Consider the following 48,313-nt stretch of genomic DNA (forward strand, 5'->3'; position numbering starts at 1 on the left):
CCCGTCGGCGAAACTCGTCGTGCTATAGGTGGTGACGTTGCCGTTGGCGTCGCGCTCTTCAGCGATGAGGCTCCCCGAGAAGGTGCGGGTCGCCCCCTTGGGCAGGGCGATGGTGTGCAGGCCGTCCCAGGTGCAGTTCACCGAGGTGGCCTGGATGTTGCCGGTGATCCGCAGCCCCCCGGCGGCCTGCGGGGAGAGCCGGGGACTGCCGGTCGCCCCCGCCCTCGGGTCGATGGGTTCCTGCGGCGTGCAGTTGTAGTGGAGGGTCATCGTCGCGTAGCTTCCCACGTCCTTGACGTAGCGCTGGTAGCGGTGCAGGGCGTCCGGAGAGGTCCACTCCTCCACGAAACGAAACGCAGCCCGGTTGCCGTCGGGCTCCAGCACATCCGCCCCCAGGACATCCAGCAGGTGGTTGAACTGGAAGCGGAAGGGGCCGTTAGGGGGCGGCGGCGGGCCGGCGGCGGCGGCCGGCGAGGTAAGATCCCGGGGCTGAGCGTTGGTGTAGGCGCGCACCACCAGCGGCACGCGCCCCGGCCCCCAGATGTCCACCGCCCGCACCGTCAGGTGCCCGTCCCGCACATCGACATCGAGCGATAGCTCGGGAAGCCGCTGCTCGGGCTGCTGGCCCAGCGGATCCTCGGGCAGCGGCAGCGGCGGGGCGAAGGGGGCCTGCGCAGACGCCGGAGGCGCCAGGTCCGGCAGCAGACTCGCCGCCAGGAAGACGGCGGTGAAGAGACCAGTCAGACCGGCGCGCAGCCGACGGCGGCGCATGGCGGGGCCTCCCGGACTCAGCGACCGAGACGAGATTGTCGCTTGAAACTGTGTTTACGCCCGTGATACCCGGAGTCGTTCGGAATTAGACTTCCTTATCATACATACTGAGGTGAGGTCCGGGAGGAAAGTCGAGGGCCCTGCCGGAGGACGGCAGAATCGGGACAAATCAGGCGTCAGGCTAGCGGGCTTGGGCGGCGGCCGGGTCGGCGGTGAGCCCGCCGGCCACAAGCAGACGCATCAGGGTCTGGGCCACGGCAGCCGGGTCGTGGCGGAGGACGTCTTCTTCGCTGATCAGGTAGCCCTCCACGGGGATGACGCCCAGGGCCCGGATGGTCTCGATGTCCGGCTCCACAGGGATGGCCCCTTCCGCCTCGTAGCGGGCCAGGAGGGCACGGTTGCGCGGGCGCTGGACGTTGACCAGGACATGGGTGAAGAGGCCGTCGCCCGCCTGGCCGATGAGTTGGCGCACGTGCTCGCTGGCGGTGAAGCCGTCGGTTTCTCCGGGCTGGGTCATGACGTTGCAGACGTAGACGCGCAAAGCGGCCCGGTTGGCGCGGATGGCCTCGGCGACCCCGCGAACCAGCAGGTTGGGGATGACGCTGGTGTAGAGGCTGCCCGGCCCCAGGACGATGAGCTCGGCCTCGGCGATGGCCTGCAGGACCTCCGGAACCGGGGCGACGTCGGCGGGCTTGAGGGCCACGCGCGTGATGCGCCGGCGGGCCCGGGTGATCTGCGACTCGCCCTCGATCACCGAGCCGTCTTCGAAGGTCGCGGCCAGCACGACGTCCTCGACGGCGGAGGGCAGGACCCGGCCGCGGATGTTCAGCACCTTGCTCGTTTCCTTGACCGCACTCTCCAGGTCCCCCGTGACCCCGGCCAGGCTGGCGATGAAGAGGTTGCCGAAGGCGTGGCCGTCCAGGGCGCCGCCCTGGAAGCGGTATTCGAACAGTTGCGTCATCAGCGGCTCGCTCTCGGCCAGGGCCACCAGGCAGTCGCGGATATCGCCCGGCGGGAGGATGCCCAGTTCGCGGCGGAGCCGGCCCGAGGAGCCGCCGTCGTCGAAGACGGTGACTACGGCGGTGAGGTGGTCGGTGTAGGCCTTCAGCCCGCGCAGCAGGGTGGAGAGTCCCGTCCCGCCCCCGATGGCCACGATCCGACGGCCGCGGCGGCGATGGCGCTGCTGGTGCAGGACCTCCACCAGCGTCGTCTCCCCGCGGGGCATCAGGGCGCCGGCGATCGAGGCGATGGTGCCGCGCAGGCCGTAGAAGACCACGGCCGCGCCGACCACGAGGAGGGCCGCCCCGAAGATCGCCGGAGAGATCGAGCCGCGGGTCAGGATGAGGAGCGACAGCGCGGCCCGGAAGACGAGGTACTCCACCCAGCCCAGCGGCTTGACATTCGCCAGCAGGGAGGTCCCGGCGCTGATCACGAGGATGCCCGCGGCCAGCAGCGCGGCCCACCGCTTCACGCCGATGCCCGGGGCGAACCAGCGCGACCACTGCCGCAGTCGGACGCTCACGAAGGTCCTCTGGCCCTTGCCTTATTCCTTGCGCACGTCGCGGTGCCGCACGGTGACGGTGTAGCCGCGGTCCTTCAGGTAGGTGGAGAGTTCGTCGGCCAGCACCACCGAGCGGTGCTTGCCCCCGGTGCAGCCGATGGCCACGGTGAGATGGGACTTCCCCTCCTCCACGTACTGCGGCAGGAGGTAGTCCATCATCTCAATCAGCTTGCGCATGAACTCCCGGCTGGCCGGCTGCGACAGGACGAAGCGGCGCACCTCGGGGCTGTCCCCCGGCAGCGGGCGCAGCGCCTCCACGTAGTGGGGGTTGGGCAGGAAGCGGCAGTCGAAGACCAGGTCGGCGTCCAGCGGGATGCCGTACTTGTAGCCGAAGGAGACGACGCCGACGTTCAGGGCGCCTTCCCGCCCGCCGCGGACGAAGGTGTCCATGATCTCCTGGCGGAGGTCGTGAACGGTGAGGGTGGTGGTGTCGATGACCTTGTCCGCCTGTTCCTTCACCGCCTGGAGGCGCTCCCGTTCGGCGCGGATCCCTTCCAGGACGCCGCCGGCCTGGGCCAGGGGGTGCTTGCGCCGGGTCTCCTCGAAGCGGCGCACCAGCACCTCGTCGGAGGCGTCGAGGAAGAGGATCCGGTACTCCACGCCCATCTCTTCCAGCTGGGCCAGGGCGGCGAAGAGGTCGTCGAAGAACTCGCCGCCCCGCACGTCGATGGCCAGGGCGGCGCGGTGGACCCGGCCGTCGCTGCTCAGGCACAGTTCCGCGAACTTCGGCACCAGGGCCGGCGGCAGGTTGTCCACGCAGAAGAAACCCAGGTCCTCGAACACCTTCATCGCATTCGACTTCCCCGCCCCGGACAGCCCGGTGATGATCAGGAACTGGATATCGGCCACCGGCAGCCGCATCTGGCGCCGGCTCGCCGCCGATCTCGGCACAGGCCCCTCCCGACCGTCGTCTTACCGGTTAGTGTACCACCGTCATGCGATGAGGAGTCGGCTGAGCAGCGTGGAGATGATGGCGATCAGCAGCGCGCCGATGAAGGCCGACCAGAAGTTGCCGATCGCCAGCGGCGTAACCGCCGCCACCAGGTAGAGCATGATCGCGTTGATGACCAGGGTGAACAGACCCAGGGTGAGGATGTTGATCGGCAGCGTCAGGAGCAGCAGCAGCGGCCGGATAACGGCGTTCACGATCCCGAGCACCAGGGCGGCGACGAGCGCCCCGCCCAGATCGGGCACGCGGAGCCCCGGGAGGATCCGGGTCGTAAGGTAGATGGCGACGGTGTTGAAGACCCAGCGCAGCAAGAATCCCTGCATCGGCGCCTCCTCAGGCGGTCGCGGGCTCCTCGGGCATGATGATCCAGGCGACGATGTAGCCCAGCAGCCCCACGGGAAGCGTGCCGGGGAAGAGCGTGATCAGCGCCCACAGGAGGCGCACGATGGTCGGGTCGGCGTCCAGGTACTCGGCGATCCCGCCGCACACGCCGGCGATCATCCGGCTCTTCCTCGAGCGCATCAGCCGCCGCGCCATCACAGCACCTCCGCCACCAGGCTGGCCACCTCGCCGGGCAGGGTGGCCACCGCCACCTTCGCCCGGCGCAGGGCCTCGATCTTCGCTTCGGCCGTGCCGGCGCTGCCCGAGATCACGGCGCCAGCGTGGCCCATGCGTTTGCCGGGTGGGGCGGTGCGTCCGGCGATGTAGCCGACCACGGGTTTGGTGACGTGGGCCGCGATGAAGGCCGCCGCCTCTTCCTCGGCGGCGCCGCCGATCTCCCCGATCATCACGATGGCCCGGGTGGCGTGGTCTTCCTGGAACATCCGCAGGACGTCGGTGAAGGTCGTCCCCACGACCGGATCGCCACCCAGCCCCACCGCGGTGCTCTGGCCGATCCCCCGCCGGGTCAGTGCGGCGACGATCTCGTAGGTCAGGGTACCGCTCCGGGAGACCACGCCCACGGGCCCGGGGGTGAAGAGGTGGTTGGGCATGATCCCCATCTTGCTCTCCCCCGCCGAGGCCAGCCCCGGGCAGTTGGGGCCGATGACCCAGAGCCCGCGTCGGCGCGCCAGGGTGACGAAGAGGATCGAGTCCTGCACCGGGATGCCTTCGGTGATCACCACGATGGGATTCATCCCGGCGGCGACGGCCTCGAGCACCGAGTCCTTCGCCGCCGCGGCGGGGACGAAGATGCAGGAGGCGTTGGCGCCGGTCTGCTCCACCGCCTCGGCGACCGTCTCGAAGACAGGCACGCCGTGGACGGTGGCTCCTCCCTTCCCCGGCGTCACCCCCGCCACCACCGCCGTGCCGTACTCCAGCATCCGGGCGGTATGGAACTCGCCCTGATAGCCGGTAATCCCGTGCACCACGACCCGGGTCTGTCTGTTGATCAGTATGCTCACGGCTCGCCCCTCATCATCGCCCTTGCTCCGCCACCGGGATCACCGGCCTGCCCCGCCACCCGGCCGGGAGCGACAGGCCGAGCCCGGCGATCGCGGTCGCGGCGGTATCGTAGATCATGACCGGGCCGCCGATCGCCCCGGGCGTGACGGCACCGAAGGCCAGCCAGGGGATGGTCGTCTCCTCCGGCGCGGCGCCGCCGTGCCGGCGGCCCGTCCCGCCGTGATCGGCGGTGACGATGAGCAGGCTCTCGCCGAGGCGGCCCATCCCCGCGAGCGCCTCCAGGATGGCCGAGACGGCGTCGGGCACCTTCCGCATCGCCGCCAGGTAGGGTTCGGACATCCACCCGGAGGCGTGTCCCCGGGCGTCGGGGTCGGAGACGTGGAGGAACAGCAGATCCGGCCGGTACCGCGTCAGGTAGCGCATGGCCTCCTCCGCCGCCAGGGGCATCGCATAGCGGGGGTACGGCAGGTACACCGCGTGCATCGACGCGGCCGACGGGACCAGCCACAGCAGCTTGCGCTTGGTGACGAAGGCCGCGGTCCGGCCGCCGTGACGGGTCACCACCGAGAAGACCGTGGGCCTCCGAATGCGGCCCGGCGGGTTGTCGGGGTTGCTGCGCATGCCGTGGACGGAGGGCGGCACGCCGGTGAGCATCGAGGTGTGGGCCGGCAGCGTGGAGCTCGGCAGGGTCGTCTGCGCCGTCCAGGAGTAGGCCGCGCGGGCCAGCAGCGCCGGGGGAAAGACCTGCCGCGTGGCATCGGCCCGGGCGCCGTCCACGCTGAGGATCACGACGTGCCGGACCGTCCGGGTGCCCGCCCCGCCCCAGGCCGGCGGAGCCCCGCCGGCCGTCGCGGCCACGATGACGGCAACGAAGACCAGCAGCCCGATGGCCCGGACGGCGGATGCCGCCCTGCGGGTTAGGAGCCATCGGGCGAAGGCCGTCACGCCGCCTCCCGGGCCAGGGCCACGGCGCGGCGCGCCGCTTCCTCGGGATCGATGAAGGCGTCGAACCCTGCGGCCTTCAGGATCCTGCGACCTTCTTCCTCGTTGGTGCCGGTCAGACGGACCACCATCGGCAGCGGCGGCGGGGTGGCGGCGATGGCCCGGGCGATGTCGTCGCAGCGGGTGATGCCGCCGAAGATGTTCACAAAGAGCACGCGCAGGCCGGGCTTGCGGGTGACGATGGCGATCGCCTGGCGCATGTTCTCCTCCGAGGCCCCGCCCCCGACATCCAGGAAGTTGGCCGGGGCGCCGCCGAAGTGGGCGACCATGTCCAGCGTGGCCATCACCAGCCCGGCGCCGTTGCCGATGATCGCGATGTCGCCGTCCAGTTCCACGTAGGAGAGCCCCGCCGCCTTCGCCTCGCGTTCCAGGGGGGTGAGCTCTTCATTGCCGGGCAGATCGCGGTGTCGGAACACCGCGTTGTCGTCGATGATCACCTTGGCGTCCACGGCCAGCAGGCGGCCGGCCACCACGGCCAGGGGGTTGATCTCGGCCAGCTCGGCGTCCTCGACCTGGCAGAGCCGGTACAGCGCCGTGGCCACGCCCACGAAGTCTTTCAGCAACTGGCCCTGCAGGCCGAGCCTCCGGCCCAGGCCGCGGGCCTGGAAGGGGGGAAAGCCGAGGAAGGGATCGACACTCTCCCGGGCGATCCTCTCGGGCGCGCCGCGGGCCACCTCCTCGATGTCCACACCGCCGGCGGCGGAGGCGACGGCGACGAGGCTGCGCGCGCTCCGATCGATGGTGAAGGCCAGGTAGTACTCGGCGCCGATCTCCACCGCTTCCGCCACCAGCAGCCGTCGCACCGGTTCGCCTTTGATGGACATCCCCAGGATCGCCGCGGCGCGGTCCCGGGCTTCGGCCGGAGTGTGCGCCAGCTTGATGCCCCCGGCCTTGCCCCGGCCGCCCACCAGGACCTGGGCTTTGAGGACCAGGGGGTAGCGCAGCGTCAGGCCCTCGATCTCCTCGGGCCGCTCGATGACGACGCCGGCCTGCACCGGGATGCCGTAGCGGTGGAAAAGGGCCTTGGCCTGGAACTCGTGCAGCTTCATCGTCGCAGCTTCTCCTCCAGGTGCGCCCGGACGGCGGGCCACTCCTCCGCAATGATACTGAAGTAGATCGAGTCCCGCACCCGTCCGGTGGCGGTGATCAGGTGGGAGCGCAGGACCCCCTCTTCCTTCGCCCCGATCCGTCGCAGCGCCTGGCGCGAGCGGAGGTTCAGGGCGTCGGTCTTGAACTCCACCCGCAGGCAGTGCCACGATTCGAAGGCGTGACGCAGCATCAGGTACTTGGCCTCGGTGTTCACCGCCGTGCGCTGCCAGGGGCGGGCGATCCAGGTCCAGCCGATCTCCACGCGGCGGTGCGCCGGCTCGATGGCGCCGAAGCGCGTGCTGCCCACGACGCGCCCGGCGGCCCTGGCCACGATGGCAAAGGGCAGGGCGCGCCCGGCGGCCTGTTCGGTCAGGGCCTGCGCCACGTACGCCGCCATCTCCTGGGGGGAACGGACAACCTGCGTGGTCCAGCGCCAGAGGTCGGGATCGAGACCGGCCTCGATCAACGCCGGCAGGTGGTCCGCCGACAGCGGCTCCAGCCGGACGTGCCCGCCGTCGAGGACCACCGGCCGAAGATCCATCCCGGACCGCTTACAGTTTCAGCGCCCCGATGTGCTCCCGCACCGCGGCGACCGACGCCTTGAACGCCGCGCGCTCCTGGTCGTCGAGCGGCAGCTCGATGATGCGCTCCACCCCGCCGCCCCCCAGCACCACCGGCACCCCGATACAGACGTCGCGCTCGCCGTACTCGCCGTCCAGGTAGACGCTGCAGGCCAACAGGCGCTTCTTGTCCCGGAGGATGGCCTCGACCATCTGGGCGATGGCCGCCCCCGGCGCGAAGAACGCCGAGGATCCCATCAGCTCGGTGATCTCCGCCCCGCCCCGCCGGGTGCGCGCCACGATGGCGTCGATCCGCTCGGGGCCGATCAGATGGCCGAGGGGTACGCCGCCGACATTGGCGAAGCGCGGCAGCGGCACCATATCCTTGTCCGTGTGCGCCCCGATCACCATGGCCTGGACGTCCTCGACGGAGACGCCGACCTCACCGGCGATGAAGGTCCGGAACCGGGTGGCGTCCAGCGCCCCGGATTCGCCGATGACCCGCTCCCGGGGGAACCCCGAGACCTTGTAGGTGAGGTAGGTCATTGCGTCCAGCGGGTTGGTGACCACGATCAGGTAGGCCTGGGGCGAGAACTTCACCACCTGCTCCACCACGCTGCGCACGATGCCGGCGTTGGTGTCGAGGAGTTGCTCGCGGGTCATCCCGGGCTTGCGGGCGATCCCGGCGATGATCACCGCGACGTCGCTGCCCGCGGTCTCCTCGTACCCGTTGCTGCCCACGATGCTGACGTCGACACCGCGGACGGGCAGGGCCTGCCGCAGGTCCAGGGCCTTGCCCATGGGCATCTTCTCGATGATGTCCACCAGAACGAGGTCGGCCAGTTCCTCGGCGGCCAGCCAGTGGGCGGTGGTGTGGCCGACCATCCCCGCGCCGACGATCGTCACCTTCGGACGGCGTCCCATGCTCCTCACGCTCCCCTGTCGTCGCGACGCGCGGTAGCGCTGCAGCGACGGCCGTTGGTCTTGGCTACCCCATATTGTCGATTACGGCACTGGCGAACTCGCTGGTCTTCACTTCCTTCGCCCCGTCCATGAGGCGCGCCAGGTCGTAGGTGACGATCTTCTGCCGGAAGGTCTTCTCCAGAGCCCGGAGGATGAGCTGCGCCGCCTCTCCCCAGCCCAGGTACTCCAGCATCATCACCCCGGAGAGGGTGAGGGAACAGGGGTTGACCTTGTCCAGGTTGGCGTACTTGGGCGCGGTGCCGTGGGTGGCCTCGAAGATGGCGTGGAAGTCGCTCATGTTCGCCCCCGGGGCCATCCCGATCCCGCCCACCTGGGCGGCCACGGCGTCGGAGAGATAGTCGCCGTTGAGGTTGCCGGTGGCGATGACGTCGAAGTCGCGGGGCCGGGTGAGCAGGTGTTGGAAGGTGACGTCGGCGATGTAGTCCTGCAGGAGGATCTTCCCCGGCGGGGTCTTGCCGCCGTGCTCCTTCTGCACCTCGTCCCAGGTGATCGTGCGGTCGCCGAACTCCTCGCGCGCGACCTCATAGCCCCAGCGGGCGAAGGCCCCCTCGGTGTACTTCATGATGTTGCCCTTGTGCACCAGGGTCACCGACTTGCGGTTGTGGTCGATGGCGTAGCGGATCGCCTTCCGCACCAGGCGCTTGGTACCGAAGGGACTCATGGGCTTGAGGCCGATCCCTGCGTCGTCGCGCACCTTCCAGTTGAACTCCCGCCGCACGAACTCGATGAGCCGCTTCGCTTCCGGAGAGTTGCTGGGATGCTCCAGGCCGACATAGATGTCTTCGGAGTTCTCGCGGAAGATGACGACGTCAACCCACTCCGGATGTCGGACGGGGCTGGGGACACCTTCGAACCAGCGCACCGGCCGGACGCAGGCGTACAGGTCGAGCAACTGGCGCAGGGAGACGTTCAGACTGCGGAATCCCCCGCCGATGGGGGTGGTCAGCGGCCCTTTGATCCCCACGACGTAGTGCTGGAAGGCGCGCAGCGTGTCCTCGGGCAGCCAGTCCCCGAAGGTGGCGTGCGCCTTCTCCCCGGCGAACACCTCGAACCAGACGATGCGCCGACGCCCGCCGTAGGCGCCCTGCACCGCCGCATCGAAGATGCGCCGGCTGGCCCGCCAGATGTCGGGGCCGGTGCCGTCGCCCTCGATGAAGGGGATGATGGGCTGGTCGGGAACGTGCAGGCGGCCGTCGCGGATCTCGATGCGCTGGCCTTCCGTGGGGGGGGTCAGGGTCTCCAGTGCGGCCATGACGACTCCTCCTCGCCGCCTCGCCCTTGACGGTGGGTGGCGGCCTCGCCTAGGATGGATTATACTGGATCAGTGGTCAGGCCACCAGCCCGGTCCCGGCGCCATGGCGTCGCCCTCTGACCGTCTCTTCCAACCGGTGCGCCGCAGCCGCCTCTACGAGGGCATCGTGCGGCAGATCCAGAACCTCATCGCCGACAAACACCTCCAGCCCGGGGACCGGCTGCCCGGGGAGCGCGAGCTGGCCGACGCCCTCTCCGTGAGCCGCGCCTCGGTGCGCGAGGCGCTGCGCGTCCTGGACTTCATCGGCGTCGTGGACGTCCGCCCCGGCGAGGGGACGTTTGTCAGCACCACCCCGCCCACCCCCATCGACCCCTCGATGTACAGCATCCTCTCCGAGCGCACGGTGTTGCTCGACCTGCTGGAGGCGCGGCGCATCCTGGAGGAGGGCATCGTGACGCTGGCGGCGCGCCAGGCCACGGCGGACGACCTGCAGGAACTGGAGGAGTTCCTGCGCCAGCGCGAGGCCGATCTGGCCGCGGGCAAGGCCGATGTCGAGAGCGACATCCAGTTCCACACCATGGTCGCCGAGGCCACGGGCAACATGGTGCTGGTCAGCGCCATGCGCCATCTCGGCGAAATCTGGCTGCAGGCCCGGGAGAAGACCGGGCGCCGGGACACCAGTCCCCAGCGGGCGCTGCGCTTTCACCAGCAGATCCTCTCCGCCATCCGGCGGCGGCAGGGCGCGCAGGCCCGGCGGGTGTTGCGGCAGCATCTGGAGGACATGCGGGCGGAGATCGAAGCCTGAAAACCCGTGGTCCGAAGGACCCGGGCCTGAGGAGGACGGCGATGGCCACCGAAATCAGAAAGACGCGCATCGAGAAGGACAGCCTGGGCGAGATGGAGGTGCCCGTAGACGTCTACTACGGTGCCAGCACCGCCCGGGCCATCCGTAACTTCCCCATCAGCGGACTGCGCTTCCCCCGCCCGTTCCTCCGGGCGCTGGGGCTCATCAAGCGCGTCGCGGCGGAAGTGAACATGGAGCTGGGCCTGCTGGATCGGCGGATCGGCGCGGCGATCGTGCAGGCGGCGACCGAGGTGGCCGAGGGTCGCTGGGACGAGCAGTTTCCCCTGGACATCTACCAGACGGGCTCCGGGACCTCGACGAACACCAACGCCAACGAGGTCATCGCCAACCGCGCCACGGAGCTCCTCGGCGGGCAGCGGGGCAGCCGGCTGGTCCACCCCAACGACCACGTCAACATGTGCCAGTCCAGCAACGATGTCATCCCTACGGCGATCCATCTGGCGGCGCTCACCGAGATCCAGCAGGCGCTGATTCCGGCCATGGAGGAGCTGCGGCAGGCACTGGCCGACAAGGCCAGGGAGTTCTGGGGGATCGTCAAGACGGGGCGCACCCACCTGATGGACGCCACCCCGATCCGGCTGGGCCAGGAGTTCGAAGGGTATGCCGGACAGGTGGAGCGCGGCATCCGTCGCCTGCGGCTGGCCCTGGACGACCTCCGCGAGGTGCCCCTCGGCGGCACCGCCGTAGGCACCGGGACCAACGCCCACCCGGAGTACGCGAAGAAGGCCTGCGCCCGCCTGTCGGCGCTCCTGGGGACGGAGGTCCGCGAGACCACCAACCACTTCCAGGCGCAGTCCTCCCTGGACGCCCTGGTCTTCACCTCCGGCGTCCTGCGCACCTATGCCACGGCCCTCATGAAGATCGCCAACGACATCCGCTGGATGGGCAGCGGTCCCCGCGCGGGACTGGGGGAGCTGATGCTGCCCGCCGTGCAGCCGGGCTCTTCGATCATGCCGGGGAAGGTCAACCCCGTCATCGCCGAGTCGGTCATCCAGGCCTGCGCCCAGGTGCAGGGCAACGACCTGGTCGTGGCCCTGGGCAACCAGTGGGGCAACTTCGAGCTGAACACCATGATGCCGGTGATCGCGCACAACCTGCTCTGGTCCATCGGCCTGCTGAGCGCGGAATCCAGGAACTTTGCCACCCAGTGCGTGGCCGGGCTGGCCGTCACCCCGCGGGCCGCGGCGCTCGTCGAGCAGGGACTGATGCTGGCCACGGCGCTGGCGCCGGTGATCGGCTACGACCGGGCGGCGGAGATCGCCAAGAAGGCGGCGGCCACCGGCCGAACGATCCGGGAGGTGGCGAAGGAAGAGACGACGCTGTCGGAGGCGCAACTGGCCGAGATCCTCAATGCGGAACGGATGACCGAACCGGGATTCCACGGCGCGGGGGGAGGCGGGTAATGCTGCGACGACTGCTGGTCGAAGAGCGGGGCGCCGTGGCCGGACTCCCCAGTCCCCATGTCGCAGCGACGCTGCGACGGGATCCCTGGGTCCGTGAGATCCTGCCGATCCTGCTGGGCCTGGGGGTCTTCGTCGTCTACGCCACCTGGCGCGCCTTCATGAACGCCCACTACTACGTGGCGCCGTACATCTCGCCCTTCTACTCGCCCTGCCTGGCCGCGACCTGCGAGCATCCGCTGGTCGCGGTGCTCGGCCCGTGGTGGCGCCTCACCCCGTCGCTTCTCGTGGTCTGGGTGCCGCTCGGCTTCCGCCTCTCCTGTTACTACGCGCGGAAGATCTACTATCGCTCCGTCTTCTGGGCCCCGCCGGCCTGCGCCGTGCGGGACCGGCCGACGACCTACACCGGCGAAACCGCGTTTCCCTGGGTCCTGCAGAACATCCACCGGTACTTCTGGTATCTGGTCCTCCCCATCGTCGCCGTCCACTGGTACGATGTGGTGCTGGCCTTCCGCTTCGCCGACCGTTGGGGAATCGGTCTGGGGACCTTGATCATCCTGGCGGACGCGACCTTCCTCTCGCTGTACACCTTCAGCTGCCACGCCTGCCGCCACCTCTGCGGCGGGCACGTGAACACCTTCTCCCGGGCGCCGGTGCGCCGGCGGCTGTGGGAGTGGGTGAGCCGGATCAACGTCTCGCACGGGACCTGGTTCTGGCTGGCCCTGGGCACGATCGTCCTGGCCGACCTGTACATCTACCTGCTCTCGCTGGGGATGCTGTCGGATTTGAGGATCCTGTGATGCGTACCGCCTACAGCGTGCACGACTACGATGTGATCGTGATCGGCGCCGGGGGCGCGGGGATGCGCGCCGCCATCGAGGCCGCCCAGCAGGGCGCCCGCACGGCCATCATCTGCAAGTCGCTGCTGGGCAAGGCCCACACCGTGATGGCCGAGGGCGGTGCCGCCGCCGCGCTGGGCAACGTCAACCCCCAGGACAACTGGCAGGTGCACTTCCGCGACACGATGCGCGGCGGGAAGCTGCTGAACAACTGGCGGATGGCGGAGATCTTCGCCAAAGAGGCCCCCGAGCGCATCCTGGAGCTGGAGGAGTGGGGGGCCGTCTTCGACCGGACGAAGGACGGCCTGATCTCGCAGCGCGACTTCGGCGGCCACCGCTACGCGCGGCTGGCCCACGTCGGCGACCGCACCGGCCTGGAGATCATCCGCACCCTGCAGTACAAACTCATCCATCTGAACGTGGATGTGTTCATGGAGTACACGGTCACGCGCCTGCTCACCGACGGCGGCCGCATCGCCGGCGCCTTCGGCTACCGCCGGGACACCGGGGAGCTGCAGGTCTTCAAGGCCGGGGCCGTGGTCCTGGCCACGGGCGGCTTCGGCAAGGTCTGGAAGTACACCTCGATGTCCTGGGAGTCCACCGGCGACGGCATCGCTCTGGCCCTGGACGCCGGGGCGGACCTGCTGGACGTGGAGATGGTCCAGTTCCATCCTACGGGCATGGTCTGGCCGCCCGGGGCGCGCGGCATCCTGGTCACCGAAGGGGTCCGCGGAGACGGCGGCGTGCTGCGGAACAAGGACGGCCGCCGGTTCATGTTCGACTACATCCCCGAGTTCTTCAAAGCGGAGACCGCCGAAACCGAGGCCGAAGCCGACGCCTGGTACACGGACAAGAAGAACAACCGCCGGCCGCCGGAGCTGCTGCCGCGCGACGAGGTGACCCGGGCGATCTACGCGGAGGTAAAGGCCGGCCGCGGCAGCCCCCACGGCGGGGTCTTCCTGGACATCGCCAGCCGGCGCAGCGCCGACTACATCCGGAAGCGGCTGCCCTCGATGTACCACCAGTTCCTGGAACTGGCCGGGGTGGACATCACACGCGAACCCATGGAGGTCTACCCGACCTGTCACTACAGCATGGGCGGGATCCGCGTCGACGCCGAGACCCAGGGGGCCACCGTCCCCGGACTCTTCGCCGCGGGCGAGGTGGCCGCGGGGCTGCACGGCGCCAACCGTCTGGGCGGCAACTCCCTCACCGATATCCTGGTCTTCGGCCGCCGGGCCGGGCTGTACGCCGCGAAGCACGCGCGGGAGCTCGTCCACGCCTCCGATCCCCTCGACGACCAGATCGAGGAGGCGGCCCGGGAGCTGCTGGCGCCCTTTGCCGCCGCGGGCGGGGAGAGCCCCTACGCGATCCAGGCCGAACTGCAGGAGGTCATGCAGGAGCACGTGGGGATCTACCGCGACGAGGCCGGGATGCGCACGGCGCTGGACAAGATCCAGCAGCTGAAGCGGCGGGCCCGGGCGGTGCGCGCCGAGGGGCCGCGCGAGTACAACCCGGGCTGGCACGCCACGCGCGATCTGCACTCCATGTTGACCGTGGCGGAGGTGGTTACGCTGGCGGCGCTGGAGCGGAAGGAGACGCGCGGCGGGCACAGCAGGACCGACTACCCGGCCGCCGACCCGCAGTGGGGGAAGGTGAATGTCGTCGTGCGCAAGGTCGGCGGGGAACTCCAGCTGGACCGGGTGCCCATTCCCGAGATGCCTGCGGAGCTCAAGGCGCTGCTGGAGGCTACGTAGATGAAACCCGGGGAGAAGGTGACGCTCAGAGTCTGGCGGGGAAGCCCCGCGGGGGGCGCGTTCCGGGAGTACCAGGTGGAGGTGGCCCCGGGCATGGTGGTGCTCGACGCCCTGCGCGCGGCGCAGGCCGCGGAGGCGCCGGACCTGGCCATCCGCTGGAACTGCAAAGCGGGAAAGTGCGGCTCCTGCAGCGCGGAGGTCAACGGTCACCCGGTCCTGATGTGCATGACGCGGCTGGAGGAGATCCGCGAGCCGGGACCGGTCACGGTCACGCCGCTGAAGACCTTCCCCCTGATTAAGGATCTGGTCACCGACGTCTCCTTCAACTACCAGAAGGCCAAAGAGATTCCGCCCTTCACCCCGGGCCCGAAAGACCCCGACGGGAAGCGGCGCATGTATCAGGAGGATGTGGAGCGGATCCAGGAGTTCCGCAAGTGCATCGAGTGCTTCCTCTGCCAGAACGTCTGCCACGTCATCCGCGATCACCCGGAGCACAAGCCGGCCTTTGCCGGGCCGCGCTTCTTCATTTACCTGGCGAACCTGGAGATGCACCCCTGGGATACCGTGGACCGCACCGACCTGATCAAAGGGCAGGCCGGCATCGGCTTCTGCAACATCACCAAGTGCTGCACCGAAGTCTGCCCGGAGAAGATCCGCATCACGGACAACGCGATCATTCCGCTCAAGGAGCGGGTGGTGGACCAGCACTACGATCCGATCCTCTGGCTGTGGCGGAGGGTGACCGGGCGCAGGTAAAACGGCGAGCTCCACAGGAATTTCTGCGTCGTGTGGCGTCTGTGGCGGCCCCGGGAAACTCTGCAGACCATTGAAGGCCTCGCCCCCCGCCTGGACAGCTGGAATCGCAAGGACGATCCCGCTCAGATTGAGTTGCGCAGGTATCTCGCCAGCCTGATGCAGCGGGTTGGCCCGCTGCCGGACCGGCAACCTCTATTCCTCTCGCTGGCCGTTGATGTCCGTGTACCCCAGCATCTTACGCAGTTTCACGACCTGGAAAACTACCTGTTCCCGCTCTTTAGGCCAGGCGGCTTTCACCCGGCGCGGCTTGTTCTTGCCGCTGGAGTCAAGAGAGTCGGTGGAGGATCGACTCTCCAGATCGGGGTGGCCGAAACAATCGACGCCGCTGGGTTGCAGGAGTGAGCCCACTTTGCCTGTGTATCCGGCTCCGGCACACAGACAAAGGCCTGGAAGGAGGGCATACGGAACAGCTTGGCCTCTGCCCACCTCCATCCGCCGGGAGATGGTCCCGTAGCAGTCCACCTTGCATGGCGCGGGGCATCACGACGGAACTGGACATTGCTTTGGAAACCTACCGGGGATGCCATGGGACCCGTCTTAGGCGAAACCCGGCCGTTCCATCCTCTTGACGACCGGATTGTCGAACTCCATCTCCATTGGATCCCCGACGATTCGCTCGGACACCGGGTCGTCGTCGGCGTGTGGTGGCGAAGCCTCTCTCCTCCCGCTTCGAGCGGATCGCAGCCGTAGCTGGTGGCCGAAGAATGAACGCGCAGGCGCCGCCAGCGCGCTCCCAGACCGTGCGTCTCTCACGATCAACTCGCCCCGGGACGAGTCGTTGACATCGCGTCTTGGCGCCGGCTGTGCCACATCGGGCGCCGCGCCAGACCGACCGCTCCAACCCGAGGGCGTCAGACTAGCGCGCGGCCGTCTCCAGCGCCGGCCCCCGTGTCCGCGCAGGCTCGATGGTATCGAGGTCGATCATCGCCCGGTGACGCGAGGCGATGACGGCGATGGACGCCGCCATCAGCACGCCGCTTCCGGCGATGGCCAGCGGCGTCCCCACGGTGTCCGCCAGCGTCCCGGCCAGCAGCGCGTTGAGCGGGCCGCTCCCGATGAGGGCGAAGGTGTACAGGCTCATGATCCGGCCCCGCAGCGCGTCCGGCACGTAGGTCTGGATCGTCGAGTTGCAGATCGACAGGAACGACATGATGGCGCCCGCCGTAAACGCGGTGAGCGCCATGGACAGGAACAGGTGGCGGGAGGCGGCCAGCAGCACCAACCCCGCGCAGGCGGTCAGGCCAAACCCCAGGATCAGTCGCCCCGGGCGCCGCGGCGTCCCGAGGGTGGCCACCCCCAGCGCCCCGAGCGTCGCCCCCACACCGGCGGATCCGATCAGGAAGCCGTTTTCCCTCGGCCCGCCGCCCAGCACCCGGCTGGCGATGACGGGCATCAGCACCACGTAGGTGAAGGCGAAGGTCCCGGCCAGCGCCACCATCAGGAGCAGCCCCCGGATGAGCGGCGTGCGCGCGGCGAAGGTCAGGCCCTCGCGGAGATCCCGCCAGGGATTGGTCAGGCGGCGGACGACCGCGGAGGCCGGCCGGATCAAGGACAGGGCGACGAGGATGGCCGGATAGGTGACGGCGTTGACCGTAAAGGCCCAGGCCGGTCCGAAGGACGCATAGATGATGCCCCCGAGGGGCGGACCGACGACGCGGCTGCCGTTGAACGCCGCGGAGTTCAGGGCGATGGCGTTGGTCAGGTCCTCGCGCGACACCAGCGACGGGATCATCGATTGGCGCGCCGGCGCGTCAAAGGCCATGACCGTCCCGTTCACCAGCGCGATCAGGTAGATGTGCCAGACCCGCACCAGGTCCGTAAAGGTGAGGACGGCCAGGGCGACCGCCGAGGCCATGAAGACGCCTTGGGTTCCCAGCAGCAGCCGCCGCCGATCCACGCGGTCGGCCACGACGCCCCCGAAGAGCGCGAAGACGGTGCTGGGCAACCCGAAGAACAGGGCGGTCATGCTCGTGGCGAAGGGCGAGCGGGTGAGTTCCCAGACGAAGTACCCCGTGGCCGTGGACTGCACCCACATCCCGACCAGCGAGACCACCATCCCCGTCCAGAAGAGGCGGTAGTTGGGATGCCGCAGGGCGGCGAAGGTGGAGCCCGGGCCCGGCGCGCTCATCGCCCGCGGCGGGAGGGCGCCACGAACGCCTCCAGGTCGCGGCGAAGGATCCGGTACACCTTGCCCAGTTTCGCCGCCGGCAGCCGCCCGGTCCGGATGTACTTGTAGAGCGTGATCTTGTGCACCTGGAGGTACTGCGCGGCCTGCTCCACGGTCAGGACCTCGCGGTCCCGCACCAGGGCGTCGATGCTGGGATAGGCGCGGCCCATGGTCTTCATCGTCCTCCCACCTCGTCGGAGGCTCCCGCCTGGCGCCCGGCGACGAGTTCACGCACCTGTCGACCGATCCGGACCGCGGTGTCCGGCCGCAGCTGGAAGAACTTCAGGCCCCCCCGCTCCACAGAGCGCACGAGGTGCGCCGCCCGCAGCTGGGCCAGATGGTGGATCGCCGTGACGTGGCTCACGCCGAGCCGGTTCGCGATCTCCTGAAGGTACATCTCCCGCTCCGCCAGCATCTGCAGGATGCGCAGCCGCGTCTCGTCCCCGAGCGCCTTGCACAGACGGGCCAGCTCCTGCACCGGCGAGACCTCCTCGCCCCGGGTCAGGTCCACGGGATAGATGAACAACCGCGCGCCCGGGTACTCGCTGATCAGGTTGTAGGGGCGGAAAAAGTAGGAAGGGGCGAGCACCACCTGGGCGATCTCGGCGTCCGGCGCCACGGTGATGCCGCCCGTGGCCCGCTCGATAAACTCGGCGGGCGGCAGCTGCAGGGCCAGCGCCGTCTGCCTCTCCGCATCGGCCCGCAGCAGCGGAATCACCCGCGCCTCCTCCCCGGCGTAGACGCCTCCGTAGAACCCGCGCAGCAGGCGCAGCAGCCGCTGCTGGACTTCCCCGGGGGGCGAGGTGACGATCTCCCGGACGCGCCCCGCCTCGTACTCCTTGGGATAGGCGGCTAGGAGCTCCCGTACGGCGCTGTCGCGTCGGGTCCGCAGGACCTCGCGCAGCAGCGGGGCCGCCGGGCGCGCCGCCCGGGGCGCGGTGAGCATCCGCTCCACCACCTCGCGCGGCGAGGCCGCGGCCACGAGCCGGAGGAACTCGGGAATCGTGGCCCCGGTCCGGCCGGCGAGGAACGAGGTCAAGCCGATCATGAAGCCCCGCTCGCGGGCGAACAGGCGCAGATCCCGGCGCAGGGCGGCGTCCAGCGCCCCGCGGGCGCGCTGCACCCAGCCGCGGTCGATCTCGAACCCCCGCTCGGGGTCCCAGTTCTCGGCGACGAACAACGCCGCCAGGAAATCGTAGACCGGCGAGGGGTCCACGCGGACGACGAGGCCGGGGCTCTTGCTGGTGAGGTCGATGACCTTCATGGCGGGGAAGGTGATGTAGACAATTGGCTACATCAATGTTGAGCTTACACTACTCAGCCGACGAGGTCAAGTCATCTCGCGGGGCACCGGTCAGGCACCGGCCCCAGGAATCAGCCGTCTTGGGACGGAGGTTTCGGCGCGCTCTTCTGCCAGGTGGTGTCGGGCGTTCCGGCCCGGGCGTTCGCCGCGCGCGCCAGGACGAAGAGCAGGTCGGAGAGACGGTTCAGGTAGCGGATGATCTCGGGATTCACGCTCTCCCGGCGGGCCAGCGTGACCACCCGGCGTTCGGCGCGCCGGCAGACGGTGCGGGCCACGTGCAGCGCCGCGGCCAGGGGATCGCCGGCCGGGAGGATGAACTCGCGCAGAGGGGGCAGCGTCTCCTGATAGAGGTCGATCACCCCTTCCAGCACCTTGACCTCCGCGTCGGTGATCGCCGACGGGGTCTTCGGCGGCCCGGGAGTCGCCAGCTCCGCCCCCAGGTCGAACAACCGGTGCTGAATCCGGTCGAAGACCTCAAGGAGATCGGTCTCGCGGGTGAGGGCCCGGGCCGCACCGATGACGGCGTTCAGTTCGTCCACGGCGCCGTACGCCTCGACGCGGGGATGGTCTTTGGGCACGCGCTGCCCGCCGATCAGCCCGGTCTCGCCGCGGTCCCCCGTCCGGGTGTAGATGCGCGGCCCGGGCGCCGTCGTGACCTGACCCTGACCCCTCCGGCGCCCCCGGCCTCCCCTGCGCCCGCGCCTCCGCCGCCGTTTGGGCGGCTGCTCGTCGCTCACGGGTCGAGCCCGCCGTCGCTCCCTCCCGCCGCCACCGCCTCCCGCTGTGGCGCCGGCTGGCGCAGGTGGTCGGCGAACCACCTGACGATCCAGCGCAGGCGCTCCAGCCGGTGGGCCGGCTTGCCGGCGCGGGAGAGGTCGTGGCTCTCTCCGGGAAATCGGACGAAGACGACCTCGCGGCGCAGTTTCTTCAAGGCGGCGAAGAGCTGCTCGGCCTCGGGCATCGGACAGCGCAGGTCCATCTCGCTGTGCAGGATCAGCAGCGGGGTCCTGATGTTCGCCACGTAGGCCAGGGGCGAGCGCTCCCAGTACCAGGTCGGCGACTCCCACGGATCGCCCGGGAACTCCCAGAAGCCCTTCATGTAGGCCAGGTCGCTCGTCCCCCACTGGCTGAGGTGGTTGCTGATCGAGCGCATCGTCACCGCCGCCTTGAAGCGGTCGGTATGGCCGATCACCCAGTTGGTCATGAACCCGCCGTAGCTGCCGCCGGCCACGCCGAGCCGCTCGGGGTCGAGGAAGGGGAAGCGCTCAAGGGCGGCGTCGAGCCCGCGCATGATGTCCTCGTAGTCCTTGCCCCCCCAGTCGTGGTGGGTGGCGGCGGTGAAGCGCTGGCCGTAGCCCTGGCTGCCGCGCGGGTTGGTGAAGACGACCGCAAACCCCTCCGCCGCCAGGACCTGAAACTCGTGGAAGAAGGCCTCGCCGTACGCCCCGTGGGGACCGCCGTGGATCTGCAGGATGGCGGGATAGCGCCGGCCCTCCTGGAATCCCGCGGGGCGCATCACCCACCCCTCCACCGGCCAGCCGTCCGCGCCTTCGTAGGTGAACCGTTCCGGCCGGCTCAGGACGAGGCCGTCCAGCAGGTCGGCGTTGACCGCGGTCAGCCGCCGCTCGCGGAGCGCGTCGCCGTCCAGGCGCACCGCCCAAAGGTCGCCGGGAGTGAGGGGATCGGACACGGCGAGCACGCCGTTCTGCACCGCGCGGTCGAAGTCGTATCCGTAGATTTCGCGGCGGATGCCGGTCAGGACGGTCACGGCGCCGGACGAGACCTCGACCCGGGCCAGCTGGTTGGTCGCCCCCTCGGCGACGAGCACCAGGACGGCCCGGCCGTCCGGGAGCCAGACCGGACGACCGACCCTGGGATGGGCCCGCATGTCCGTGATGATGTGGTGGGCGAGACTGCGGTCGAGCCCGGCCGTCACGCACACCGGCGACCCGCCGGCCAGGGGCGCGATCCACAACCGGGTGTTGGTCGCGCTCATCGCCTCGTTGTCGTGCCCGAGGTAGGCGATCCGTGCGCCGTCGGGCGACCAGGCCGGCATGGCGCACGGCCCCACGGAGAACGTCAGGCGCCGCCCCTCGCCGCCCGCGGACGGGAAGACCCAGATGTCGGTCACGTTGGTGTAGTCGGCGTCGTCCGAGCGGTTGGCGACGCAGGCGATCCACCGGCCGTCCGGGGACCAGGCCGGGTCGCTGTGGTCGAACTCCCCGTCCGTGATCTGGCGCACCTCCCCGCCCTCGGCCGGCACGACGAAGATGTGCTTGTACCGTCCGTCCCAGTAGCCCTCGCCGTCGAACTTGTAGCGCACGCGGGTAATGACCTTCACGTCGCTCTTGTCGTCCCTGGACCCCTCCGGCTTTCCGGCGAAGGCGATCCACCGGCCGTCCGGGGACCAGGCCAGGTCGGTGGGGTTGCGGTTCCCTGTCGTGACGGCCGTCGCTTCCCCGCCATCCACCGGAATGACGTAGATCTGCTTTGGCTTCCTGGCGCCGGGCTCGGCGGCGGCCGCACCGCGGTCGGAGAGGAAGGCGATGCGCCGTCCGTCGGGCGACCACCGGGGCAGGCTGTCCTGGTGGCCGCCGGCGGTGAACTGCCGGGCCGGGCCCCCCTCCAGCGGGACGATCCAGAGGTGTGAACGGTAGGTGTCGGCCTCACGGTCGGCGACCTTCTGGACATAGACCACCCATCGGCCGTCCGGAGAGATCTGGGGATCGCCGATCCACTTCAATGCCAGGAGGTCGTCGATCGTGATGGTCCGCCCACTCATGCCCGGATCCTCCGCAGGTGACGTTCAGAGCACCTCTGCCACTTTTCCACCCTGTCCGCGCCCTCCTGCCCTATCTCCCGTAGGCCAGCCGCTCGGCGAGGATCGCCGGCAACCCCGCCGCCTCCATCTTGGCCTGGGTGACCTCCAGCGGATAGGGAAGGCGCACCAGCGTCGCCGTGCCCGCGCCCTCGTCCAGCCACAGGTAGGCCGCCCGCGGATCGCCGTCCCGGGGTTGTCCGACACTGCCGACGTTGATGATGTACCGGCAGGCGGGACGCAGATCCAGCGGGTCCTCCGGCAGGAGCGGAAGCGCGGTGATCCCGTCGCCGTCCTGGACGAAGACGCCGGGAACATGGCTGTGCCCGACCAGGCACAGGTGGAACTCCGCGGCGGCGAAGCCGGCCCGCGCCGTCACCACGTCCACGATGTACTCTTCGACCGGATCGCGCGGGCTGCCGTGCACGGCGAGGAAGGCGGGCCGCCGGTGGGTTTCGGGCAGGTCCTCCAGGAACCGTCGGACCCCGTCGGTGAGGCGCGCCTGCGTCCACAGAATGGCCGCCCTGGCATAGGGGTTGAAGGCGGCAATGTCCAGGCGGCCCAGGGCGGCGCGGTCGTGGTTGCCGACCACCGCGGCGGCCAGGCGGGGCCGCAGACGCTCGACGCAGGCCACGGGATCGGGCCCGTAGCCGACAAAATCGCCGAGGCAGAGCACGGCGTCGGGACCCCGCCGCTCCACATCCGTCAGGACGACCTCCAGCGCCTCCAGGTTGGCGTGCACATCGGAAAGGATGGCGTACCGCATGGCGGGAGTCAGGAGGGAGCGGAGGGGTGCGGCCGGGTCAGGCCGCGGAGGTAGCGGACCAGGACCAGGATGCCGACGGCAAAGGCCGCGACCGGCGTCAACCACAGGACCAGCCCCGCCCCCCGCTTGGGCGGGGCGGCGAGAACCGACTCACCGAACTGGCTCACGAAGTAGTCCAGGATCTGCTCCCGGGTCTCGCCGCGCTGCAGACGCGCCCGGATCTCGGCGCGCATCTGGACGGCCAGGGTGGCGTTGGACTCGGCCACGGTCTGGCCCTCGCAGACGGGACACATCAGCTCGCGGGCGATGGCATCGACCTGATCCTCGAGCGTCGGCGCGGCGGCGGCCGGCACGGCCAGGGACAGGAGGAGCAGGACCGTCACCACGGGGAGCATCGCTGTCTCTCCTTCGGGGCGCCCGAAGAGGCTTCCTGTAGGGGGAACGCGAAGCAGCTTCTAGCGGGCTGTGTCGCCGAGCCTATCGACGTTTTCGCCCCTCCGGCCGTGGATTCCGGCGCCGATCCGGCGCAATGCCCGGATCGACATCGTCGCCGCCGCCCTGTACGGCCTCTTCGGCGGGTTGACCACCCCCTTCATCCCCTTCATGGCCCGCGACCGTCTGGGGGCCAGTTCGCTGCTGGTCTCGCTGGTGATCGCCTCCCAGGGGATCGTCCTGCTGCTCTCCCTGTGGTACGCGCGCTTCGTCCGCATCCGGCACCCGGTGCGCGCCGTGATCGTCCCCTCGCTGCTGGCCCGCGGCCTGCTCCTGGTGATGCCCGCCGTGCACACGGCCACGGCGTACGTCGCCCTCATCTTCGCCCACTATGCCATCGCCTCGATCAGTATGCTGGGCTACGCGGAAGTGATGCGCGCCGTCTACCCGGCCGACATCCGCGGAAGGATGATGGCCGTCGTCCGGGTCGGCATGGCGCTGAACTGGATCGCCGCCTCGCTGTTGGGCGGGCGGCTCATGCAGTTCGTCCCCTTCCAGTGGATCTTCGCCGTGGGCGGGGCTTTCGGGATCACGAGCTCCCTCGTCTTCAGCCGGATCCGCCTGCCGGCGCAGGTCCCGGCCGAGGATCCCGTCGATCTCTCCCAGACGCGCCAGATCCTGCGGGACAACCGCCCCTTTCGGAACTTCCTCACCGGCCTGCTGGTCTACGGCTTCGGCGTGTGGTTCATCAGCCCGGCGATCCCGATCCTCCTGGTGGACCACCTGCACGCCACCAGCTTCCAGGCCGGTCTCCTCGGCGCGGTCAGTTCCGCCACGTGGCTGTTCTCCTACTACCACTGGGGACGGATGATCGACCGGCGGAGCGCGGTGTGGACGATGAGTCTGGTCCTGTTCATCGGGACGCTCACCCCCGCCATCTACCTCCTCTCGCCGAACGCCTGGGTGGTGCAGCTGGCGGGGGTCACGGAGGGCCTGACGTCGGCGGGGTTCGACATCGGCTGGCTGACCGCCGTCCTGGAGTACGCACCCCCCGGACAGATCCGGCACTACGTGGCCATCTACAACACGCTGGTCGGGGTGCGCGGCTCGACCGCTCCCTTCCTGGCCGGAGCCCTCCTGCCTCTATTCGGCGTCCGCGCCGTCTTCGCCATCGGGATCGTCCTTACCCTGACCGGGGCCCTGCTCCTCCACCGCGCGATCCGACCTGCGCCTCCCAGCAGGGCCTGAGCACTGCGGCGAGGTCCGCGGGCGCCAGCCGCCACTGTTCGATCTCGATGCGACGCTCCCCCAGGTGCAGCCGCTCCCGCTCCACCGGCGCGTAGAAGCGCGCCCAGAAGGCGTCTTCGGCGTCTTCCAGCAGCGCAACGACCCGGCCGTCCACGCGCACGTCGAGCCGGCAGCCGGCCGACGTGCGGACGACCCAGGCGTCCTGGGCGCCGAAATCGCGGCGCAACACCTCCCGCAGTTGCGCCAGAAGACGACGCCGCTTCGGCCAGGTCGGCCTCAGTGCGCCAGCCTCCGTCCCAGGTCGTCGAGGAACGCGCCCAGGTAGGCGGCACCGATCTCATCGGGATCGGTCCGCTCCGCCAGCGCCTCCCGATCGAGATCCAGCGACGCGGCGATGTCGTTCACCATCGGCCGCAGCGTCTGCAGGTAGGTCTGCAGGTTCTTCGCCGCCGACCGCGTGTGGGGCACCGGGATGACGAACCCGCGCTTGCGCTCCCCGGGGGTCATCAGCCGTCCTGTGCGCATCGCTCACCTCGTCACGGCGTGGGGATAGGTGAACTCCACAATCTTCGGCTGGACCAGGCGCCGGAAGTCGGCGAAGGCCACGGACATCGTCTCGCGGTGGGTGCCGGCGTTGAACACGATCCGCGGATCTTCGGTCAGCGACCGATCGACGACGACCGGAACCCCGTAGAGATTGGCAAAAGGAGGCATGGCGCCGACCTCGCAGTCGGGGAAGAGGTGGGCGAACTCCTCTTCCCGGGCCAGCCGGACCTCTCCGGCGCCGAGGGCCGCCTTCAGGCGGGGGATGTCCACGCGGCGCGGCGCGGGGAGGACCAGCGCCGTGATCTTCCCGTCCACGAACGCCATCACCACCTTGGCCACGAGCATCCCGGGCACGTGCTGCACCGCGGCCACCTCCTGCGCGGTGTACACCTCGGGATGCGTGGTCGTCTGATACTCCACCCCCTGCTCCCGGAAGTACCGCTCCAGGCGCTCGCGGCACGTCATCGGTCCCACCTCCTTCTCAACTGTATTATGCGCCTGGACAAGGCGCGGAGGCGTCACCGTCCGAAGGCGCCGGTGGTGTAGGCGCGGGCCAGCAGCGCCGCCTGGGTCAGACAGAGCAGGGCCAGGGCGCGGGCTTCGCGACCGCCCGCGGGGTCGCGCAGCATCGCCCGGCGCAGAGCGCCTCCCGGCCGCAACCCGAACTGGAGCACGGCGCCGACCAGGACGAGGGGGCCGTAGAGGAAGTGGAGCGGCGCCCGGGGGCGGCCGCCGCCGACGGCAAGGATCACTCCGGCCGCGAGCTGGACCGCCGCCAGCGCGACCACGACCAGGAGCAGCGTCCAGAAGGCCGCGCCCAGCCGGGACCGCCTGAGGTCGGCCAGCAGCGCCCAGCCCGCGAGCAGGACATTCCCTGCGATCTCCAGGGTGATCAGGGCGGGGAAGGCGTGGAGTACGACGAGGCGCATCCCGCGGCTAGCCTTCTACACGGGCGTGAGCAACCCTTCCTCGCGGAGTTGTTCGAGGATCTGCTGCATCTTGGCGAAATCGCGGAACCCTGCGGTGAACTGATCTTCCGTCTTGTAGCCGATCTCCACGAACTTGTTCAACGTGACAAAGAAGGCGTACTGGATCGTCGAGGCCACGCTGTCCGGGGCGTCGCGGTTCTTGTCCAGATGCAGGTCGATGATGTCCACCCGGGGGACGACCTCGCTTCCGGTGCGGCCGGCCCGGGCCTCGGTGACCAGGATGTCGTGCAGGTTCTTCGTCGCCACCCAGTCCTTGCTGAAGACCATGGCCACGTCCAGGTCGTACTCCAGGTCACCCGAGCCCACGCTGTGGTGCATCGTCGGCCGCGCGAACTCCGAGACGTCTTCGGCCGGCTTCTCGTCCAGTCGGCACCCCTCTTTGTCCAATGGAGAGATGGCGAAGACCGGGCAGTTCAGCTCCAGGCTGAGGTCGGCCAGCTTGCCCGAGATGAGGTCGGTGCGGGCCTTCTCGTCGTGGACGGGCTCCTCCAGGGGCATGCGCTGCAGGTAGTCGATGAAGATCGCGCATTCGTCGGTGTGAAAGAGGTGCATCAGGTTGTGGGCGCGGGCCTTCACCCGCTCCACGGTGTCGTTGCGGCCGGACTCGATGAGGAAGAGGGTGCCCAGCCCGCCCTTCATTTTCTCCCAGGACTCCTTGACCCGCTCCTGGATCCGCGGCGCCGTGCCGTCCGCCGTGAGGAGGATCGCCGGGTTGACCAGGGCCTCGCGGGCCAGCAACCGCGAGAACAGGACCCGGCTGGTCTGCTCCCAGGAAAAGTACAGCACCGGGATCTGGTAGCGTGCGGCCACGGCGTGGGCCAGTTCCAGGGCGAAGTTCGTCTTCCCCCGCCGGGGCGCGCCGGCCAGGCCGTAGTAGAACCCCCGCCGCAACCCCGAGATCGCCTCGTTCAGGCGCTCGAAGGGGGCCACGTTGTAGCCGAGGGTGCGGCCCGCGCCGCCGCCGACGATCTCCTCCACCAGCTGCTTGCCGATCTCGGAGGCCGGCAGCGTCGAGCGCGCCAGGCGCTGCTGCTGGATCTCCATCAGCGGCGGGATCAGCCCGCCCACGAAGTCGACGATGTCCTGCCCGTCGGTCCGCTCTTCCTCCAGGTACGTCGTGATCGCGGTGTTGATCTCGACGAGCCGCAGCCGGCTGTGACGGGCCTTGAGCAGGTCCACGTAGGCGATGACCGTCGCCGCATCGGGCTCCGGCGTGGCCAGCACCTGGTCCAGGAATCGGCGCATCTCCGGGGAGCCGGCGCCGCGCTCGTTGAGCAGGGCGCGCACGGCCAGGGGATCGAGGGGGATGTCGGGCTGCTCGTTGAGGTCCAGGAGGACCTTGGCCACGGTCCGACCCAGGGAATGGGGCATCAGCTCGGGCCGGAAGCCGGCTTCCAGGGCCTTGCCGAGAAGGAAGCGGTCGCGGAGGAACCCGCTGAGCAGGGCGCGTTCGATCGCCGACGCCTCTTCCATGCCACCACCCTCGCACTCGCAAAACGACCCGTCCAAATCCTACCTGGACGGGCCGCCTCCCAGGATAACCTCCACGAATGGGTTATGCCCGGACCGAGAGGGTTTAGACCGCGTTGTCTATTGTCGCCGGATGCGGCGCCGACCCTGGCCTGGCCTGACCAGCGTCCGGTAGGTGCCGACCGCCGCATCGCAGACCCAGCCGCCTTCCGGGATCCGAGCTTCGCCGGCGTGGAACGACAGGCGCAGGCCGTCCAGACGCAGCCGGACGGCGCCGCGGGACATGACGACGGCGGCGATGCCCTTCCGGCCCAACAGCTCCAGCACCCCCGGCGCGAAGGCCACGCCGCCCAGACCCACCGCGCCTCCCCCGGAGGGCACAGGATAGACCGCAAGACGGTCCGCGTAGGCCAGGACGCGGCCGGAGGGGGCCGCTATGGTCACATCCCTGAATCCGGACGGCCTCATCCGCACCTCTGCGGGAGTCATGGCGCGCCCGGAGGGATTTGAACCCACGGCCTTCGGCTCCGGAGGCCGACGCTCTATCCGCTGAGCTACGGGCGCGCGGATGAGAGGTGCGAAACGATTATAGCAGGTCCGATCGCGTCTGGCCCCGGGCGCCAGGGGGCACAGGAGGGATAACCCCGGTCCTAAGGGGGTGCCCGCATGGACGAACTGCTGAAGGTGCTCGCGGTCCTGTTCACCGCAAGCCTGCTGGTGCTCGGTGCCGGCACGCTCATTCAGGTCGTCGAGCAGCTGCTGCACCGCCCGCAGCCCGGGACGCGGCACTAGCCGACCCGTCCATCTGGCTGCGGTCTCCGTCGGCAGGGAACGGGCAGTCACCAGAGAACAACAGACGAAGTCCCGGGACGGCCTTCAGGAGGCACGCCATGCCCGACACCTCGGCCTATCTGGAGCAGCTGCGCAAGGTGCCCATCTTCAAAGCGCTGCCGGCGCGTGAACTGGAGTTCATCTCGCGCTCGGTGAAGGAGCGGACCTACGAGCCGGGGGCCGTCATCGTCAAGCAGGGCGACCCGGGCATCGGCTTCTTCATGATCATCGACGGACGGGTCGAGGTCTCTCACGACTCGCACAAGATCCGCGAGATGGGACCGGGCGAGTTCTTCGGCGAGATGGCCCTGATGGAGGAGCGTGTCCGCACGGCCACGATCACAGCGAAGGAAGCGACGCGCTGCCTGCAGCTGGTCCGCTGGGATTTCCGGGCGCTGCTGAAGGAGAACCCCGAACTCGCCGTGCGCATGCTGGAAGTCGTCGTCCAGCGGCTGCGCGAACACCCACTCACCCACGAAGCGGACTGACCCCGCCCGGACGGCCCCGCCGGTGGCCTGACCGCGCCGACTGCCGGCGCCGGCGGCCGGGTACACCCTCGATGTGTTCACCTGCCCCACCGACGACCGGATCCTGACCCGGACCCGCGGCCCCCACGGGATCTCCTGGACCTGTCCGTCCTGCGGCGGTCGCGCGGTGGGGCTGGGCGTGGTGCGCAAGATTGTCGCGTCGGCCGTCGTGGATGATCTCTGGGTCGCGGCGAAGCACGGTCGGGGATCCCGGCGCCGACCGTGCCCGTCCTGCCGGGCGCCCATGGTCGAGGTCGGGACGACGGACGGCGGACCGAAGATCGACGCCTGTACGCGCTGCCACTTCCTGTGGTTCGACCCCTCGGAGTTCGAGACGCTCCCGGCTCCGCCGCCCCCGCGGCCCGAGCCGGAGCTGCCGCCGCAGGCGCGGGAGATCATGGCCTGGGCCGAGGCGCAGCGGATCGCCGCGCAGCATCGACCCGGAGGCGGCATCTCCGCGGACGCCCCCGGGGAGATGTGGAAGTACCTCCCGGCCCTCCTCGGCATGCCGGTGGAGTACGACAGCCCCGATCTCAGGCGGCTGCCGTGGATGACCTGGATCGTGGCGGCGCTGGCCATCGGGGTGAGCCTGGCCGGCTTTGCCCACATGGAAGACGCGATCCGCCACTACGCCCTCGTCCCCGCGGATCCGTGGCGTCACGGCGGCCTGACCCTTGCGACCTCGTTCCTCCTCCACGGCGGCCTCTTCCACCTGGTCTCGAATATGTACTTCTTGCTCGTCTTCGGCGACAACGTGGAGGACGTGCTGGGCAAGGGCGCCTACCTGGGATTGCTGGCCGCCGCGGCGTTGGCCGGGGATCTCCTGCACATCACCTTCGACCCGCGGCCCCAGGTCCCCGTGGTCGGCGCCAGCGGCGGCATCTCCGGGATCATCCTCTACTACGCGCTGAAGTTCCCGCGGGCGCGGCTGGGGATCCTGCTGCGGCTGTTCTTCCTCTACTTCCGATGGGTGTCGTTGCCCGCCTACGCCTATGTCGGGTTCTGGGTCCTGCTGCAGATCCTGGGAGCCTATCAGCAGCTGGCGGGAATCACCCACGTCTCCGCCCTGGCGCACCTGGGCGGCGCCTCGATCGGCGTCATCGCCTGGGTGCTCACCCGCTCCCGGTAGGCATTCAGTAGTCCCGCGAGAGCACGTGCCGGTTGCCGATGCGCACGTTGGTCAGGCCGGCGTCGCGGGCCGCGGCGGCCGCCTCCTCTGCGTGCCCTACCGAGGTGCAGGGGAGGTCGGGCATGTAGAAGTTCGGAGCAAAGCCCAACAGCGCGTAGGGAATGTCGCGGCAAAAGGAGGCGATGAAGCGGGCGATCCGCCCCACCTCCTCGGCATCCACATAGCCCGGTACCAGCAGCGTGCTGGCCGCCACCAGCGGCGGCTCGGGACGCCGGGCGACGCGGCCGGCGGCGCGCGCGAAGTTGGCCAGGGTCTGGCGGTTGGTGTGGCCGGTGAGCACGATGTGCAGGGTCTCGTCAAAGGCCTTCAGGTCGAACTTCACGGTGCCGCCGCTCTGCAGGGAGAGTTCCACCGCCCGGTCCATCAGTGCGGTGTTGGCTGTCCCGGACGTCTCCCAGCAGACGACCACACCCCGCCGGGCCAGCAGCGCGGCGGAGGCCAGGGCGTGGGGCATCTGGGACGCCGGGTCACCGCCGAAGTAGCAGACGCAGAACGTCTGGGCATTGGCCGCCGCCGCCAGCTCCTGGGCGCTCGTGGTCCGCCGCCGCAGCGCGGCGACTCCCGGCGCGGGATCGCCGCGAAGGGCCGCCACCTCCCTGGGGGAGGGGAGCAGGTCCCGGTAATGCCAGTTCTGGCAAAACAGACAGTTCAGGGTGCAGCTTCCGTAGAAGACGGCGAGGTTGTGCTCTCCCCGCTGTGTTCGTCCGGCGCAGGCCCACATGGCCACGCAGTTGGTGGGCAGGGGATCCCGGTACCAGTGCAGAAGGCCGCGCGACGGCACTCCCGCCAGGTGGACCAGCCGCCCCCCCTGCACGGTGCGCAGCCCGCAGTAGCCGGTATCTCCTTCCCCGAGCACGCAATCGTGCAGGCACAGGCCGCAGCGCACACCCCCCGGCGCCCGCGGCGGGACGCTCGGCATGCGGAAGGCGCGGCGCACCGCCGTATGCGACGCGGCCGCCACCTGCCGGGCTTCAGCGGGCCGCGCGCGGACGCAGGGGCCGCAGATGCCCAGGTGCGCGGCGATCAGAGGGGAGGAGCGACCGCACAGCGCACACCGCTGCTCCCCGGGACGGGAGAAGCGCTCACGGGTCCGGAGACGGGCCTCCATCTGTCCGCCCGCCGTTCTCCGCGCCCCCGACCGGTTGGGGAAGACCCGCCGGGACGACGCGGCGCCCGCGTACGCGCGCGACCAGGTCGTCCAGCAGCGTGTACACCACCGGGATGACGAACAGGGTCAGCACGGTGGAGGTGGTGAGACCGCCGAGGACGGCGATGCCGAGCGGGCGGCGCCACTCCGCCCCGCTGCTGCCGATGCCCAGGGCCACGGGCAGCCCGCCCATGATCGACACCAGCGCCGTCATGAGGATCGGGCGCAGCCGCGTCTGGCCGGCCTGCAGGATCGCCTCCCGCCGCGGCAGCCCCCGCTCGCGCAGCTGGGTGATGAACTCGATGAGCAGGATGGCGTTGTTCACGACAATCCCGGCCAGCATCATGATCCCGAGCAGTGACATCAGGTTGACCGTGGTGCGCGTGACCAGCAGCATGAAGAAGACACCGATCCCGGCCAGCGGAAGGCTGAACATGATGGCGAACGGGTTGAGCAGCGACTCGAACTGCGCGGCGATGGTCATGTAGACCAGCAGCGTCCCGAGGCCCAGGGCGAAGAACATATCGGTGAAGGTCTCCTGCTGGAATTGCGCCTCGCCGGCGAAGGCGATGCTGTATCCCGGCGGCACCGTGATCTCCTTCAGTTTGCCCTGGATCTCGGAGACCACGGCGCTCAGCGGGCGGCCCGCCAGCCCGGCCTCGACGGTGACGAGACGTTGCCGGTTCAGACGGTCGATGGTGATCGGCCCCCGGCGCAGCTCCATCCGCCCCACATCGCTCAGGTAGATCGGCGTCCCGTTCACCTGGCCGACGCGCAGGGCACCCAGTTCCTGCACGGCGTCGCGATCCTGGGCCCGGGCCTGCACGGTGATGTCGTACTCCGAACCGGCAATGCGGTACTTGGTTGTCGCCGTCCCGGAGATGTAGGTCCGCAGTTGACTGCCGATCTCCGCGGTGGTCAGGCCGAGTTCCGCCAGACGCACGCGGTCCAGCCCGATCTGCACCTCCGTCTTTCCCGGCTCGAGGTTGGTGTCCACGTTGCGGGTCCCGGAAGTGGAGGCGACGGCCTCGCGGACCTGCGCCCCCAGGCGGGCCAGTACCTGCGGATCGGGCCCCGTGATCTCGATCTGCACGGGGCTGGTGCCACCGGCGACGCCCTGCGAACCGATTTTGACCGTCGCGGCCGGAACATCACGAAGGCGAGCGCGAAGATCTTCCATGACCGCCCCCACGCCGCGCTGACGCGCGTCGCGGGGGATCAGCTTGACGAAGATCTGGGCGCGCTGACTGCCGCCCTCGGTGAATCCGAACCCGGTGTCGGAGGCGCCGACGAGGGTAAAGTAGGTGGAGACTTCCGGAGTGGCCCGCAGGGCGGCTTCCACGGCTTTCGCCGCGCGGTCGGTCTGGGCCAGGGAGCTGCCCGGCGGCATGCGGAGTTCGATCTGGAACTCGCCGTAGTCGCCCATGGGGAAGAACTCCTTGCCCACCAGGGGCGAGGCCACGATGGCCAGGGCGGCGACAAAGAGGGCCGCGGCGGTGAGCAGCACGCGTCCGCGGTGCTGCAGGGACCAGGACAGCGCCCCGCGATAGCGCTCGGCCAGCCAGCCATAGAAGCGGTCCCAGCGGGCGAACACCCGGGCCGTCCGCCCCGGCGGCGCGTCGGCCGTCGCGGGCCGCAGCCACCGTGCGGACAGCATGGGGGTGAGGGTGAAGCCCACGAGGATACTGAACAGGTTGGCAAAGACGACGGTCAGGCCGAACTGGCGGAAGAACTGGCCGACCAGCCCCCGCATGAAGGCGATGGGCAGGAAGACGGCCACGTTGGCCAGGTTGCTGGCCATGACCGCCAGCTCGATCTCCTTGGCCCCGCGCAGGGCGGCCTCGCGCGGATCGCTCCCCTCCTGGAGGTGGCGGCTGATGTTCTCGTTGACCACGATGGCGTTATCGATCATCAGCCCGATGGCGATGGCCAGACCCAGCAGGGAGAGCATGTTGAGCGAGAACCCGGCGAAGTACATGGGGATGTAGGTGGCGACGATCGCCGCCGGCAGGGCCAGGGCGATGATCAACGTGTTGCGCACGCTGTGCAGAAAGAGAAAGACCACGACCGTGGCCAGGAGGGAGCCCAGGATGAGGTTTCCCTGGACGTCGGCGACGGAGTCCCGGATGAACAGCGAGGCGTCCAGCGCCGCCTCGATGCTTACGCCGGGCGGCAGCGCGGCGCGCAGCTCCCGGATCGCCTCGTGCACGCCGTCGGCCACGGCCACCGTGTTGGCGTCGGACTGCTTCTGGATCGTGATCCCCACGCTGTCCTGACCGTTCAGCCGGGTGAGGCGGTCCGGTTCCTTGAGCGTATCGACGATGCGGGCCACATCGCGCAGAAGCACGGCGCCCCCCGGGCGCGGGATGCGGAGGTCTCCGATCTCCTCCACGCTGCGGAACTGCCCCATCACCCGGACCAGGAACTCCTCATCGCCCTGCCTGAGGCGGCCGCTGGGGATGTTCAGGTTCTCGGCGCGCAGGAGATTCTCGATCTGCAGCACGGAGATGCCCAGGGCCCGCAGCCGGTCCTGATCCACCTCGACCCGGATCTCCCGCACCCTCCCGCCGGAGACGTTCACCGCGGCCACGCCCGGCACGCGCTCCAGGCGGGGCTTGATGATGTTGTCGGCGATCTGCCGCAGTTCGTAGCCGGAGAGCCGGCCGCCCATGCCCAGAATCAGGATGGGCTGGCTGCTGAAGTCGAACTTCGCGACCGTGGGATCCTCGGCGTCCCGGGGCAGCAGGGGCCGGACGGTGTCCACCCGTTGGCGCACGTCGGCGGTGGCCGCATCGATGCCGGTGCCGAGCTGGAACTCGATGGCCACGATGGAGGCGCCTTCCTCGCTGGTGCTGTAGACGCGACGGACACCCGGCAGGGAACTGAGCTGTTCCTCCAGGGGTTTGCTGATCAGCGTCTCGACTTCTTCGGGGCCGGCGCCGGGATAGGCGGTGATGACCGTGACAAAGGGAAACTCGACGTTGCTCATCAGTTCCACCGGCATCCGGCTGTAGGAGATCCCGCCCAGGACCAGGAGGGCGAGGATCACCATCAACACGAACACCGGCCGCCGAACGGCCAGCGCGGAGAGCGACATCAGCGGTTCACCACCTTGACCGCCTGGCCGTTGGCCAGCGACTCCGGCCCCAGCGTGACCACGAGCTCGCCTTCGGCGACCCCGTAGAGGATCTGCACGATGTGATGGTGGCGCAACCCGAGCAGGACCTTGCGCACGCTGGCCCGGCCGTCCTTGACCACCACGACTTCCGGCTGTCCGTTCTGCCGGATCGCGCCGCTGGGGACCACGACCACGTTCTCCCTGCGCTCCACCAGCACCGAGACACGGGCCGACATGCCCGGGAGCAGGCGTCCCGATCCGTCGGCCAGCCGGATGCGGACCTTCGCCGCGCGCGTCAGGGGGTCGGCAGAGGGCTGGATCCGGCTGACGGTGCCGGGCAGCGTCAGGGAGGGATCCGCGTCAGGACGCACCGTCGCCGCCTGCCCCCTGCGCACCTGCGGCAGGTCGCGCTCCCCGACGCTGACCTCCACCTCCAGGTCGCGGTCGTCGTAGAGGACGGCCACCTTCATCCCCGGAGCGATGAACTCCCCGACGGTGACCGGTAGCTCGGCGATCCGCCCGGCAAAGGGCGCGCGGATGGTGGCGTTCTCCAGTTGCAGGCGGACCAGCCGCAGCCCGGCCTGAGCCGCGCCGTAGGCGGCCTCGGCCTGTTCCACCTGGGCCCGGGCCATGGCCACCTCCTCCTCCCGCGCGCCCGACCGCACGAGGCTGAGCTGTTGACGCGCGGAGTCCAGCTGGGCGCGCGCCACGTCACGCTGGAGGAGGACCGCGTCGAGCTGCTGCCGGCTGACCGCACCGGCGGCGAACAGCTGCTGCATCCGGGCCACCTCCGCCTCGGCGTTGCGGAGGGCCGCCTCGGCCTGCCGGACGGCGTTCTCCGCCTGGGCGCGTTCCTGCGACCGGGCGCCGGCCAGCAGCGCCGCCAGTCGGGACTGCGCCACCTCGCGCGCCGCGGCGGCCTGGCGGACATTCTCCTCGGCTTGGCGAACCTGTGCTGTGAGTTCCTCCGTCTCGAGCCTGGCGATCGGCTGCCCGGCGGCGACGCGGCTCCCCTCCTGGACGTACACGGCGGCGATCCGTCCCGCCATCTTGGGGGTCAGGTCCACCCGCCGGGCCGAGAGCACGGTCCCGGTGAGATCCAGGGTTTGTTCGATCGCCCCCCGCCGGGCCGGCACCGTCTCCACCGCCACGGTCTCCACCGGTGCCGGATTCTGCGCCCCGAGCTGGGGGGCGGCGCGCATGCGTTGCTGGGCGACCACTCCTCCCGCGACGAGGAGAACGGCGACGGCCAGGATGATGGTCCACTTCCGCATCAGCGTACCCCTTCACGTGTGTGTGCCGTGAACGTGCCCTCTCCCATCGCCAGCCGCAGGGTCTGCACGATCCGCGGCCAGTCGATCGGGACCCCGCTCAGGGCCTCCTGCAGGCTGAGGCCGTCGAAGGTCGAGACGACGATCGCGGCCAGCGCGTCGGTGTCGACATCCGGCCGCAGCTGCCCGACAGTCTGCGCTTCGCGCAGCAGCGCCGCGATGAACCTTCGCCACTCGTCGTAGCCGCGGGCGCACAGCGCGCTCAGCCGGTCGTCCTTGCTGGCCTGCGCCCATACCTCCAGGAGCAGACGGGGGGAGAAACCGGGCGAGGCCTGCTTCGCAGCGAGATCGGCGGTGAACTGTGTCGCGATCCTGTCAATCTTCTCCAGGGGCGTGGTGGCCGTGGCCGCCGCGGCCTTCGCCCGTTCCAGGGAGTGCGCGACGCTGTGGCCCACAACGGCGGCAAGGATCTCGTCCTTGGACTTGAAGTACGTGTACACGCCGCCCTTGCTCAGCCCCGCTTCGTCGCAGATATCCTGGATGGTGGTCCGGTGCACTCCGGCCCGCGCGAAGCAGATCGCCGCGGCGTGAAGAATCCGCCTCCGCTGGCCCTGCTCGTGAGCGGTCGTCACCCTCGGGCTCATGTGCGCACTACTCCTATGGATCCGATCGACACAGACGGGCCTCCGCTTGCCGGCAAGGGGAATGAAAACCGGACGGTCGGTTTGACTCCCTCCTGGACGCTACACCCCGGGGGAGCCCGCTGTCAAGTCGGGCCGGTCGCGTGCACTCCGGAGGTGCCCGGCGGAGCCCCTCGGGCGCGTCGGAGCAGGAGCAAAAGCACGGCTCCGGTCCCCCAGGTGACGGCCAGGAAGATCGCCACCCAGCCCAACCCGGGGATGAAGGCCAGCACCCCCAGCAGCGCGGCCCCGACGACCGCCTCGAGCGCTGCGGCGTGTTGCTCTTGAAAACCGCCCAGGATCCGGTCCCCCAGCAGCCGCGAAACGCCGGCGAAGCCGGCCAGGGCCAGCAGCATCACGGCGAAGGGCAGGAAGGCGATCAGGGGGATGCCCACGATGGAGACCGCCAGCAGCACGGCCAGGGGCGGGAGCAGGATCCACAGCAGGATCCCGGCGAGGATCGCTTCGCCCGGCGAATAGTGCACGGCGTCCGCGATGCGGCGGGTGGGCCCGGGAAACAGCGCGGCCACCGCGGCGGCCAGGACGATGAATGCGACGAAGGTGAACGTCGCCGCCGCGCGTATCAGCCCCGGCCACCCCATCCACCAGTCGCGCCCCCAGACCCGGCCCTGGCGCGACGCCGGCGGGGGGCCATCCGGCGGCGGAACGCCGGAGGGCCGGATGCGTCCTCGCACGCGGGCGCCGGGCCGCATCTCCACGCGGCCGTTCGCCGACCAGACGTCGCCGCCGACCACGGCGCCCGGGGCCAGGGAGATGTCTCCGTTGAAGGTGCGTACGGATCCGGTGACCGTCCCGTTCACGGCGACGTCACCGTTCATCGTCATCGCGTCGCCGCGCAGCGTCCCGTCCACCTGGATCCGGCCGTTCAGGGTCAGGGCCGAACCGTCATGGACCGTGCCGGGCGGGATGACGATGTCGCCCGAGAGCCGCACGGTGACGCCCTGTGCCGCCAGGGGAGAAGCGGCCAGGAAAATAACGAGGACGGTCAGGAAGGTCCGCAACCGGGATCCCTCTCTGGCATGGAGCCGGCGAGATCTGCTCCGCCTACTGCCTACGCTCCCCGGGGACGGTCTCCTCCACCAGCCGCAGTTCGCGTCCTACCGTGGGAACGACGGAGGAGCAGTCCCGCCGGGCGCAGTAGGACACGTCCGCCTGGAGCCCCAGACGCACGATGTTCCGACCCGCCGCGGCCCGCAGGAACACGGCCAGCGTATCCGGCTCCGATCGATACAGCAGAAGGGCGGCCTCCGCCCCGTCGGTGAGGTCGAACGGACCGTGCTCCAGCAACCGGGAGGTGAGATAACCGGCGCAGTAGGCGTCGTCGAGGCCGAAGCCGCCTTCGCGACCGGCGCAGACCAGCGTTACATCCGACCCCGCGGCCCGGGCGAGGCGGAAGGCCTCGGCCGCCGCCGCCGCGCCGTTGCGCATGGCGCCGATGAGCACCGGTCCCAGGCCGGCGACGGCGCGGATCGCCGCCGTGCCGTTCGTCGTGACGAATATCACCGGTCGCCCTCGGATCTCCGCCGCAGCGAGTTCGACCGGAGAGTTGCCGTAGTCGAATCCCTCGGGAGCCAGCCCGCCCTCTTCGCCCGCCATCACCACCCGGGGGAGCTCGCCTTTCCGGGCGCGGGCCACCGCGACGCTGGGCGCGATGTACACCCCGTCGGCCCCGCGCTCCACCAGGGTCACGAGCGACGTGCTGGCCCGCAGGACGTCCACGACCACGCACACCTGAGGGCGGTCCACCGGCGCGGGGTCCAGCGCCCCCGTGAGGAGCAGCGAGGGGTGGAAGGCGACGTGCAGGCGCATGCCGCCCTGCCTACCCGTTGAACTGTCGATGGCGCCGGTCCCGCTCGATCGCCCAGCGCAGGCGCGATTCAATGACCGCCGCGGCCTCGGCGACGGACGTCCCCAGGAACGCCCCGTCCGCAGGGGTCACGATGAGCAGCGTGGTGCGCCCGCCCACGATTTCGTAAACCTGCCCCAGCCGAATCACGCCCACCTCGCCCGGATCGGGATCTCGGTCGAAGAACCGGTCCAGCGCCGCGGCCATCGCCGCGATGCGGGAGGGATCGGGCAGGCGGAGGATCACCGTGTCGTTGACGGCCAGCTCGGCGACCTGCCGTCCCCCCTCGGTGACCGTGCGGGTCGTCACCCGCAGGAAGTTGGCGGCGGGACGGCGCACCAGGGGGATGCCGCGCCGGCGCAGTTCGGCCTCGATGTACGCCACCCGTTCCTCCGTCTTCGGGTGGTCACGGAGGTCGCCCGGGTCCGCCCGCGGCCGGTAGCGCTCCTCGCGGAGCAGATGTTCCATCACCGTGAGGGCGGCCACCGGGGTGTACGGGGTCCTGGTCAGGTAGGCCAGCCCCAGGAGGTCCGCCTCCCGCTCCATCTCCCGGGTATAGCCGCTGAGCAGGCCGTAGCTCACCAGCTGCGCGCCCTGGGCGATCGCCGGGTCGCGCGTCAGCACGGCGACGACGATGGTCCAGAACGCGGCCTGGTTGCTGCGACGGATCATCGCCATCTGGTGGCGCCGGGCGGTGTGGGCGATCTCGTGGGCCAGCACCGCAGCCAGCTCGTGGTCGGACCGCACGAAGGCCAGCATGCTGCTGGTGACGTAGACGAAACCGCCGGGCAGCGCCACGGCGTTGGGCTCCTTCCACTCGATGACGTTGAACGTCCAGGGGAGGGCGGGACGATCGGAGATCTCCGCGACGAGCCGGCCGATGCGCCGGACCCGTTCGACGACGTCCCGGTCGGCGAGGAGGCGGTACTGCGCCTCCAGCTGCTGGGCGTAGGTCCGGCCGATGCGGATCTCCGCCTCGTCCGCGGACGCCGCCGGCAGGGGCGTCGGAAGGAGAAGGACTGACAGGAGAACGAGCAGGAGCGCGGTCCGCAGCGAACGCATGGCCAGCGCCGCAGAGGACCGGCTCTTCAGCGCCGGGCGGATCCCGCCGGCGGGCATGTCGGTTTCGCCCGGCCCATGCTCTTCAGCCACCGGAGCACCCCAGGCGAAACACCTTCCGCGCGTTCTCGGTGGTGACCCCGGCGATCTCCTCGGCGGTCACCCCGCGCAGCGCGGCCAGGCGCGCGGCAATGGGCACGAGGTAGGCCGGCTCGTTGCGCCGGCCGCGGAAGGGTTCCGGCGTCAACACCGGTGCATCGGTCTCGAGCAGCAGGGCCTCGGCGGGAACGCACCGGGCCACCTCCAGGACCTGACGGGCGTTCCGGTACGTCACGGGACCCCCGAGGGAGATGACGTATCCGGCCTGGACACACCGGCGGGCGAACTCCGTCGATCCCGAGAAGGCGTGCAGGACCGCCCGCACGGATTTCCACTCTCCTAGTATATCCAGGACATCCCCAAACGCCTCCCGGCAGTGAACGACCGCGGGGAGACTCAGCTCGGCGGCCAGACGCAGGTGCCGGCGGAAGGCGCGACGCTGGATCTCCCGATCGGGACCGCGGACATAGTCCAGGCCCGTCTCCCCGACGGCGACCACCTTCGGGTGCGCGGCCAATCTCCGGAGTTCGTCCATCGTCTCCGCGGTAACCTGCTCCGCCTCCTGCGGGTGGACGGCCACCGCGGCATAGACGTCCGGGTGCCGGTCGGCCAGCGAGACGGCGGCTGCGGACGAGGGGACGTCGGAGCCCACCGTGACCATCCCGACCACGCCGGCGGCCCGGGCCCGGGCCAGCACCTGCTCGCGGTCCGGGTCGAAGGCCCGATCTTCGAGATGCAGGTGGGAGTCGAAGAGCTCCATCTCCGGGGAGGTACCGGGCCTCAGGTGATCTTCGCGCCCTTGGGGGCGTTCTTTTCCACCGTCAGCAGCGCCACCTGACCGTCCCACTCCGCGGCCAGCAGCATCCCGTGGGAGTCGACCCCGCGCACCCGCCGCGGGGCCAGGTTGGCCAGGACGATGATGCGCTTGCCGACCAGTTCCTCCGGGGTGTACTGGGGGATGAGCCCGGTGATGATGGTGCGCACCTCGGTTCCCAGGTCGATCCTAGCTTCGATCAGCTTGTCGGTGTTGGGCACCCGCTTCGCCTCGAGGACCTCGGCGACACGGATGTCCAGTCTGCGGAACTCTTCGATGGTGATGGTCTCTCCCACAGGCTCCTCCTCCGCCGGCTCCGTTTTCGGGGGCGTCGCCGGCCCAGGACCAGTCTGCGCCTCTCCGGCCTCCCGCACCTCGACCCGGTACTTCTCGATCCTGGGGAAGACCGGAGCGCCGGGACGGACCCGGGTCCCCGGGGGCACCGTCCCCTCCCGGGCATCCTCCAGACGCTGGGCCTCCAGCGGCACGCCGATCCCCAGCTGGTCCCAGACGCGCCGGGTCGCCGCGGGCAGCCAGGGCGACAGGAGGATGGTGACCCCCCGGAGCACCTCGACAGTCTCGGCCAGGGCGGCGCCGGCCCGCCGGCGGTCCGTCCTGACCGTCCGCCAGGGCGCTTCCTCGTCCAGGAATTTGTTGGCCAGGGCCAGCAACCTCCAGATCTCGGCCAGCGCGCGGGTGAAGTCGAGACGCGAGAGGAGCGGATCCAGCGCATCGACCACCTCCGCCGCGGTCCGGCGCAGCGCCCCCGCCGTCCCGACCGCCGGCTCGGGCGGGGGAACCACGCCGCCGAAATGCCGTTCGATCTGCGGCAGCGTCCGGTTGAGCAGGTTCCCGTAATCGTTGGCCAGGTCGGCGTTGAAGCGGTGCACCAGCCCCGGCTTGTTGAAGTCCCCATCGGCGCCGAAGGGAATCTCCCGCAACAGAAAATAGCGGATGGCGTCCACGGCGATGTCCTGGTCTACACCGGCTTCCTGGGCGATCTCCCGGGCCAGGGCGGCCGGATCGATCACGTTGCCCAGTGACTTGCTGAACTTCTGCCCCCCGAAGGTGAGCCAGCCGTGGGCAAAGGTCTGCTGCGGGATCGGGATCCCGGCGGCGTGGAGCAGGATGGGCCAGTAGACGGCGTGGAACCGGACGATCTCCTTGCCCACCAGGTGGACGGTGGCCGGCCAGAAGCGGCGGAACCGTTCGCCGTCGGGATACCCCAGGGCCGAGATGTAATTGGTGAGGGCGTCGATCCAGACGTAGATGACGTGGCGGCGGTCGAAGGGCACGGGCACACCCCAGGTGAAGGTGGAGCGGCTGACGGAGAGATCGCGGAGTCCCGCACGCACGAAGGAGACGACTTCGTTCCGCCGCGCCTCGGGTTCGATCAACGCGGGATTCTCCTCCACGGCCCGCAGCCACCAGTCTTGGTACCTGGACAGGCGGAAGAGGTAGGATTCCTCCGACGTCCACTCCGTCGTGCGGCCCGTGTGGACCGGGCAGGTGCGGTCCGGACCGAGCTCCGTCTCCAGGTAGAACGACTCACAGGAGGCGCAGTACCAGCCCTCGTACCGCCCCGGGTAGATATCCCCCTGGTCGTAGAGCTTCTGGAACAGCAGGGCGGCCACGCGCTCGTGGCGGGGCTCCGTGGTCCGGATGAAGTCGTCGTACCTGATGTTCAGGACCTCCCACAGCCGTCGGAACTCGGCCGCGATGCGGTCGCACCAGGCCTGGGGCGTCACCCCGTGCTGCCGGGCGGCGCGCTCGATATTGATCCCGTGCTCATCGGTGCCGGTGAGGAAGAAGGTCTCGTAGCCGGCCAGGCGTTTAAACCGCGCGGCCACGTCGGCGGCAATGGTGGTGTAGGCGTGCCCGATGTGCGGCACATCGTTCACATAGTAGATGGGCGTCGTGATGTAGTAGGTCTTTCCGGCCACGGTCACCACCCCTCGAAAGACAATGCGCCCCTCGTCCGTGGGACGAGGGGCACCTCCTCGTGGTACCACCCAGTTTCGCGCCGTACGCCTCGACGGGTGCGGGGCGTCGCCGCCCGACACCCTGGCCCGTTCACGGGAACCGCCCGGCGGGTCCTACTCGACCCTGCTCTTTCGGACCCGCAGCTCCGGAGCCATGTTCGCCGCCGTCCTCCCGCCGGCTTCCACCGCACCCGGCTCGCTTCAGGACCGGACAGACGGGTACTCCCGCTCCGTCACCGCTTGTGCGACCCATTCTACTGGGGCAGAGGGGCAGCGTCAATGACAGGGCCGGGACGACGGACCGGCGGCCTCAGGGCGGCGGAGGGGGGTAGGACTCGACGATCTCGTACAGGTCCGCGGGGTCGACAGGTTCAGAAATGGGGACCGCGCTGTTCACCTGACCCCGTGCGGCGCTCCTGACCCAGGCATCGTAGGCCGCTGGGCTGTCCCAGGTGGCGATGACGACGTAGGGATCACCCGGCCTCAGAGGACGCAGGAGCTCACCGCTGCGCAGCCCCGCCACCTCCCTGGCCAGCGCCAGCACGCCGCGCGCCCGGAAGGTCTCCTCGAACTCGCGCTCCCGGCCCGCCGCCACCTGCAGTCTGATGATCGAACGGATCATCGCCCGCGCTCACAACAACCCGGCGGCGGTCAGCAGCTCCCGCAACCGGAGGCGGTGCTCCTCGCTCAGCGGCGGCGCGGGAGCCCGGACGGTGGGGTGGGCGATCCGGCCGAGCATCGCCATCGCCTCCTTGATGACCACGAAGAAGGGCGCGTCCAGCTGATACAGCGTCGCCAGCTCCAGGCGCTGGCGCATCACCGCGGCCGCCTCGGCCAGGCGGCCGGCCCGCCAGTGCTCGTAGATCGCCACGGGCGGGGCGGGAGCGACGTTGGCCACCGCGGGGATCGCGCCGTCACCGCCGCTCAGCAGCGTGTTCAACAGGTGGAACTCGTACCCGCAGAGCACGCTGAACTCGGGTTTGCGCGGCTTGATCCGCGCGATCACCTCGTGGATGTGGCTGATACTGTCGATCGTCTCTTTGATGCCGAGGACGTTGTCGTGGGCCGTCGCCAGACGGGCCACCAGCGGCGCCGGGATACTGCGGCCCACAACTGCGGGAAAGTTGTAGATCAGGACCGGGAGGGTCACCGCTTCTGCCACCGCCCCGATGTGCATCTCGATCGCCTGGTCGTTGGGCGTCCAGTAGTAGGGCGGGATGACGATCACGCCGTCGGCGCCGATCTCCTCGGCATACCGGGCCAGGGCCACGGCCTCCTCGGTCGCGGTGGACAGGCACCCGACCAGCACGGGAACCCGGCCGTCCGTGTGGCGGACGACCAGGGCGGTGAACGCCCGGCGTTCCTCCGCCGTGAGGTGCATGGCCTCCCCCGTGCTGCCCAGGGCGAAGACGCCGTGCACGCCGCCCGCGATGACGAAGTCGAGATGGGCCCGGTTGGCGTCCTCGTCGATGCGCCCCTGCTGATCAAACAGCGTGACCAGCGGCGGAATGATCCCTCCGAATCGACTCACCCGTCCTGCCTCCTTCATCTGGCGGAGATACTCCGCGACGTAGCGCCTGGCCGGTTCCTCGTACGCCAGGGGGACCAAGACGTCTCCCCAGATCCCGCTGGCCCCTCGAATCACCTCGGCGTACATCGGCACCTGGCGGCTGCGGACCAGGACCGGAATGCCGGCGTCAAGGAGGATGCGCTCGACCAGGGCCGCTTCGGACTCGCTGGCCGCCTGGAACACCCGCGCGTAGTCCCGCGGCCGCGGCAACCGACCGGCCATCAGCCCTTTCCTCGCATCCGGAGCATCAGCTCATAGGCCTGGCGTCTGCCGAGCCCGCAGGCCCGCCTCACCTCCTGGACCGCCCTGGTGGGCGGGACCCCCGCCTCCAGCAGGGCACGCATCCGCGCCGCCGGATCGTCCTCCCCTTCCGTCACCGCCTCCGTTGCTCCTGCCACGACGATCGTGAACTCTCCCTGCGGGGGGTGAGCGCGCAGGTGGTCCAGCGCCTCTGCCACCGTGCCCCGGAACACTTCCTCGAATTTCTTGGTGAGTTCACGGGCCAGCGCCACGCGCCGGTTCCCGAGGACCAGAGCGATGTCCTCCAGCGCCGCCGTCAGCCGGTGCGGGGCCTCGTAGAGCACCAGCGTCCAGGGCAGGGTGCGCACCGCCGCCAGAGCCCGACGCCGCTCGCCGGACCGGCGGGGCAGGAACCCCAGAAAGGTGAAGCGGTCGGTGGGCAGGGCCGAGACCGTCAGCGCCGCCAGCACGGCGCTCGCCCCCGGGACCGGGACGATGGTGAGTCCTGCGGAAGCCGCGGCGCGGATCAACCGGTAGCCCGGATCGGACAGGGCCGGCGTGCCGGCATCGGAGACCAGAGCCACATGCTCCCCCCGGCGCAGGCGCCGGACCAGTTCGGCGCTGCGCGCCTCCTCGTTGTGCTCGTGAAAGCTCACCGTAGGGGTCGTAATCCCGTAGTGTGTCAGGAGCCGGCGGGTGCGGCGGGTGTCCTCGCAGGCGATGAGATCGACCTCGGCCAGGACGCGCCGGGCGCGAAAGGTCAGATCTTCCAGATTTCCGATGGGCGTGGCGACGAGATACAGCGTTCCGGCGCTCATGGGGCGGCCAGACGCAGCGCGGCGCGGACGGCCTCCTCCGCCGTCTCCACCACGGTCAGCGGGGCCCGCTCGCCTCCGCGCTGCGCCTCCCAGGTGCGCAGTCCCACGACGGGCTTCCCGCAGCGCAGGGCATGGCCGATCTCGGACAGGGTGCCGTATCCGCCCCCGATGGCGATCAGGACATCGGCCGTCAGGACGATGACGACGTTGCGCATCTGCCCCATCCCGGTGGCGATGGCGACGTCGATGTAGGGATTGGCTTCGTCGCGCTGCGGGCCGGGCAGCACGCCGACCGTCAGGCCGCGGGCGCCCCGCGCGCCGCGGGCCGCGGCCTCCATCACCCCGCCCAGGCCTCCGCAGAGGAGGATGCAGCCGGCCTCGGCGATCCGCCGACCGACCTCCTCGGCCAGCGCCTCGTGCGCCGGATCGGAAAAGACGCTTTCACCAATGACGCCGATGACGCGGCGCACGTCGTCCTCCGGGAAGGATCGAAGCCGGGGCCTGGGGCGGCAGCGGGGCGTCCTGCGCCGGCGGAGGAGGCAGACGGTCTGCGGCCGGACGGAGCAGGCGCTGCAGGATGAGCACGGCGGCCGCCTTGTCCAACGGCTCGTTCAGGTTGCCGCACTTCGGCGACTGGATACACGACGGACACCCCGCTTCGCAGGGACAGCCTTCAATGGTCCGCAGGGCCGCCGCCATCACCTCGTCCAGGAGCGCGTAGCCCTTCTCCGTAATCCCCACCCCGCCGGGATGTCCTTCGTAGATGAAGATCGCCGGGGCGTCCATCTCCGGATAAACCGGGTAGGAGACGCCGCCCAGGTCCCAGCGGTCACACATCGCAAACAGCGGCAGTACGCCGATCGCTGCGTGCTCCACGGCATGGATGCCGCCGGCCAGATCCAGCTGGCGGCGGCGGAGCTCCTCTTCGATCCCGGCCGGAATGCCGAACCACAACGCCGTGGTTTGCAGCCGTTCCTCGGGCAGGTCGAGCGGTTCCTCGCCCAGGACCTCCTCCGAGAAGAGCCGCTTGCGGACAAACCCGGTGACCTGCGTGCGGACCTCGACGTCGCCGAAGCAGGCGACCGTCGGCCCCCACGGGCGCTGGCGCCGGACGGCGAGGATCTCCAGGTCGGTGTCGGACCGCGGCTGCGTGTAGTAGTCCCCCTCGGCCGGCACCACGGTCGCCGTGCGCGACGCCAGATCCAGCCGTCCGACCAGGTAGGGTTCTCCCTGGTGGAGGTAGACCGCACCCGGGTGCAGCTGCTCCAGGGCGCGCGCGCCGTCCACCGTGCCGATGAGGCGCCCGCCCGGCGCCTCGACCACGCGGAACGCCTCGCCGCCCGCGCTGCGGACCTCCACGTCGCCGGCGGGATAGCGCGCCCCGGCCCAGTACCAGCGGTCATGCCGGTTCCGCAGGTCGCCGTGTCCTTCCAGGAGGCGGGCCAGCTCCAGCATGCGCGGCCCAAAAAGCTCCGTATCCCGACTTCCCACCGGAAGTTCGGCGGCCGCACAGCGCAGGTGGCCGGCCAGGATGTACGGGTTCTCCGGATCGATCGCGGCCTGCTCCACCGTCCGCTCGAACAGATACTCCGGCGCGCGCATCAGGTACTGGTCGAGGGCGTCTTCCAGCGCGATGAGGACGACCAGGGCCTCATCCGTCCCCCGGCCGGCGCGGCCGGCCCGCTGCCAGGTGCTGGCGATGGTGCCGGGATAACCGACGAGCACGGCGGCGTCCAGCCCGCCGACGTCGATGCCCAGCTCCAGCGCGCTGGTCGAGATCACGCCCAGCAACTCGCCGTCGAACAGCCGTCGCTCGATGGCCCGGCGTTCCCGGGGGAGGTAGCCGGCGCGGTAGGGACTGATGCGGTCGGCCAGCTCCGGCGCCCGCTCCTCCAGGGCGGCGCGGGCGTAGCGGTACACGAGCTCGGTGATCTTCCGGGCCTGGGTAAAGGCGATGGTCCGCACTTCCCGGCGCACCAGTTCGGCGAACAGGGCGCTGCCTTCCACGTAGGCGCTGCGGCGGCGCGCCCGGGCCCGGTCGATGATCGGCGGATTCCACAGGACGAACCAGCGCGGCCCCGACGGCGAGCCGTCGTCGGCGATCACCCGGACGGGCAAACCCAGCAGCGTCGAGGCAAACTCCTCCGGGTTGCCGATGGTCGCTGACGTACAGACGAAGACCGGCGCGGCGCCGTGCATCCGGCAGATCCGCCGCAACCGACGGATGATGTTGGCGACGTGGCTGCCGAAAACGCCGCGGTAGACGTGGGCGTCGTCGATGACCACATAGCGCAGGCGGCGGAAGAAGGCCGCCCAGCGGAAGTGCTGGGGGAGGATGCCCACGTGCAGCATGTCGGGGTTGGTGAGGATGATCTGTGCCGTCTCCCGGAGCTCCCTCCGGCGGCGGATCGGGGTGTCGCCGTCGTAGGTGGCGAAGGGCACGCCCAGCTCCAGTTCCGCAAGGGCATCGGCCTGATCCTGGGCCAGAGCCTTGGTGGGGAAGACGTACAGCGCGCGGGCCTGGGGGTCGGCGAGCAGCGTCTCCAGCACCGGGACCGTGTAGCACAGCGTCTTCCCGCTGGCCGTACCCGTGACGACGACAGTGTGCTCACCGCTGCGCACGGCCCCGATCGCCTCGACCTGGTGCCGGTAGAACCGGCGGATGCCGCGGCGCTGGAGAGCCCGCCGCAGCGGTTCGGCGGGCGGCGGCGTGAGCACGGCGTAGCGCGCCGGGCGGGGCGGAATGAACTGCGTATGCACCATCTGTCCGGCGTACCCGGACTGGCGCTGGAGGTCGTCGAGGAAGGCGCGGACATCCATCGGGTCGCGGCGCTCCTGCCAGGAGTATTATGACCGCCGCCGCGCCGCCCTGCCAGCGCAGCCGCGACCGGACCGGCCCGCCGGCGTCCCGACCCCGGAAAGAAGGAAGGGCCGGGCGCGGTGCCCGGCCCTGTTCCTGATTGCTGGTGGTGCGATCTACCGGAAGCGGAAGTCCAGCGTGTGCGCGCTCCCGTCGTCCAGAGTCACGATAAAGCGCCGGCAGGAGCCGCGCCAGGATCGCTCCGTCTGCCAGGTGTAGCGGTAGTACCCACGGCGGATCCACGACCAGGCGCGGTCGTTGTCGTCCTTGTGGCGGACGATCTCGTCGTCCTCTTCATCGTCCTCATCCTCGGCGAAGGCGCCCCGGTCGAAGGGACCCTTGTGGTGGTCGCGCCGGTTCCAGGAGACGTAGCGAAGCCGTCCTTTCGCGCTGACCACGCCGCTGACCGGTCCGCTCGGGCAGGCGATCTTCCCGACCTGGATCGAGGAGACCGCGCTCAGCGCCTTCACTGGCTGGCCCGTCGAGTCTTCGATCTGCCAGCGCAGGGTGATCCGCGCCCCGGCCCGCGCCGACACCGGGTTGTGGCGCGGCCGCGGGAAGAATCCGAGGAACCGGTAGCTGGACTTGGAGGGCTCGACGAAGCGGCCGAATCCGACGGCCATGTTGCCGACCGGCACGCTGGCCACAACCCCATTGGTTGCAGCGTCGATGGCAACCAGCCGGTTCTGGCCCCCGTCAACGACGAAGATCCGGCGCCCGTCCGAACTGACGGCGACGCCGAAGGGCGCGCCGCCCGGAAGGAGGATGTCGGGCAGCTTCGTATTCGTCGCCGCGTCGATCACGGACACGCTCTCGCTGCCGTTGTTGGCGACGTACACGCGCGTGCCCGTCGGGTTGACGGCCACCCCCTGGGGCTCCACGCCCACCGGGATGCTAGCGACGATCGCATTGGTCGTGGTGTCAAAGACCCTGAGTCTGCTGGCATAGTACTCCGTGACGTACAGCCGCCCGCCGTCCGGACTCAGCGCCGCTCCCGTCGCGCCGGCCGCCGGGTCGCCGTCGATCCACTCCGCGACCGTATTCGTGGCCGCATCGATTACGGACACTTCGGGCGACCCGTTGAAGTTCACGACGAAGACCTGAGAGCCGTCGGGGCTCACCTCCACCCCGCGCGGTCCGATCCCTACGGCAACCGTGGCCACGACCCTGTTGGCGGCCGTGTCCACGACGGACACGCTATTCCCACCGAAGTTGGTGACATAGAGACGCGTCCCCGCCGGGTTGAGTGCCAC

The 48,313-nt window shown here is 70.0% G+C and carries 49 protein-coding genes and 1 tRNA gene; 10 read left to right on the plus strand and 40 right to left on the minus strand.

What is annotated here, in order from left to right:
- The 11 genes from QN141_12920 to icd form a co-directional block, all read right to left on the minus strand.
- A partial coding sequence (locus QN141_12920) for a hypothetical protein (GenBank protein ID MDR7559378.1) occupies positions 1-771 on the minus strand: 771 nt, incomplete at its 3' end.
- A gap of 181 nt (positions 772-952) precedes the next feature.
- Complete coding sequence (locus QN141_12925; protein ID MDR7559379.1) at positions 953-2,293, minus strand: YvcK family protein; 1,341 nt, start codon at positions 2,291-2,293, stop codon at positions 953-955.
- A gap of 21 nt (positions 2,294-2,314) precedes the next feature.
- A complete protein-coding gene (gene rapZ, locus QN141_12930; GenBank protein MDR7559380.1) occupies positions 2,315-3,223 on the minus strand; it encodes an RNase adapter RapZ in 909 nt (302 codons plus the stop codon).
- A gap of 42 nt (positions 3,224-3,265) precedes the next feature.
- Complete coding sequence (locus tag QN141_12935) at positions 3,266-3,604, minus strand: phage holin family protein (GenBank protein ID MDR7559381.1); 339 nt, start codon at positions 3,602-3,604, stop codon at positions 3,266-3,268.
- A 10-nt stretch (positions 3,605-3,614) separates the two neighbouring features.
- Positions 3,615-3,818: a PspC domain-containing protein gene (locus tag QN141_12940; GenBank protein ID MDR7559382.1), complete on the minus strand. Its 204-nt coding sequence runs from the start codon at positions 3,816-3,818 to the stop codon at positions 3,615-3,617.
- Positions 3,818-4,684: a succinate--CoA ligase subunit alpha gene (gene sucD / locus QN141_12945; protein MDR7559383.1), complete on the minus strand. Its 867-nt coding sequence runs from the start codon at positions 4,682-4,684 to the stop codon at positions 3,818-3,820. Before sucD ends, QN141_12940 begins: the two co-directional genes overlap by 1 nt.
- 13 nt (positions 4,685-4,697) lie before the next feature.
- Complete coding sequence (locus QN141_12950; GenBank protein ID MDR7559384.1) at positions 4,698-5,630, minus strand: alkaline phosphatase family protein; 933 nt, start codon at positions 5,628-5,630, stop codon at positions 4,698-4,700.
- The gene (sucC, locus tag QN141_12955) at positions 5,627-6,736 is read right to left on the minus strand and encodes an ADP-forming succinate--CoA ligase subunit beta (GenBank protein ID MDR7559385.1); all 1,110 of its coding nucleotides are present in this window, start codon (positions 6,734-6,736) and stop codon (positions 5,627-5,629) included. Before sucC ends, QN141_12950 begins: the two co-directional genes overlap by 4 nt.
- Positions 6,733-7,317, minus strand: a complete 585-nt coding sequence (locus QN141_12960; GenBank protein MDR7559386.1) for a GNAT family N-acetyltransferase — start codon at positions 7,315-7,317, stop codon at positions 6,733-6,735. Before QN141_12960 ends, sucC begins: the two co-directional genes overlap by 4 nt.
- 10 nt (positions 7,318-7,327) lie before the next feature.
- Positions 7,328-8,260: a malate dehydrogenase gene (gene mdh, locus QN141_12965; protein ID MDR7559387.1), complete on the minus strand. Its 933-nt coding sequence runs from the start codon at positions 8,258-8,260 to the stop codon at positions 7,328-7,330.
- A 64-nt stretch (positions 8,261-8,324) separates the two neighbouring features.
- Positions 8,325-9,572 (minus strand): isocitrate dehydrogenase (NADP(+)), encoded by a 1,248-nt coding sequence (gene icd / locus QN141_12970; protein MDR7559388.1) that lies wholly within the window; start codon positions 9,570-9,572, stop codon positions 8,325-8,327.
- Between the two features lie 103 nt (positions 9,573-9,675).
- On the opposite strand from icd, the gene QN141_12975 reads away from it, so the two are divergent.
- Genes QN141_12975 through QN141_13000 form a run of 6 tightly spaced genes read left to right on the plus strand, consistent with a single transcriptional unit; the run spans position 9,676 to position 15,591 of the window.
- Positions 9,676-10,377 carry a FadR/GntR family transcriptional regulator gene (locus QN141_12975; protein MDR7559389.1) on the plus strand — a complete coding sequence of 234 codons (702 nt, stop codon included), beginning with the start codon at positions 9,676-9,678 and terminating at the stop codon, positions 10,375-10,377.
- Between the two features lie 41 nt (positions 10,378-10,418).
- Positions 10,419-11,840, plus strand: a complete 1,422-nt coding sequence (locus QN141_12980; GenBank protein ID MDR7559390.1) for a class II fumarate hydratase — start codon at positions 10,419-10,421, stop codon at positions 11,838-11,840.
- The gene (locus QN141_12985) at positions 11,840-12,637 is read left to right on the plus strand and encodes a hypothetical protein (protein MDR7559391.1); all 798 of its coding nucleotides are present in this window, start codon (positions 11,840-11,842) and stop codon (positions 12,635-12,637) included. The genes QN141_12980 and QN141_12985 overlap by 1 nt, the downstream gene beginning before the upstream one ends.
- Positions 12,637-14,433, plus strand: coding sequence for a fumarate reductase/succinate dehydrogenase flavoprotein subunit (locus QN141_12990; GenBank protein ID MDR7559392.1), 1,797 nt, complete (start codon positions 12,637-12,639; stop codon positions 14,431-14,433). The genes QN141_12985 and QN141_12990 overlap by 1 nt, the downstream gene beginning before the upstream one ends.
- On the plus strand, positions 14,434-15,189 hold the full coding sequence (locus tag QN141_12995; protein ID MDR7559393.1) for a succinate dehydrogenase/fumarate reductase iron-sulfur subunit: 756 nt from the start codon (positions 14,434-14,436) through the stop codon (positions 15,187-15,189). It abuts the gene before it with no gap.
- A 30-nt stretch (positions 15,190-15,219) separates the two neighbouring features.
- Positions 15,220-15,591, plus strand: coding sequence for a hypothetical protein (locus tag QN141_13000; protein MDR7559394.1), 372 nt, complete (start codon positions 15,220-15,222; stop codon positions 15,589-15,591).
- Positions 15,592-16,105: 514 nt separating this feature from the next.
- Here QN141_13000 and QN141_13005 read toward each other — a convergent pair.
- The 7 genes from QN141_13005 to QN141_13035 form a co-directional block, all read right to left on the minus strand.
- Entirely contained in the window at positions 16,106-17,377 is a 1,272-nt protein-coding gene (locus QN141_13005) for an MFS transporter (GenBank protein ID MDR7559395.1), read from the minus strand.
- The gene (locus QN141_13010; protein ID MDR7559396.1) at positions 17,374-17,595 is read right to left on the minus strand and encodes a helix-turn-helix domain-containing protein; all 222 of its coding nucleotides are present in this window, start codon (positions 17,593-17,595) and stop codon (positions 17,374-17,376) included. Before QN141_13010 ends, QN141_13005 begins: the two co-directional genes overlap by 4 nt.
- Positions 17,592-18,680, minus strand: coding sequence for a winged helix-turn-helix domain-containing protein (locus tag QN141_13015; GenBank protein ID MDR7559397.1), 1,089 nt, complete (start codon positions 18,678-18,680; stop codon positions 17,592-17,594). Before QN141_13015 ends, QN141_13010 begins: the two co-directional genes overlap by 4 nt.
- A 110-nt stretch (positions 18,681-18,790) precedes the next feature.
- Positions 18,791-19,351: a cob(I)yrinic acid a,c-diamide adenosyltransferase gene (locus tag QN141_13020; GenBank protein ID MDR7559398.1), complete on the minus strand. Its 561-nt coding sequence runs from the start codon at positions 19,349-19,351 to the stop codon at positions 18,791-18,793.
- Positions 19,352-19,452: 101 nt separating this feature from the next.
- Positions 19,453-21,501 carry a S9 family peptidase gene (locus QN141_13025; GenBank protein ID MDR7559399.1) on the minus strand — a complete coding sequence of 683 codons (2,049 nt, stop codon included), beginning with the start codon at positions 21,499-21,501 and terminating at the stop codon, positions 19,453-19,455.
- Between the two features lie 70 nt (positions 21,502-21,571).
- Positions 21,572-22,303: a metallophosphoesterase family protein gene (locus QN141_13030; protein ID MDR7559400.1), complete on the minus strand. Its 732-nt coding sequence runs from the start codon at positions 22,301-22,303 to the stop codon at positions 21,572-21,574.
- 8 nt (positions 22,304-22,311) lie between these two features.
- Positions 22,312-22,698, minus strand: coding sequence for a cytochrome c-type biogenesis protein CcmH (locus QN141_13035; protein MDR7559401.1), 387 nt, complete (start codon positions 22,696-22,698; stop codon positions 22,312-22,314).
- 70 nt (positions 22,699-22,768) lie between these two features.
- Between QN141_13035 and QN141_13040 the strand changes: the two genes are divergently transcribed.
- Positions 22,769-23,983, plus strand: coding sequence for an MFS transporter (locus tag QN141_13040; GenBank protein MDR7559402.1), 1,215 nt, complete (start codon positions 22,769-22,771; stop codon positions 23,981-23,983).
- Here the strand turns inward: QN141_13040 and QN141_13045 are convergent.
- From QN141_13045 to QN141_13075, 7 genes are all read right to left on the minus strand, one after another.
- Entirely contained in the window at positions 23,919-24,209 is a 291-nt protein-coding gene (locus tag QN141_13045) for a hypothetical protein (protein ID MDR7559403.1), read from the minus strand. The two genes, QN141_13040 and QN141_13045, sit on opposite strands and share 65 nt — an antisense overlap.
- Before the next feature lie 50 nt (positions 24,210-24,259).
- On the minus strand, positions 24,260-24,508 hold the full coding sequence (locus tag QN141_13050; GenBank protein ID MDR7559404.1) for a hypothetical protein: 249 nt from the start codon (positions 24,506-24,508) through the stop codon (positions 24,260-24,262).
- Positions 24,509-24,511: 3 nt separating this feature from the next.
- Positions 24,512-24,994, minus strand: a complete 483-nt coding sequence (locus QN141_13055; GenBank protein MDR7559405.1) for a YbaK/EbsC family protein — start codon at positions 24,992-24,994, stop codon at positions 24,512-24,514.
- 53 nt (positions 24,995-25,047) lie between these two features.
- Positions 25,048-25,458, minus strand: a complete 411-nt coding sequence (locus tag QN141_13060) for a hypothetical protein (GenBank protein MDR7559406.1) — start codon at positions 25,456-25,458, stop codon at positions 25,048-25,050.
- A 15-nt stretch (positions 25,459-25,473) separates the two neighbouring features.
- Positions 25,474-26,991, minus strand: coding sequence for a DnaB-like helicase C-terminal domain-containing protein (locus tag QN141_13065; protein MDR7559407.1), 1,518 nt, complete (start codon positions 26,989-26,991; stop codon positions 25,474-25,476).
- Positions 26,992-27,108: 117 nt separating this feature from the next.
- Complete coding sequence (locus QN141_13070; GenBank protein ID MDR7559408.1) at positions 27,109-27,432, minus strand: hypothetical protein; 324 nt, start codon at positions 27,430-27,432, stop codon at positions 27,109-27,111.
- Positions 27,433-27,476: 44 nt separating this feature from the next.
- Positions 27,477-27,552 (minus strand) — tRNA-Arg (locus tag QN141_13075).
- Positions 27,553-27,654: 102 nt separating this feature from the next.
- Here QN141_13075 and QN141_13080 point away from each other — a divergent pair.
- The 3 genes from QN141_13080 (at position 27,655) to QN141_13090 (ending at position 29,475) form a co-directional block, all read left to right on the plus strand.
- Positions 27,655-27,780 (plus strand): hypothetical protein, encoded by a 126-nt coding sequence (locus QN141_13080; protein MDR7559409.1) that lies wholly within the window; start codon positions 27,655-27,657, stop codon positions 27,778-27,780.
- Positions 27,781-27,878: 98 nt separating this feature from the next.
- Entirely contained in the window at positions 27,879-28,307 is a 429-nt protein-coding gene (locus tag QN141_13085; protein MDR7559410.1) for a cyclic nucleotide-binding domain-containing protein, read from the plus strand.
- A gap of 73 nt (positions 28,308-28,380) precedes the next feature.
- Positions 28,381-29,475 (plus strand): rhomboid family intramembrane serine protease, encoded by a 1,095-nt coding sequence (locus QN141_13090; GenBank protein MDR7559411.1) that lies wholly within the window; start codon positions 28,381-28,383, stop codon positions 29,473-29,475.
- Positions 29,476-29,479: 4 nt separating this feature from the next.
- Here QN141_13090 and QN141_13095 read toward each other — a convergent pair whose 3' ends face one another.
- The 15 genes from QN141_13095 to QN141_13165 form a co-directional block, all read right to left on the minus strand.
- Positions 29,480-30,643, minus strand: coding sequence for a radical SAM protein (locus QN141_13095; GenBank protein MDR7559412.1), 1,164 nt, complete (start codon positions 30,641-30,643; stop codon positions 29,480-29,482).
- The gene (locus QN141_13100; GenBank protein ID MDR7559413.1) at positions 30,618-33,779 is read right to left on the minus strand and encodes an efflux RND transporter permease subunit; all 3,162 of its coding nucleotides are present in this window, start codon (positions 33,777-33,779) and stop codon (positions 30,618-30,620) included. The genes QN141_13095 and QN141_13100 overlap by 26 nt, the downstream gene beginning before the upstream one ends.
- Positions 33,779-35,074 (minus strand): efflux RND transporter periplasmic adaptor subunit, encoded by a 1,296-nt coding sequence (locus QN141_13105; GenBank protein ID MDR7559414.1) that lies wholly within the window; start codon positions 35,072-35,074, stop codon positions 33,779-33,781. Before QN141_13105 ends, QN141_13100 begins: the two co-directional genes overlap by 1 nt.
- The gene (locus tag QN141_13110) at positions 35,074-35,715 is read right to left on the minus strand and encodes a TetR/AcrR family transcriptional regulator (protein ID MDR7559415.1); all 642 of its coding nucleotides are present in this window, start codon (positions 35,713-35,715) and stop codon (positions 35,074-35,076) included. Before QN141_13110 ends, QN141_13105 begins: the two co-directional genes overlap by 1 nt.
- 122 nt (positions 35,716-35,837) lie before the next feature.
- Positions 35,838-36,773 (minus strand): hypothetical protein, encoded by a 936-nt coding sequence (locus tag QN141_13115; protein ID MDR7559416.1) that lies wholly within the window; start codon positions 36,771-36,773, stop codon positions 35,838-35,840.
- A 43-nt stretch (positions 36,774-36,816) separates the two neighbouring features.
- Entirely contained in the window at positions 36,817-37,581 is a 765-nt protein-coding gene (locus QN141_13120; protein ID MDR7559417.1) for a 2-phosphosulfolactate phosphatase, read from the minus strand.
- Between the two features lie 10 nt (positions 37,582-37,591).
- A complete protein-coding gene (locus QN141_13125) occupies positions 37,592-38,770 on the minus strand; it encodes a M48 family metalloprotease (GenBank protein ID MDR7559418.1) in 1,179 nt (392 codons plus the stop codon).
- Positions 38,763-39,536, minus strand: coding sequence for a TatD family hydrolase (locus tag QN141_13130; protein ID MDR7559419.1), 774 nt, complete (start codon positions 39,534-39,536; stop codon positions 38,763-38,765). Before QN141_13130 ends, QN141_13125 begins: the two co-directional genes overlap by 8 nt.
- Before the next feature lie 20 nt (positions 39,537-39,556).
- Complete coding sequence (metG, locus tag QN141_13135) at positions 39,557-41,533, minus strand: methionine--tRNA ligase (GenBank protein ID MDR7559420.1); 1,977 nt, start codon at positions 41,531-41,533, stop codon at positions 39,557-39,559.
- 349 nt (positions 41,534-41,882) lie between these two features.
- Complete coding sequence (locus tag QN141_13140; GenBank protein MDR7559421.1) at positions 41,883-42,194, minus strand: antibiotic biosynthesis monooxygenase family protein; 312 nt, start codon at positions 42,192-42,194, stop codon at positions 41,883-41,885.
- Positions 42,195-42,203: 9 nt separating this feature from the next.
- Positions 42,204-43,364: a dihydrodipicolinate synthase family protein gene (locus QN141_13145; protein MDR7559422.1), complete on the minus strand. Its 1,161-nt coding sequence runs from the start codon at positions 43,362-43,364 to the stop codon at positions 42,204-42,206.
- Positions 43,364-44,200 (minus strand): 16S rRNA (cytidine(1402)-2'-O)-methyltransferase, encoded by an 837-nt coding sequence (gene rsmI, locus QN141_13150; GenBank protein ID MDR7559423.1) that lies wholly within the window; start codon positions 44,198-44,200, stop codon positions 43,364-43,366. The genes QN141_13145 and rsmI overlap by 1 nt, the downstream gene beginning before the upstream one ends.
- A complete protein-coding gene (locus QN141_13155; GenBank protein MDR7559424.1) occupies positions 44,197-44,670 on the minus strand; it encodes a TIGR00725 family protein in 474 nt (157 codons plus the stop codon). Before QN141_13155 ends, rsmI begins: the two co-directional genes overlap by 4 nt.
- Entirely contained in the window at positions 44,642-47,020 is a 2,379-nt protein-coding gene (locus tag QN141_13160; GenBank protein MDR7559425.1) for a DEAD/DEAH box helicase, read from the minus strand. Before QN141_13160 ends, QN141_13155 begins: the two co-directional genes overlap by 29 nt.
- Positions 47,021-47,176: 156 nt before the next feature.
- Positions 47,177-48,313 (minus strand): PxKF domain-containing protein (locus QN141_13165; GenBank protein ID MDR7559426.1); only part of this gene is annotated, 1,137 nt, incomplete at its 5' end.

The sequence above is a fragment of the Armatimonadota bacterium genome (genome assembly GCA_031459765.1).
Taxonomy (GTDB): Bacteria; Sysuimicrobiota; Sysuimicrobiia; order Sysuimicrobiales; family Kaftiobacteriaceae; genus Kaftiobacterium; species Kaftiobacterium secundum.

Excerpts from the sequence above, each read along its gene's own strand:
- QN141_13130 (MDR7559419.1), bottom strand. The coding sequence starts at position 39,536 with ATGGAGCTCTTCGACTCCCACCTGCATCTCGAAGATCGGGCCTTCGAC.
- QN141_13050 (MDR7559404.1), bottom strand. The coding sequence starts at position 24,508 with ATGCGCACAGGACGGCTGATGACCCCCGGGGAGCGCAAGCGCGGGTTC.
- sucC (MDR7559385.1), bottom strand. The coding sequence starts at position 6,736 with ATGAAGCTGCACGAGTTCCAGGCCAAGGCCCTTTTCCACCGCTACGGC.
- QN141_13120 (MDR7559417.1), bottom strand. The coding sequence starts at position 37,581 with ATGCGCCTGCACGTCGCCTTCCACCCCTCGCTGCTCCTCACGGGGGCG.
- QN141_13010 (MDR7559396.1), bottom strand. The coding sequence starts at position 17,595 with ATGAAGACCATGGGCCGCGCCTATCCCAGCATCGACGCCCTGGTGCGG.
- rsmI (MDR7559423.1), bottom strand. The coding sequence starts at position 44,200 with ATGAGCGCCGGAACGCTGTATCTCGTCGCCACGCCCATCGGAAATCTG.
- QN141_13060 (MDR7559406.1), bottom strand. The coding sequence starts at position 25,458 with ATGCGCCTCGTCGTACTCCACGCCTTCCCCGCCCTGATCACCCTGGAG.
- QN141_12960 (MDR7559386.1), bottom strand. The coding sequence starts at position 7,317 with ATGGATCTTCGGCCGGTGGTCCTCGACGGCGGGCACGTCCGGCTGGAG.
- mdh (MDR7559387.1), bottom strand. The coding sequence starts at position 8,260 with ATGGGACGCCGTCCGAAGGTGACGATCGTCGGCGCGGGGATGGTCGGC.
- QN141_12980 (MDR7559390.1), top strand. The coding sequence starts at position 10,419 with ATGGCCACCGAAATCAGAAAGACGCGCATCGAGAAGGACAGCCTGGGC.
- QN141_13145 (MDR7559422.1), bottom strand. The coding sequence starts at position 43,364 with ATGGCCGGTCGGTTGCCGCGGCCGCGGGACTACGCGCGGGTGTTCCAG.
- QN141_12940 (MDR7559382.1), bottom strand. The coding sequence starts at position 3,818 with ATGGCGCGGCGGCTGATGCGCTCGAGGAAGAGCCGGATGATCGCCGGC.
- QN141_13085 (MDR7559410.1), top strand. The coding sequence starts at position 27,879 with ATGCCCGACACCTCGGCCTATCTGGAGCAGCTGCGCAAGGTGCCCATC.
- icd (MDR7559388.1), bottom strand. The coding sequence starts at position 9,572 with ATGGCCGCACTGGAGACCCTGACCCCCCCCACGGAAGGCCAGCGCATC.
- QN141_13160 (MDR7559425.1), bottom strand. The coding sequence starts at position 47,020 with ATGGATGTCCGCGCCTTCCTCGACGACCTCCAGCGCCAGTCCGGGTAC.
- QN141_12985 (MDR7559391.1), top strand. The coding sequence starts at position 11,840 with ATGCTGCGACGACTGCTGGTCGAAGAGCGGGGCGCCGTGGCCGGACTC.
- QN141_13055 (MDR7559405.1), bottom strand. The coding sequence starts at position 24,994 with ATGACGTGCCGCGAGCGCCTGGAGCGGTACTTCCGGGAGCAGGGGGTG.
- QN141_13015 (MDR7559397.1), bottom strand. The coding sequence starts at position 18,680 with ATGAAGGTCATCGACCTCACCAGCAAGAGCCCCGGCCTCGTCGTCCGC.
- QN141_13005 (MDR7559395.1), bottom strand. The coding sequence starts at position 17,377 with ATGAGCGCGCCGGGCCCGGGCTCCACCTTCGCCGCCCTGCGGCATCCC.
- QN141_13035 (MDR7559401.1), bottom strand. The coding sequence starts at position 22,698 with ATGCTCCCCGTGGTGACGGTCCTGCTCCTCCTGTCCCTGGCCGTGCCG.
- QN141_12975 (MDR7559389.1), top strand. The coding sequence starts at position 9,676 with ATGGCGTCGCCCTCTGACCGTCTCTTCCAACCGGTGCGCCGCAGCCGC.
- QN141_13030 (MDR7559400.1), bottom strand. The coding sequence starts at position 22,303 with ATGCGGTACGCCATCCTTTCCGATGTGCACGCCAACCTGGAGGCGCTG.
- QN141_12935 (MDR7559381.1), bottom strand. The coding sequence starts at position 3,604 with ATGCAGGGATTCTTGCTGCGCTGGGTCTTCAACACCGTCGCCATCTAC.
- QN141_13100 (MDR7559413.1), bottom strand. The coding sequence starts at position 33,779 with ATGTCGCTCTCCGCGCTGGCCGTTCGGCGGCCGGTGTTCGTGTTGATG.
- QN141_13140 (MDR7559421.1), bottom strand. The coding sequence starts at position 42,194 with ATGATCCGTTCGATCATCAGACTGCAGGTGGCGGCGGGCCGGGAGCGC.
- QN141_13025 (MDR7559399.1), bottom strand. The coding sequence starts at position 21,501 with ATGAGTGGGCGGACCATCACGATCGACGACCTCCTGGCATTGAAGTGG.
- QN141_13095 (MDR7559412.1), bottom strand. The coding sequence starts at position 30,643 with ATGGAGGCCCGTCTCCGGACCCGTGAGCGCTTCTCCCGTCCCGGGGAG.
- QN141_13065 (MDR7559407.1), bottom strand. The coding sequence starts at position 26,991 with ATGGAAGAGGCGTCGGCGATCGAACGCGCCCTGCTCAGCGGGTTCCTC.
- QN141_13110 (MDR7559415.1), bottom strand. The coding sequence starts at position 35,715 with ATGAGCCCGAGGGTGACGACCGCTCACGAGCAGGGCCAGCGGAGGCGG.
- QN141_12990 (MDR7559392.1), top strand. The coding sequence starts at position 12,637 with ATGCGTACCGCCTACAGCGTGCACGACTACGATGTGATCGTGATCGGC.
- QN141_12995 (MDR7559393.1), top strand. The coding sequence starts at position 14,434 with ATGAAACCCGGGGAGAAGGTGACGCTCAGAGTCTGGCGGGGAAGCCCC.
- QN141_13080 (MDR7559409.1), top strand. The coding sequence starts at position 27,655 with ATGGACGAACTGCTGAAGGTGCTCGCGGTCCTGTTCACCGCAAGCCTG.
- QN141_13105 (MDR7559414.1), bottom strand. The coding sequence starts at position 35,074 with ATGCGGAAGTGGACCATCATCCTGGCCGTCGCCGTTCTCCTCGTCGCG.